Here is a 56223-nt window from a genome sequence, read left to right on the forward strand (position 1 = left end):
CTTCAGAACCCCGGCAGAGGCCTTCTCCTCTCAACTGTTGCACTTCGAGTGTGAATCCACCTCCCGGCCTTCGCCGGGACGACACCGAGTGTGTAGAGCCAGGCGAGCCCTAATACCCCCGCGCCCGGTCCACCACGTTCTCCAGCGCGCCGCCCGCCTCGAACCGTGCGATCTGCTCGGCGACATAGGCCGAGATCGCTTCCGCGTCGGTGTCCGCGGCGTTGTGCGGGGTCAGCAGCACCTTGGGATGGGTCCAGAAGCGGCTGTCGGCCGGCTGCGGCTCCTGCACGAAGACGTCGAGCGAGGCGGCGCCCAGCGTGCCGTCGTCGAGACAGGCCAGAATGTCGGCCTCGTTCTGCAAGCCGCCGCGGCCGGCATTGATCAGCACGGGTGCGCCGAGCGGGCTCTTGCGGTTGAGCTTTGTGAAGACGTCGCGGTTGAGGATGCCGTGCGTGTCCGGGGTCAGCGGCAACAGTGAGACCAGGATGTCGGTCGCGCGCAGGAACGCATCGATTCCGGCGGTGCCATGGAAGCATTCGACACCGTCGATGGTGCGCAGGCTGCGGCTCCAGCCGACGACACGGAAGCCGAGCCGCCGCAGCACGTCGGCCGCATCTGCTCCCAGCGTGCCCAGCCCCATCACGCCGACCGTCACCGCGCTCGCCGGCCACTGATATTTCGGCTCCCAGCGTTTCTCGCGCTGCGACTGCCGCAAGTACAGCTCCTGGCGGTGGTGCATCAGCACGTGCAGCACGACATATTCGGTCATGCGATTGGTCAGGTCGGGCACGGCGACGCGCACCAGCGGCACGTCCGGCAGGCTCTTGTCCGCCATCAGCGCATCGACACCGGCGCCGAGATTGAAGATCGCGCGCAGATTGGGGAACGAGCCGAGATCGCCCGGCACCGGCTTCCACACCGCGGCATAGTGCACCTCGGCCGGATCGAGCCCGGCATCGGGCAGCAGCACCACGCGGCGGCGGCCGCAGACCGAATCGAACCGGGCCTTCCAGCGCTCCGGCAGCCAGTTCTGCTGCGTGCTGTTGATCAGGACGGCCAGTGTGCCTTTGGTCATTCGAAGTGCCTCGTCGGGTTCCGCTTTTGAGGGCTCTCCTTGGCACGATCTGCCGGATTTTTCTTGCAATTTTTTTCCGCAGCCCTGTCGGGGCAGGGCATATTGGATCGTCTTCAAAACAAGAGGTCAGGGAAGGTACTGCCCATGCTTTATGCGATCCTTTGCTATCATGACGAGGACTTCGTCGGCTCCTGGAGCAAGGACCAGGACGAGGCGGTGATGAAGAAGCTCGCCGTGGTGCAGGAGAAGCTCACGAGCCAGGGCCGGCTCGGTCCGGTGGCGCGGCTGTTGCCGACCACTGCGGCGGCGACGCTGCGTAAGGAGGACCCGCCGCTGGTGCTCGACGGCCCCTATGCGGAGACCAAGGAGCAGTTGCTCGGCTTCTACATCGTCGACTGCAAGAACCTCGACGACGCGCTCGACGTCGCGCGCGACCTCGGCGCCGCCAATCCCGGCGGGGCCTATGAGGTGCGCCCCGTCGGCGTGTTCAGGCCGGGAGGAAACCTGACGTGAGCGAGACCGACACCGCCTGGATCGAGACCGCGCTGACGTCGGCGCGCCCCCAGGCGGTCGGCGCGCTGCTGCGCTATTTCCGCGATCTCGACACCGCCGAGGAAGCCTTCCAGAACGCCTGCCTGCGTGCGCTCAAGACCTGGCCGCAGAACGGGCCGCCGCGCGATCCCGCGGCCTGGCTGATCATGGTCGGCCGCAATGTCGCGATCGACGAGGTGCGGCGCGCCCGCAAGCAGCAGCCGCTGCCCGAGGACGATCAGGCGATCTCCGATCTCGACGATGCCGAGGGCGCGCTCGCCGAGAGGCTCGACGGCTCGCATTATCGCGACGACATTTTGCGCCTGATGTTCATCTGCTGCCATCCGCAATTGCCGGCGACGCAGCAGATCGCGCTCGCCCTGCGCATCGTCTCCGGTCTCACGGTGAAGCAGATCGCCCGTGCTTTTCTGGTCTCGGATACGGCGATGGAGCAGCGCATCACGCGCGCCAAGGCCAAGGTCGCGGAGGCCGGGACGCCTTTCGAAACGCCCGGTGCAGTCGAACGCTCCGAGCGGCTCGCCGGTGTTGCGGCAATGATCTACCTGATCTTCAACGAGGGTTATTCGGCGAGCGGCGACACCGCCGAGATCAGAAAGCCGCTCTGCGAGGAGGCGATCCGGCTGGCGAGGCTGCTCCTGCGGCTGTTCCAGAGCGAGCCGGAGATCATGGGGCTGGCGGCGTTGCTGCTGTTGCAACATGCGCGCAGCGCCGCGCGGTTTGCGGACGACGGTTCGCTGATCCTGCTGGAGGACCAGGATCGCTCCTTGTGGAACAGCACCATGATCGCGGAAGGGCTGGCGCTGATCGACAAGGCGATGCGCCATCGCCGCAGCGGGCCCTACCAGATCCAGGCCGCGATCGCCGCGCTGCATGCCCGTGCGTCGACGCCGGAGGAGACCGACTGGGCCCAGATCGACCTGCTCTATGGTGCGCTCGAACTGGTGCAACCCTCGCCGGTGGTGACGCTCAACCGCGCGGTCGCGGTGTCCAAGGTACGCGGGCCGCAAGCCGCGCTCGACCTGATCGAGCCGCTGGCGCCGAAGCTTGCCAACTATTTCCATTTCTACGGCGTGCGCGGCGCCTTCCTGATGCAGCTCGGTCGCAATGACGAAGCCCGCATCGCCTTCGACCGCGCCATCGCGCTCGCCAACACCTCGGCTGAAGCCGCCCACATCCGCATGCACGTCGATCGCCTGATCCGGGACAGCCAGCCGAAGAGCGGCAACGGGAGCGCCAGGCAGGGTGCGAAGGCGAAATAGGACGGGGTGTTTCCACATCGTCATGCCCGGGCTTGTCCTGGACATCCACGTTCTTTTCATCCGCGCCAAGAACGTGGATGGCCGGCACATAGGCGAGCGGAAGCGACGCCGTCCTTCGGACGGCTAGGCCCGGCCATGACGTGGCGTTGGCGGCGCGCCAAAAATTTCTGTTCCGTCTTGTCGGCCCCAGCCTCCTCCGTTCGTCCTTAGCCCATATCCAGGGAGCCATTCATGCTGAAAGCCATTGCCATCATCGCCGTCGTGCTCGCGGTCGGGATCGTGGCCGTCCTCGTCTTCGCCTTGACCAAGCCCGACTCCTTCCGTGTCGAACGCAGCCTCGCCCTGAAGGCGCCGGCCGATGCGATCTATCCGCTGGTTGCCGATTTCCATCGCTGGACCGCCTGGTCGCCCTACGAGGCCCGCGACCCCGCCATGAAGCGCAGCTTCGGCGGAACCGCGCCAGGAAAGGGCGCGACCTATGCCTGGGACGGCAACAACAATGTCGGCGCCGGCCACATGGAGATCCTCGAGGCGAATTCGCCGTCGAAGCTCCGTATCAAGCTCGATTTCGAGCGTCCCTTTGAGGGCCACAACACCGCCGAGTTCACCTTTGTGCCGCAAGGCGATGCCACACTGGTGACATGGGCGATGTACGGTCCGGCGCCCTTCATGTCGAAGGTGATGCAGGTCTTCATCAACATGGACAGCATGATCGGCAAGGATTTCGAGGCCGGTCTCGCCAGCCTGAAGAAGCTCACCGAGAAACAATGAGCCTCATTGCCCAAGGAAAGAAAAGGAGAGACACGATGCTCAATCCCTATCTGTTCTATCAGGACACCTGCGAAGCGGCGTTCAACTTCTACGCCAAGGTTCTCGGCGGCAAGATCGACGCGATGATGCGCGCCTCGGACGCGCCGCCGGACATGCCGGCCGCACCCGGCCGCGAGAAGACGATCATGCATGCGCGGCTGTCGCTGCCCGGCGGCAGCGTGCTGATGGCCTCCGACGCGCCGCCCGAGCATGTCCAGAAGCCGCAGGGCTTCTCGATCTCGCTGACGATCGCCGATGTCGCGGACGCCGAGCGCAAGTTCAACGCGCTCGCCGACGGCGGCACCGTCACCATGCCCTTCAGCAAGACGTTCTGGGCCAAGGGTTTTGGCATGTGCGTCGACAAGTTCGGCATTCCCTGGATGGTGAACTGCCCGGCGGAAGGCATGTGACAGGCGCGACCGCCTGATACGTGGCGCCTCTCGCTCGATTATTGCGGGTGAGGGGCGCGCCCAAGGCGGTCAGGTCATCGCCGGAGCGGCCGCTTGCTGTCTCAACGGACCGATCCGGTCACGTCCTCGCCGGGTGACAGCGACTGGACGCAGCGAGGGCAGATCACGAGCTTCGTGCCGAGCTGCCTGTCGTTCTCCGCCTCGATTTCGTCATGGACCGCCCACCACGCTTCGGAGTAGGGGCGCAAGGTGCCGAGCACTCTTTCCCGTTCCTGGTTGGGATTTTCCTGCGCAGGTGCGGGGGTCGCTGCGCGCCGCTTTGTGACGGGTGGCCGGTTCGGGTTCTGTCCGAGGCCGTCCCATGCGATCGGTCGGCGCTCCTGCGCCGGCGCCGCCGCGCAGCCCATGAGCGCTGCGCAAAAAGTGAGCAAGACGAAGCCGTGTCGCATCATGCCGAACCCTCAGTGCGGTACGCGACACGCAAAATCCGCGTGAGAGACTTTGCATCGCGTCGGTTAAATGGAACCTAAGGGAAAAGACGTGGCCGGCATGACCGAATATGGAGTCTCGATTCGCATGACTTTGCGAGAGCAGTGGGGCCGCTTCGTGAAATGATCGGGACCGCATCGCACAACAACTGGCGCAATATTAGGCTGTGAACAGCGCGTCAGAATCGCTAATGATTCCTTCATAAATTGTACAAACTGGGATGGGCGTGACTTGGAAGGGGAGCGACCGATGGCAGCGGCGCTACAGATCAACTTTGCACTTTGGGGTATGCTCATCTGCGCGAGCATGGAACTGGCGCAGATGATCCAGGGGTTCTTCTAGAACCCGACGTCGCGCGAGATCGGCGCAATTTCGCCGGCGCGCTTGCGTGCTAGCTCACGAGCGCCATTAGCTCACAAGCGCCATTAGCTCACAAGCAATGCGATGAGCGTGAAGCTGACGCTTGCGATCACGATCATCGAAACGACGTAGTTGCGCGGCCGCGCCATCCGCGAAGGCGGCGGTCTCCTCGGTCGCGACGGCGCGATGTCGTGCCAGGCGGGTTCCGTCGGCGCGAGCGCGGCTTCTGCGCCCGAGCCGACATACTTCACGTAGAGCTCGAGCAGCCGCAGCTCGGACGGCAGGTCCATCAGGCCCTCGCGGTCGCGCCGTGACAGCAGTTCGAATTCGACGGTTTCCTCGGAGCTCAGTTGGCCGAGGACGATCCGTCCCTGGTCCGACAGGCGGTAGCGAAAGTCGATGGGCTGCATGGCATGCGCCCCATTTGAAAATGAGTAATCTTGAAAAAGCGGGACCATTCTAGTCTGTGACCATTGCTGAGATTGTGACGCCGCCGCGGCCTCAGTCTGGCCGCAACCATCATAGACTGCAGGGAGAAGCTGCAAACCGCGTAAATTGTGCAGGCATTGCGAAGCGGTTGAGCGGATTCGGCGTCCGGAGAGCCGAAATTCCGCAAAATTGCTCAATCGTCGGACAGCGGCGGGCTCAACCTGGTCACACGGCCGGTGGCCGCCTGATCCTCACCGGCAGCGCGGATAGATCGCGGCGAGGTCGCGCCCCTTCAGCAACAGCAACCGTGAGGTGAGGCCGCCGCGGCGGCCGATCCAGTCGCGCACCGGCCCCGGATAGGCTTGGAGCACCGCGTCGGAGGCTTCCGGCTCGGCATAGAAGCGCCCGCGCCGGTCGACCGACCGCGCGGCATGGAAGCCGAGCACGGCGCGTTTGGTGACACAGATGCGCTCGCCCGGCACGATGCTCAGCACCAGCGTGCAGGCGGACAGGCAGGGGCCGTCGATCACCACGCGCTCGCCGCTCTCGCGCACCTTCTCGAACAGGTCGAGGAACGGTCCGACCTGTCCGCCCGGTGACTGGACGATGCGGATTTCGGCGGCAACGGGTGCGGAGGCGAGCAGGGCGGTCGCGAGCATCAGGGCTATGACCAAAGCGGCACGTTGCATGGTACTCTCCGCACATTCGACGTCGTCGGGTGGGCAAAGCCACCGGGTCGCGCGAATGCGCGCCCGATGACAGGCTCCGCGTGCCAACATTGGCACAACAAATCATTGGCACCACAAATCCGGAGAAGGTGGCGGGCACGGCGCGTCGCGCCTTTGCCCACCCTACAAATCCTGTGCCTACCCGTTGCGCCGTTGCCCGCGCAGCGTCGGCAGGCCGATGCCGGCCGCATCGAAGCCGCCATCGACGGCCAAAATTTGGCCGGTGATGTAGCTCGCGCGTCCCGAGCACAGGAAGAAGATCGCCTCCGCGAGTTCCTCCTCGAGACCGTAGCGGTTGAGCGGAATGGCGTCGTGATAGTCGGCGCGGATCTCCTTGGTGTGCACCTGCTTGGCCATCGCGGTGTCGACCGGCCCCGGCGCGACCGCGTTGACGCGGATGTTGAGCGAGGCGAGCTCGACCGCGAGCTGCTTGGTCAGGTGCGCGAGCCCCGCTTTGCTGGTGCCGTAGGCCGAGCGCAAGGTGGAGGCGCGCACCGCCGAAATCGAGGTGATGTTGACGATGGCGCCGCCGTCGCTGTCGCGCATCAAGGGCACCGCGGCCTTGGTGCAGAGGAACGGGCCGGTGAGGTTGACCTCGAGCACGCGGCGCCAGTCGGCATCCGACGTCTCCATCAGCGGCGCGAACACGGCGATCCCGGCATTGTTGACCAGCGCATCGAGCCGGCCGAACCGCCGCTCGATCGTCGCCATCGCAGCGCCGACCGCGGCCGCGTCGGAGACGTCGCAGGTCAGCGCGAGCGTCGCCTCGTCCTGGCCGATCTCGGCGACCGCGCGGCCGAGCAACTCCCCCTCAATGTCGAGCAGCGCCACGCGCCAGCCCTCGCCAAGGAACTTCTTCGCGGTCGCAAGCCCGATGCCGCGCGCGGCTCCGGTGACGAGGGCGACTTTTTGCGGGGCCTGCGGCATTTGCTGATCCGTCCTGTGTTCGAAAGGGGCGTGCGGCCCTTGGGTTTGGTCTTTTACTTCGCTTTGGTCCCGACGAGAACGGCCCTGACCATGCTCATCGATCTGGACGAGAACCACTCGACATATTGTTGCGTTCTGCCGGCGGAACGCCTCGCGCGATGTCGGCGCGGCCGCCGCTGTACCGTCTTCTACACGACCTCCACCAAGGAGACCGACCGATGCCTGACGACCACGCGCACCTGATCCGAGACCTCTTCGCCGCCTATCTCGCCAATGACCGGCAACGGGTGAGCGAGGCACTCGCCGACGATTTCCGCTTCACCAGCCCGTTCGACGACGACCTCGACAAGGCGACCTATTTCGAACGCTGCTGGCGGGACACCGGCTGGATCGCGCGCCACGATATCGAGCGCATCTTCGTCGTCGGCGACGAGGCCTTTGTCACCTATCGCTGCCTGGCGACAGGTGGCAGGAGCTTTCGCAACACCGAGTTCTTCACCTTCGCCGGCGGCAAGGTCCGCCGGATCGAGGTCTATTTCGGTGCTGCGTTCCAGGACGGCCGGTTCCTGCCGCAGCCGCGCTGACGCAGGAACCTCCGAAGCGTGACCTCCGAAATAATTTTCGCCACGGTGTCGGTTCTATAGCAAGGCATTCGTCTTACAGGGGAGCGCGGGCCGGTTCGGCACGCTCATCTCCCCCGTCATTCCGGGGCAGCCCGCAGGGCTGAGCCCGGAATCCATCGGGCCGCAGAGATTGTCGATGAATGGATTCCGGGCCTGCGCCGCGCCGCGCATCCCGGAATGAGAAGGTAAGCAAGGAACTGCCCATGCGATTCATGATGCTGATGATCCCGCTCGGCTACGAGACCGCACCGCCGGACGTGCAACTCGATCCCGAGCGCGTCGCCGCGATGATGCGCTATAACGAGGCGCTGAAGGATGCCGGCATCCTGATCACGCTCGACGGCCTGCATCCGCCCTCGATGGGCGCGCGCGTGTCGTTCGCGACCGGCGAGCCCGTTGTGACCGACGGCCCCTTCGCTGAAGCCAAGGAAGTGCTGGGCGGCTACTGGATGATCGAGGTCGCCTCGCGTGCGGAGGCGATCGCGTGGGCCAAGAGATGCCCGGCCTCGGCCAATGATGTGATCGAGATCCGGCAGGTGCAGGAGATAACCGACTTTCCGCCGGACGTGCAGGCCGCCGCCGCCGGCTTCGACGGTCTGAAGAAATAGCCAAAGCGGCCGCGATTGGAATTCGCGGCCGTCATCAACAAGGGAGAGAACCGATGAGCACCGACACCTATCTCGCCGTCTTCCTCGGCAGCAAGACCAGCCCGAAATGGGCTGCATGGAACGCGATGTCAGACGCCGAGCGCAAGGCGAAGGAGCAGGAGGGCATCGCGGCCTGGAAGGGTTGGGTCGAGAAGCATCAAGGCGCGATCCAGGCGATGGGCGGTCCGCTCGGCAAGACCAAGCGGGTCGATGAGAAGGGCACTGCCGACATCGCCAACGAGATGGGCGCCTTCACCGTGGTCCGCGCCGCGTCCCATGAAGCGGCCGCGAAGATGTTTGAGAACCACCCGCACTTCGCGATCTTCCCCGGCGAGCGCGTCGAGATCATGCCGGTGCTGCCGATCCCCGGCGGTTAGGGCAGGCAGCGTCATTCCGGGTTCGGTCCCTGCGGATCGCCCCGGAATGGCAGTGAAAATACGGGTTCACCAAACCCAGCTTGCGCTAGTGACTTCACGCGCGGCTCATGTAAAAGCTATTCACATGAGCTGGCGCAAGGAGACGCGCCGCGCCGAGCGCGGCTATCATCACGGCAACCTGAAGGAAGCCTTGTTGCAGGCTGCCCTCGGGCTGATTGCCGAGAAGGGCGCGGCCGGCTTCACCTTTGCCGATGCCGCGCGCATGGCCGGCGTCAGCGCGGCGGCGCCCTACCGGCACTTCCGCGACCGCGACGAGCTGTTGTCCTCGATCGCCCAGCGCGGCTTCGAGCAGTTCGAGGCGCGCTTGACCGCGGCCTGGGACGACGGCCGGCCCGATACGGTCACCGCGTTCGAGCGGGTCGGCAGGGCCTATCTCGCCTTCGCCCGCGAGGAGCCGGCGTTCTATAACGCGATGTTCGAGTCCGGCCTGCCGGTCGACGCCAATCCGGCACTCCAGGCCGCGAGCGAACGCGCTTTCAACATCATTCGCGCTGCGGCAGAGCGCCTCGCGGCACTCGCACCGCCCGGCACGCCGCGGCCGCCGGCGATGATGATGGCGCTGCACATCTGGTCGATGGCGCATGGCGTGGCCTCGCTGTTCTCCCGTGGCGATGCCGCGCGGCGAAAACTGCCGATGTCGCCGGACGAGCTGCTCGAAGCCGAGGTGCTGATCTATCTGCGCGGGCTCGGCTTCCCGACCGATCGCCGTCCGCCCGCGAAAACCGCCGAGCCGCCGCCGGTGCCACCGGAGGCGTCCTCCGGTTCTGGCGTGCCGCCCGGTGGCCCCTGGGGCAAGCCGAAATAAAATTGCGCAAATAATTCGCCCGGCCTGTCGGGCGGCCGGCTTGACAAAATCGCGGGATGGTCTAGCTATGTAAATGTTATTTACATTCACAACGGCGCAGATGCCGTCATGGAGATGGGAAATGGCCTACACCGCTGATGTCAATCGATGGCGCGGCCCCTCGGACCAACATTATGAGCGCCCCCATATGCTCGACTCGCCTTGGCATCCCGGCTGGATCGCCGTGACCATCCTCGGCTTCATCATCTGGTGGCCGATCGGACTTGCCCTTCTCTTTTTCACACTCGGGAGCAGAAAAATGGGTTGCTGGAGCCACCAGGATCGCTGGCAGAACAAGATGGAGCGGATGCAGTACAAGATGGACCGCATGCGCGGCCGCATGGAGCGCCGCGGTTTCGGCTTCGGCTTCGGCCCGCCCTCCAGCGGCAACCGCGCCTTTGACGAATACCGCACCGAGACGCTGCAGCGGCTCGAGGAGGAGCAGGTCGAGTTCAGGAACTTCCTCGACCGTCTGCGTCACGCCAAGGACAAGGAAGAGTTCGACCAGTTCATGGCGCAGCACAAGACGCGTCCGACTCCGCCGCCGAACGACCAGCCGCAGGGTTGATCTGGACACCTCTCAAAGCCTTCAGGCGCATGCCCCCAAAGTCCTGATGGCCCCGAGCCGCCCGCCTGCGTACCCCGCAGGCGGGCGGTTTGGTTTTGGGGAGAGCTCCGTTCCACGCAGATGAGAGGTCGTCATGCCCGGGCTTGTCCCGGGCATCCACGTTCTTCGTACCGCATGGCGAGGCGTGGATGGCCGGGCATAGGCGAGCGGAAGCGACGCCGTCCTTCGGACGGCTATGCCCGGCCATGAAGGCGCAGAGGGTGGCGACCAAGCCGCTTAGAACCCGCGCCCAGTTCGTCGACACCAAGACTTGCGCGCGCCGTCGCACCGGGCCGCGCTGCTCTTGTCTGGACGAGGCGCATCATGGACCTCCGGACCCGCCTGCTGCTTGGCGTGACCGCCTTCGCGGTGCTGGGCTATATCAGCGTCGTCTATGGCGGCTGCGCGTCCGATCCCGACTGCCATTTCCGCCTGTGTCCCGGCCGGCATTCGCTATGTGGCGTTGATCACGCACATGTGCAGGACCGGTAGAACCCGATTCGCGCCAGGCCCGACCAAGCCCTGCCAGCGCGCCGCCCGTGCGCGCCAACGGGTACGACCATGACCGCGGCCGAACGCAAAGAGATCAGCCAGCGCATCGCGCTCGTCGAGCGCGCCTCGGTTCTGTTCGACCGGTTCGGAACCCTTGTGCCGACGGCGATCGCATTCCTCAATCGATGGCCGACGGAGGTTCAGCTTTATCCGCAGTGGCAGGTCGGCGAGTCCTGGCGGTTCTTTCTCAGCCTCTATGTCTATTGGTTTGCTTCGTTCGCACTCCGCCGTGCGATCTCGTTTGCGCAGAAGAGTATCGAACCATGATCCTGCTCCGCGATTTCGCACTCTATGGTCTGCCCGCCCTGGTCGCGGCGGGTGGCTGGCTTTATGCCCTCAGCCTGCGCAAGCGGGCCCGGCCCGACCTTGCGGGCGAGAGCAAGCGCGTCCCGGCAGGGAGGCTGGCGCCTTGATGCGGACCGCCTATATTCGCCGCTACAAGCGCGGATGGACCGGAGGCGGCGATGGCGGAAGCTGCGATCATGGCGAGCGACAGCCTCTGGCAAAATGTCCGCGGCGAGGCGCAGCGCGCGGCGGACGCCGATCCGGTCTTCGGCAAGGCCCTTGCCGGCACCATTCTCGCTCATGATGATTTCGCCGCGGCCTTGTCCGATCTGATCGGACGTCGGCTCGGCGGCAGCGAAGCCGAACGCACGCGCTTCTCGGCCTTTTCCCTTGATGCCTTTCGCGGCTCGCTCGATCTGATCGAGGTGGCCAGCCGCGACTTGCAGGCCATCGCGATCCACGATCCCGCCATCGCCGACCTGTTGCCGCCACTGCTGCATTTCAAGGGCTATGTCGCGCTGCAAGCCTGGCGCGTCTCGAACTGGCTCTGGCAGCACGATCATCGCGATGCGGCGCTCCTGTTCCAGAACGAGGCCTCGAATGCCTTGCAGGTCAGCATCCATCCGGCCGCCAGCGTCGGATCGTCCGTCTATCTCGACCATGCCACGGGCATCGTGATCGGCGCCAACGTGGTCATCGGCGACGAGGTCACCATCCTCCAGAACGTCAGCATCGGCCGCGGCAGTGAACTGCCGACGCGCTCGCCGCGGATCGGCCGCGGCGTCTATATCGGCGGCGGTGCGACAATCCTCGGCGACATCAGCATCGGCGATTTCGCCAAGATCGGCGCCGACGCGCTCGTGACGTCAGACGTTCCCGCTGGCTGCACGGCCGTCGGCAATCCCGCGCGGCTGACCAACTGCCCCGAACCTGCCTCGGCGGCCTGATCCCATCATTGTACGGAGCGACCCCATGAAGACGGCAATCGTGATCGGTGTCGGCCCGGACCGCGGGCTCGGGGCACGGCTCTGCAAGCGCTTTGCGGCCGATGGGCTCAAGGTGATCGTCGCGGGCCGCACGCTGTCCGCGTTGCAGGCGGTTGCAGACGACATCATCAAGGCGGGCGGAGCGGCCGTGCCCATCGTCGTGGACGCGACCAGCGAGAGCGACGTTGTCGCTCTGTTTGATGCCGCCGGCGAAGACCTCGATCTCGCCATCTATAACGCCGGCAACAATACGCCCGGCAAGATCATCGAGATGGAAGCCGACTATTTCGAGAAGGCCTGGCGCGTCGTGTGCTTCGGCGGCTTCCTGTTCGGCCGCGAGGCGGTGCGTCGCATGGTGCCGAAGAAGTCAGGCACGCTGCTCTTCACCGGCGCCAGCGCCTCGCTGCGCGGACGCTCCGGCTATGGTGCTTTCAATTCGTCAAAAGCCGGCCTGCGCACGCTGGCGCAGGCCATGGCCAAGGAATATGCGAGCGACGGCATCCATGTCGGCCATGTCGTGGTCGACGGTGCGATCGCCGGCGACAAGATCTTTTCGCGCTTTCCCGATGCGGCGAGCCGCGAAGACAGCCTGATCGACATCGAAGGCATCGTCGACGCCTTCGCTTTCCTCTACCGCCAGCCCGAACGAGCCTGGTCGTTCGAGCTCGATGTGCGGACCTCGAAGGAGAAGTGGTGAGGGCAGGGCGCCGTAGCCCGGATGAGCGAAGCGATATCCGGGACCGCCCGAAAATCCCGCATGTCGCTCCGCTCATGCGGGCTACGAATCAATACCCGGCCGCCAATCCACTGTTGCGGCGTGGATCGTTGGCCCCGTAATAGCGGTTGTTGCCGACTTGCTTGCCGTTCAGCGAGGGCGCGCCGACGATGATGACCGCGAGGTGGTTGGCCGGTTGCGGCGGCCCGAATTTGTGGCCCATGCCCTCCAGGATCTTCTGCGTGTCCGGCGACAGCGCGTAGTTCTCGACATTGGTCATATCAGGCAGCCATTGCTGGTGGATGCGCGGCATGTCGACGGCCTCCTGCGCGTTCATGCCGTAATCGATCGCGTTGATCATGGTTTGCAAGACAGCCGTGATGATGCGGCTGCCGCCGGGCGTGCCCACGACCATGACGGTCTTGCCGTCCTTGGTGACGATGGTCGGGCTCATCGAGGACAACGGTCGCTTGCCCGGAGCGATGGCATTCGCCTCGCCCTGGACCAGGCCATAAAGGTTCGGCACCCCGACCTTGGCGGTGAAGTCGTCCATTTCGTCGTTCAGCAGTACGCCGGTCTTGGCCGCCGTCACCTTGGCGCCGAACCAATCGTTCAGCGTGTACGTCACCGATACCGCGTTGCCGTCCTTGTCCGCGATTGAATAATGCGTGGTGTTGCTGCCCTCGTGCGGCGCGACGCCAGGCTTGATGTCCTCGGAGATCGCGGCCTTGTTCGGATCGATCACGGCGCGGATCTTTGTCGCGTAATTCTTGTCGAGGAGGCGGTCGAGCGGATTCTTCACGAAATCCGGATCGCCGAGATAGCTGTTGCGGTCCACGTAAGCGTGCCGCATGGCCTCGATCTGCACGTGCACGGCCTGCGCGGAATGATAGCCCAGCTCCTTCAGCGGATAGCCCTCCAGGACGTTCAGGATTTCGCAGATGATGACGCCGCCCGAGCTCGGTGGCGGCGCGGAGATCACGTGGTAGCCGCGATAGTCGCATTCGACGGGTGCGAGCTCGCGCGTCTTGTAGCCGTCGAGGTCGTCCTGCGTGATCAGGCCTTTGCCAGCCTGGCTCGATGCCACGATGGCGCTGCCGACCCAGCCCTTGTAAAAGCCGTCGGTGCCTTTGCTGCTGATCTCGCGCAGTGTCTTGGCGAGTTCCGACTGCACGAGCTTCTCACCCACTTCGAACGGTTTGCCGTTGTTGAGGAAGATACTGGCGGACGCGGGGTCTTCCCCGAAATCCTTCGTCGCCGTGCGCAACAGGTCGACATCGCCCTGGTCGAGCACAAATCCCTGTTCGGCGAGCTGGATCGCGGGAGCGAGCAGGTCGGCTCGCTTCATGGTGCCGTACTTTTCGCGCGCATATTCCATCCCCGAGACGGATCCTGGCACGCCGACGGCAAGATGCCCCTTGGTGGAAAGGCCCTTGATGACGTTGCCGTCCTTGTCGAGATACATGTTCGCAGTCGCGCCCTTGGGAGCCGTCTCGCGGAAATCGAGGAAGGTCTTGCGGCCGTCGGCGAGCTGGATCGTCATGAAGCCGCCACCACCGAGATTGCCGGCGGCCGGATAGACGACGGCCAAGGCATAACCGACGGCCACAGCGGCATCTACGGCATTGCCGCCGCGCTTCAGCACATCGACACCCACCTGGGTCGCCAGACGCTGCGCGGACACCACCATGCCGTTTTGCGCGGCGACCGGCGCGACCGACGCCGCGCGCGCGGCGCCGAACGTGACGAGGCCGACCGATACGATCGCGGCGGCCATCCACCGCACATTGGTTTGTGGTTTTTGCAAGGGACGCTCCTCGGGCTGGCCGGTGATGCCGGCGCACTATTGTCCGCGAGCTCAGCCTATCAGCTCGTGCCCGCCGTGAGATGCGAGATGGAGCATGTGGACGTGGTGTAGCTGTGGCGCACACGACGCTCCCAGCGATTTCGGGCTGGGCGGGGGAGGAGGTTCCAGAAGGGGCGTCCGTTCGCAGTGTCGTAGCGCCACCAGTCCTGCTGCGTTCCCTTCCCCCAAGGGCAAGGGAGGGGTAGCCCGGGAAATGGTGTGTCCGTCGTGCGCGTCCGATTTCTTCGTCACGTGGGAGTCCCCGTGCGGCACCCCCTCCCTAGCCTTCCCCGCAAGGGTGGCGGGAACCGGCCTCGCCAGTGGGATCCGGCTCCGGTCTACCGGCCGCCATGCACCGCCTCGTCCTGCGGCAAAGCGGCCAACCGCCTGCGCCGCCTGGCTTTCCCGCAGCCAAATTCAGCTCCGGTAACCCCGCATTAACTATCGCCGGGCTCTGGTAAGGATGGACAATCGCGCCCATAGCCGTCGTCGAGGCCCATAGTTTTGACATCTTGGCAGGGAATGCAGGCGGCCGGCTTTGGACGAGCCCCCTTGCACCCCAGAAAGACAAGGCTTTGAGCGGGCTTGCCGGCCGCGCCGGTTCTAGCGCGGCAGTTGGGGGAACCGGCGGTCATTTGCTGCCGCGGAACATCGGGTAACGATCGCCTTGAGAGGATACTGCTTATGAATCCGGCCGACGTGGCTCAGTCAGCCCTTCCGGTTGCCGCTTCCGCGGACGTGTCGCTGATCGCGCTGTTCTGGCAGGCTCACTGGATCGTGAAAGCGGTGATGCTGGGACTTCTGTCCTGCTCGGTCTGGGTCTGGGCGATCGCCATCGACAAGATCTTCCTGTTTGCCCGCACCCGCCGCTCGATGGACCGTTTTGAGCAGGCCTTCTGGTCCGGCGAGTCGATCGAGGAGCTCTACCGCACCCTCTCGGCCAAGCCGACGCATTCCATGGCGGCCTGTTTCGTCGCGGCGATGCGCGAGTGGAAGCGCTCGTTCGAGAGCCACGCCCGCTCGGTCGCGGGCCTTCAGATGCGCATCGACAAGGTGATGAACGTCTCGATCGCGCGCGAGGTCGAGCGCCTCGAACGGCGCCTGCTGGTGCTCGCCACCGTCGGCTCCGCCGGTCCCTTTGTCGGCCTGTTCGGCACGGTCTGGGGCATCATGTCGAGCTTCCAGTCGATCGCGGCGTCGAAAAATACCTCCCTGGCGGTGGTCGCCCCCGGTATCGCCGAGGCGCTGTTTGCGACCGCCGTCGGCCTTATCGCCGCCATTCCTGCCACTATTTTCTACAATAAGTTCACCTCCGAGGTGAACCGGCAGGCCCAGCGGCTCGAAGGCTTCGCCGATGAATTTTCAGCCATTCTATCGCGTCAGATCGACGAGCGGGGCTGACGGACGGCATGTATAGTGTGAAGGGCAATTTGGGCACCAGACCATGGGCATGAACGTCGCGAGTTCGTCCGGAGGCGGCGGCCGCCGCAGCCGGCGCAAGCCGGTCATGGCCGAGATCAACGTCACGCCGATGGTCGACGTGATGCTGGTGCTGCTCATCATCTTCATGGTGTCGGCGCCGCTGCTCACGGTCGGCGTGCCGCTCGACCTGCCGCAGACTCAGGCCAAGAGCCTCGAGCAGAACGACCAGAAGCCGATCCAGATGTCAGTCGACATCAAGGGCAAGGTGTTCATCAACGACGCCGAGATCGCGATCAACGAGCTGGTGCCGAAGCTGAAGGCGATCACGGACGCGCGCGGCGGTCTCGAGGAACGGATCTATCTGCGCGCCGACAAGAAGGCGGATTACGGCACGGTGGCCAGGGTGATGGGCCTGTTGTCCGGCGCGGGGTTCAAGAAGCTGGCGCTCGTCACGGAAGCGGACCAGGGGTAAGCCGTGAAGGTGAACGTCGACAAGACACTCGTTGCGTCGATTGCCCTCCATGTCCTCGTGCTTGGATGGGGGCTGGTCACCTTTAGCAGCAGGGCCTACGTCGCGCCGGAAGAGTCGCTCCCGATCGACATCATCTCCTCCGATCAGCTCGCGAAGATGATGGCGGGGCAGAAGACCGGCGAGAAGGACAAGCCGAAGCCCAAGGTCGAGAAGATCGCCGAGCCCAAGCCCGAAGAGGACGCCGTCGGCAAGGTCACCGAGAAGAAAGAGCTGATCAAGACCAACTCGACGCCCGAGCCGCCGCCGAAGCCCGTCGAGAAACCGGTCGAGAAGAAGCCCGAGCCGCCCAAGCCGGTCGCCGAGGCGAAGCCGAAGGAAGAACCGAAGCCGCAGGAAAAGAAGCCTGATCCGGCCAAGGAAGATCCGATCGCCGAGCTCCAGAAGAAGCTGGACACCAAGAAGCCGCCGCCCAAGCCGCCGGAGCAAAAGGTCGCGGCGGTGCAGCCGCAGCAGCAGCCGAAGCCCAAGGAGCGCAGCTTCGATCCCGCGCAGATCCAGCGCGACCTCGACAAGCGCGCTGCGACCCGGCACGAGCTCACCGGCTCGGCGCTGAATGCGTCCGCCGCGCTGGGATCGGCGACCGGGACGGCCGCCAACAACGTTGCGACCTGGCGCGGTGCGTTCCAGGGCGCGGTCAAGCGCTGCTTCACGCCGACCTATAACGGGCAGGACGCCGACCAGTACGAAGCCGACATCGACATTCCCATGAAGATCGACGGATCGCTCGCGTCAGAGCCCGTCGTCGTCGCGGTGCGGGGGCCGTCGCGCTCGATCGCCCAGGCGGTGGCCGAGAGCGCCAAGCGCGCCATCGTGCAGTGCCAGGTCTATTCATTCATGCCGAAGCAGCAGTACGAGAGCTGGAAGCTCATTCCGATGACTTTCGGCCTGAAAGATATGTTGTGACATCCGAACAAAAGAACTTTGCAATGATTGACGTCCGCTCGATGAACCGCCGCCGCTTCATGACCCTGACAGGATCGACGCTTGCGATGCTCGGAGGCGGACAGGCCTTCGCTCAGCAGCCGCAGGGACGGCTTCGCATCGATCCCACGGAGTTTCGGCCGATTCCGATCGCGATCAGCAATTTCGTGCCGGGCTCGCCCGCCGACGGTGACGTCGGCAACGGCGTCACGCAGGTCATCACCAACAATCTGAAGCGCTCGGGCCTGTTTGCCCCGATCGACCAGGCCGCCTTCATCGAGCGCATCAGCAACATCGACGTCGCGCCGCAATTCGAGAACTGGAAGACCCTCAATGCGCAGGCCCTCGTCACCGGCCGCATGACGCGGCAGCCGGACGGAAGGCTCAAGGCCGAATTCCGCCTGTGGGACGTGGTCACCGGCCAGCAGCTCGCCGGCCAGCAATATTTCACCTCGCCGGAATACTGGCGCCGCATCGCCCACATCATCTCCGATCAGATCTATGAGAAGTTGACCGGCGAGAAGGGCTATTTCGACAGCCGCGTGGTGTTCGTCGACGAGTCCGGGCCGAAGGAGCGCCGCGTCAAGCGGCTCGCGATGATGGACCAGGACGGCGCCAATGTGCGCTATCTGACCCGCGGCTCCGACCTCGTGCTGACGCCGCGCTTCTCGCCGAACTCGCAAGAGATCACCTATATGGAGTTCGGGCAGGGCGATCCAAAGGTCTATCTCTTCAACATCGAGACCGGCCAGCGCGAGATCGTCGGCAACTTCCCCGGCATGACCTTTGCGCCGCGCTTCTCGCCCGACGGTCAGCGCGTCATCATGAGCCTGCAACAGGGCGGCAATTCCAACCTGTTCGTGATGGATCTGCGCTCGCGCTCGACCACGCGCCTCACCGACACGCCGGCGATCGACACCTCTCCGTCCTACTCACCGGACGGCACCCGCATCTGCTTCGAGTCCGATCGCGGCGGCAGGTCGCAGATCTACGTGATGGGTGCGGGCGGGGGAGCTGCGCAGCGCATCTCCTTCTCCAAGGACGACACCAATGCCAGCTATTCGACGCCGGTGTGGTCGCCGCGCGGCGACTACATCGCCTTCACCAGGCAAGGCGGCGGGCAGTTTTCGATCGGCGTCATGAAGCCGGACGGCTCCGGCGAGCGGCTCCTCACCTCCGGCTTCCACAACGAGGGCCCGACCTTCTCGCCGAACGGCCGCGTGCTGATGTTCTTCCGCGATCCCGGCGGCAATGGCGGGCCGTCGCTGTACTCCGTCGACATCTCCGGCCGCAACGAGTTGAAGGTGCCGACGCCGGGCTTCGCCTCCGACCCGGCATGGTCGCCGCTACTGTCTTCGACGGCGGGTCAATAGATCGCACGTTCGGAAGCGCGATCTTTTCGAAAAATCACGCCGATTTTTTCGGTTTCTGTGCGCGAAGTAGGCTTTCCTTCACCTTGCGCCCGGCAAGGCTTGCCTAGTTGCTTGATATTTCAGCGGAAATTGGTTCGCTATTGCCGAAAAACAACCCGACTTTAACGATGTTCCCTCAGGAAAGCTTCACCTGGGCTGAGTAAAAGTACGCTCCAAACAGGACGCGTAACAAGCCGATGCAGCTGGCCGACCAGAAGCAGAGCGATCGAGACGAGCTGGAGCCGATACTCTACGCCGCTCTCATCAACTCTATGGTGCAGAATTTCTGGGCGATTTTCCTGGGCTCGGCTTCCGCGGCCGTGGCCGCGGTGATGACTGCGCTGAAGACCGGCGATGTCTGGCTGTGGCCGCTCGCATTTCTGCTGATCGCCATCGGCACCGCGCGTGCGTTCCAGATGCGCGGATACGAAAACCGTACGCACCCATTGTCATTCGAAGAAGCCAAGTATCTGGAGCCGCGCTACTGGATCGGCGCGCTGAGCTATGCGGCGGTGCTCGGCGTCTGGGCCTTCGTCGTGATCTACAACAACGAGGATCCGGTGGCCGACATGCTCTGTGTCGCCATCGGCATCGGCTATACCGCCGGTGGCGCCGCCCGCAATTACGGCCAGCCCCGGGTGATCCAATGGCACGTCGCGCTCGCCTGCGGTCCGATGTCGCTCGCGCTGCTCCTGCACGGCGGCTTCTATCACATCGGTCTTGCCATTCTGCTCGTGTTCTTCTTCATCGGCCTGAAGAACATCAACCTCAGCCTGCATGCGATCTTCGTCAAGGCGCTGACCTCGAGCTTCCGCGAATCCGCGCTGGCGAGCCAGTTCGATACCGCGCTCAACAACATGCCGCACGGCCTGTGCATGTTTCGCGCCGACGGGCGCCTTGCGGTGATGAACCATCGTTTCGGCGAACTGATGAGCTTGCCCGAGGACCTGGTCAAGCGCGGCGCCACCGCAGCCGACATCGTGTCGGCCTGCGTCGCCGCAGGCTCCATCTCGGCCGAGAGCGGCAACCAGATCCTGGCCGAGATCGAGCACGCGCGGATCCGCGAGATCGTCACCGCCGATCCCAGTCCCGCGCGCGGCCGCTCCCTCTCCTGGACCTTCCAGCCGATGACCGGCGGCGGCACCGTGCTGCTGCTGGAAGACATCACCGAACGCACCAACGCGGAAGCCCGGATCAGCCATCTCGCCCGCTATGACGAGCTCACGGCGCTGCCCAACCGGGTCTCCTTCCGCGACGAGATCGAGCGGCTTCTGGCGATTTCGCACCATGCCGAACGGCTGTCCGCGCTGCTGTTCATCGACCTCGATCAGTTCAAGCAGGTCAACGACACGCTCGGTCATCCCTGCGGCGACCAGCTGCTCTGTGCGGTCGCCAACCGCCTGCGCGAGATGCTGCGGCCGGAGGATTTCGTCGCCCGCTTCGGCGGCGACGAGTTCGTCGTGTTCCAGCAGGACATCGGCGCGCCCGAGGATGCCGCGAGCCTTGCCCGCCGCATCGTCGAGCGGCTGAGCGAGCGCTACCGCATCGACAATCACCTGGTCGAGATCGGCGCCAGCGTCGGCATCGCGCTGACCTCGCCGGAGGGCATCAGCGCCGATACGCTGCTCAAGAACGCCGACATGGCGCTGTATCGCGCCAAGGCCGACGGCCGCGGCACCTTCTGCTTCTTCCGCGACGAGATGGCGGCGACCGTCGAGGCCCGCCGCATCCTCGAGCTCGACCTGCGCAAGGCGCTCGCCAACGAGGAGTTCGAGCTGTTCTACCAGCCGCTGGTCAATCTCAAGTCCGGCAAGATCACCACCTGCGAGGCGCTGCTGCGCTGGAATCATCCGGTGCGCGGCACGGTGTCGCCGGTCGACATCATCCCGGTCGCCGAGGACATGGGCCTGATCGTCGATCTCGGCCGCTGGATCCTGCGCCGTGCCTGCATGGAATGCATGAAGTGGCCGGAGGGCGTCAGCGTCGCCGTCAACTTCTCGCCGCAGCAATTCCACCAGCGCGACGTGCTGAGCGAGATCCGCTACGCGCTGGAGGTCTCGGGCCTGCCGGCGCATCGGCTGGAGATCGAGATCACCGAGTCCTCGCTGCTGCGCAACACCCAGCTCACTCACGACATCCTGTCGCAGCTGCATGCGCTCGGCGTGCGCATCTCGCTCGACGATTTCGGCACCGGCTATTCGAGCCTCAGCTACCTGCATAACTTCCCGATGCAGAAGGTGAAGATCGACCGCTCCTTCCTCGAAGGCATCGACACCGACCGGCCGCTGACGCTGCTGCGCGGCGTGGCGCGGCTGTCCGCCGATCTCGGCATGGCGGTCGTGGTCGAGGGCATCGAGACCAACGAGCAGCTCGAGCTGATCAGCGCCGACGGCACCGTCTCCGAGGCGCAGGGCTATCTGTTCAGCCGTCCGGTGCCCGCCGTGCGGATGCGCCAGCTCCTCAACGCCTCGCATGGACGGCGCGACGAAGGCCTGCTCCAGGTCGTCGGCTCGCGTTCCTTCGCCTAACTCCGCTTCCGAGAATTTCCTGTCGTTTCAGTCTGTTGCCGGGCACCGTAGTGCTACGGGGGATTAACCCTAACCCTTCGATTGCTTTGCTTCATTGTTAAGAAGCTGTTAATAAATCATCACGCGCGTGGAGGTTGTTCCGCGCGCGTGCGGTGAGTGGTGATGGGTAAGGAGTTGGAATGCAGTCCTCAGCCAGAGCGATCATTTCGGCTGTTGGACGGGGTGCAGAGCTCCTGACCGACGTCGATTATCATCTCGCCGACACGGCGGCCGAGAAGGAGAATATCTACAATCTCCGCTACCGCGCCTATTTGCGCGAAGGTGCCGTCAAGGAATCTGCGGACGCGCGCGTCACCGATCAGTATGACGAACTGCCGAACGCGTGGACCTTCGGCGTCTATCTCCACGGCGAGCTTTGCAGCTCCGTGCGCATCAGCGTGCTGACGTCGGAATGGCGGCAGTCGACCTCGGCCGATGTCTTTCCCGATATCCTGCTGCCGCGACTCGATCGCGGCGAGGTCATGATCGACCCCACGCGGTTTGTCGCCGATCCCGACCAGGTGAAGCGGGTGCCGGAATTGCCCTATCTGACGACCCGGCTCGCCTACATGGCCTGCGAGCATTTCAATGCTGATCTCGGCCTTGCGATCGTGCGTCCCGAGCATCAGGCCTTCTACCGGCGGGTGTTTTTGCACGAGACCATTGCCGAGCCGAGGCTGGTTCCCGGTCTCACCAAGCCGTTCGGACTGATGGCGGCGGATTTCCCGACCTTCCGCAAGAAGGTGTTCGAGCGTTATCCGATCATGCGGTCCACCGCCTTCGAGCGGCGGATGCTGTTCGGGCGCAGCGGGCAGCGCCAGCTGCCGCCGCAGCAGCCGCTGCTGGTGCCGGATGCCGCTCACGCCTGATTCCGGCGGGGCCGACTGATCGAAGGCGCTCCGGGATTTCCCGGACTCAGGCCCAAAATTCAAGCAAGTCCAGCCATTTTGCCGGTTAACGCGGCTTGCCTTCACCCTCGCGCCACATTTACAACCCATTAACCATGACGGGTGCTTTTCGCCGGGTGGGGGGCATTTGACCGGCTCTGGCAACATCCCATCAAGGTTGACGGAACGTTCGCTTAACCAACCCCCTGTAGACCGGACAGCAGTGGACTAACGTGAGCGTGGAGGCTCCGGAATGAAACATCCTATGCGTATCCTCCAGGGATTGAAGCTGGCCGCAGTGCTTGCTGTCGCGCTGTCGATGGGCGCCTGCGCCAACAAGAACTCTGCTACGGATGCGATGGCCAACGCGGCGACGCCGGGCAGCCAGCAGGACTTCGTCGTCAATGTGGGCGACCGCGTGTTCTTCGAAAGCGACCAGACCGATCTGACCCCGCAGGCGATCGTGACCCTGGAGAAGCAGGCGCAGTGGCTGCAGACCTATCCGCGCTACAGCTTCACCATCGAAGGTCATGCCGACGAGCGCGGCACTCGCGAATACAACATCGCCCTCGGCGCCCGCAGAGCCCAGTCGGTGCGTTCGTTCCTCGCCTCGCGCGGCATCGATCCGAACCGCATGCGCACGATCTCCTACGGCAAGGAGCGTCCGGTCGCCGTCTGTAACGATATCTCCTGCTGGTCGCAGAACCGTCGCGCTGTGACCGTGCTGAACGCGAGCTCCTGACGTTCAGTCAGGCGCCGTTCATCTTCAGGAATCGATCATGCCGGCGCCCTCACGGGCGCCGGTTTCGTTTCAGCGATCTGTGACAGAAACCCCTTTGTAGCAGTCACATTTTTGGCGTACTCCCCTTCAATGTGTGGCGCGTCGAATGTTCCGTCGCAGGCCATTTCGCTTTCGTCGTCAGGGCAAGATGTCATCCAGATTTAAGGTATTAACCGGCACCGTGGCGACCGCCGCGCTGCTCTCCTTGTGCTCGCCCGTCTTCGCGCAGTCGGACGATGATCCCGAGATGCGGATCGAGCGGCTGGAGAACCAGCTGCGCCAACTCACCGGCCAGAACGAAGAGCTGCAATACCGCAACCGCCAGCTCGAGGAGCGCCTGCGGGCGCTCGAAGGCGGTGCGCAGGCCGCGCCCGGACAGGCGCCGGTCCAGCCCAATGTCGCCGCCGTGCCGCCCGCCCAAATTTCGCCCTCTCAAGGCGCGCCGGCCTATCGCCAGCAGCAGCCCGCCCAGCCGAATTACGAGCAGCCGCAGATCGCTTCTCCCGCACCGATCGTTCAGGAGCAGCCTGCGCCCGGTGCCCCCGGCACGCGCCGCCGCGGCGATGCCTTTGACCCCAGCCAGAATCCGAGCGCGCCCGGCGCGCCGCGCGCGCTCGGCGGCGGCCAGCAGCCGATGTCGGCAGGAGCCCCCGGCGGGCGCAACGCCGGGGGGGGGGGGGGGGGCTCGATCTCGCCAATACCAGCCCGCGCTATCAGCCGCAGGCCGCGCCCCCGGCAGCCCAGCCCGGCTATCCGCCGGCCCAACAGGGTTATCCCGCGCCTGCCGCCGGCGGCGGGTTAGCGACCCTGCCGCCCTCGGCGACGTCGCGCGACGAGTTCGACCTCGGCATCGGCTACATGCAGCGCAAGGACTACGCGCTCGCCGAGCAGACCATGAAGAACTTTGCGCAGAAATATCCTGGAGACCCGCTCCTCGGGGACGCGCAATACTGGCTCGGCGAGAGCTACTTCCAGCGCCAGCAATATCGCGACTCGGCGGAAGCCTTCCTCGCCGTCACCACCAAATACGAGAAGTCGGCCAAGGCGCCGGACGCGCTGCTGCGGCTCGGCCAGTCGCTGGCCGCGCTGAAGGAGAAGGAGGCCGCCTGCGCCGCCTTCGGCGAGGTCGGCCGCAAATATCCGCGCGCCTCCGCCGGCGTCAAAGCCGCCGTCGACCGCGAGCAGAAGCGGGTGAAGTGCTAGGACATGATCCCGACCCGAAGGGCCGCGTCAGCGCAAAGCGTGCAGCGGTTTTCCGGAAAGATCATGCCCAAACAGTAAAATCGCGCTCGGTGCGCAGCGTTGATCGCTGACAATGCGGATGGTGCTGCGCTAAACAGTCGGTCCATCCGCTGGCGATTGCCGGGCAGCGTCATGTCAGACGACGACAATTCTCCGATCTCCGCGCGCGAAGCCAAGCAGCTCTTCGCCGGGCTCAGAAGCGCGCCCGCGCTGGTGCTCGCGGTCTCCGGCGGTCCCGACTCGATCGCGCTGATGTGGCTCGCCGCGCGCTGGCAGCGCAGCCTCCCGCACGGCCCGCAGCTCACCGTCGTCACCGTCGATCACGGCCTGCGGGCCGAGGCGGCACGCGAGGCGCGCGAGGTGAAGCGGCTCGCCACCGAGCTCGGCTTGCCGCACCGGACCCTGCGCTGGCGCGGCGCCAAGCCGAAGACGGGACTGCCCGCGGCCGCGCGCGAGGCCCGCTACCGCCTGCTCGTGCAGGCCGCGCGCAGCGCCGGTGCGAGCCATGTGCTGACCGCCCATACCCGCGACGACCAGGCCGAGACCCTGTTGATGCGCCTCGTCCGCGGCAGCGGACTTGCCGGGCTGTCGGCGATGGCGCGCCTCACGCTACGCGACGGCATCGTGCTGGCGCGCCCGCTGCTCGACGTCCCGAAGGCGCAACTGATCGCGACCCTGAAGCGCGCGAAGATCGGCTTTGCCGATGATCCCACCAACCGCGACACCGCCTTCACCCGGCCGCGGCTGCGTGCGCTGTTGCCGCAGCTTGCGGCCGAGGGCGGCGACGCCCGCAGTCTGGCGCGGCTCGCAGGCAGACTGGCGCGCGCCAATGCGGCGGTGGAGGTGCTGACGGATGGGGCCGAGCGCTTCCTTCGCTTGAGGGATCGCGACGATGCGCCGCATGGGCCGGGCATGCGAAGTTTCGAGGCTGGCGCCTTCGCCACCCTGCCGGAGGAGGTCCGGCTGCGGCTCCTGCTGCGGGCCATCAACGCGCTCGGGCACGAAGGGCCGGCGGAACTCGGCAAGGTCGAGACCCTGATGGCCGTGCTCGATCAAGCCATGGCCGCGAGCCCCCGCGCAGCCGCAAATGGGCGCCCGGTCCTGAAGCAGACCCTTGCGGGAGCCTTGATCAGCCTTGCCGGCGGGCGTATCCAGATCACACCGGCGCCGGCCCGGCGGCGCAGGGACAGATGAGGGCGGATCATGACACCGGCTGTTTCGAGGCAGCGCCGTCAGGTCACCTTAACCAGGCAGGAAAAACCCCGGGTAGGTCGCCATTATTTCAGCGGGAATCGCTCTAAGATGGGATAAATAGTCCCATCTCGTTCCCTTGGCAGCGACCGGGGCGGCACCTAAATTGTATGCGTCTAACCGAGAGGATTCCTTGGGGATTTCCTCGTACCGCCCAAGGATTCAGGCCGCGATCCGCGCGACCACGAAGGAAGATCGATGAACGCCAATCTGCGCAATTTCGCCCTCTGGGTCATCATTGTCTTGCTGCTGTTGGCGTTGTTCACGCTCTTCCAGAATCCGGGTCAGCGCGCCTCTTCGCAGGACATCGCCTTCTCCCAGCTGCTGAGCGAGGTTGACCGCGGCAATGTGCGCGACGTCGTGATCCAGGGGCCGGACATCCACGGCACCTTCACCAACGGTTCCAGCTTCCAGACCTATGCGCCGAACGACCCGACGCTGGTCAAGCGCCTCTATGACAGCAAGGTCCAGATCACCGCGAAGCCGCCGGGCGACAACGTGCCCTGGTTCGTTTCGCTGCTGGTCTCCTGGCTGCCCTTCATCGCGCTGATCGGCGTGTGGATCTTCCTGTCGCGGCAGATGCAGGGCGGCGCCGGCAAGGCGATGGGCTTCGGCAAGTCGCGTGCGAAGATGCTCACCGAGGCGCATGGCCGCGTCACCTTCGAGGACGTCGCCGGCGTCGACGAAGCCAAGCAGGACCTGCAGGAGATCGTCGAGTTCCTGCGCGATCCCGGCAAATTCCAGCGCCTCGGCGGCCGCATTCCGCGCGGCGTGCTGCTGGTCGGCCCTCCCGGCACCGGTAAGACCCTGATCGCGCGTGCGGTCGCGGGCGAAGCCAACGTGCCGTTCTTCACCATCTCCGGCTCCGACTTCGTCGAGATGTTCGTCGGCGTCGGCGCGAGCCGCGTCCGTGACATGTTCGAGCAGGCCAAGAAGAACGCGCCCTGCATCATCTTCATCGACGAAATCGACGCCGTCGGTCGTCACCGTGGCGCCGGTCTCGGCGGCGGCAATGACGAGCGCGAGCAGACGCTGAACCAGCTGCTGGTCGAGATGGACGGCTTCGAGGCGAACGAGGGCGTGATCCTGATCGCCGCCACCAACCGTCCCGACGTGCTCGATCCCGCGCTGCTGCGTCCCGGCCGCTTCGACCGTCAGGTCGTGGTGCCCAATCCTGACGTCGTCGGCCGCGAGCAGATCCTCAAGGTCCACGTCCGCAAGGTGCCGCTGGCCCCCGATATCAACCTCAAGACCATCGCGCGCGGCACCCCGGGCTTCTCCGGCGCCGACCTGATGAACCTCGTCAACGAAGCCGCGCTCACCGCCGCCCGCCGCAACAAGCGGATGGTGACGCAGGCCGAGTTCGAGGAGGCCAAGGACAAGGTGATGATGGGCGCCGAGCGCAAGTCGCTCGTCATGACCGAGGAAGAGAAGCTCTTGACGGCCTATCACGAGGGCGGCCACGCCATCGTCGGCCTCAACGTGCCCGCGACCGATCCGATCCACAAGGCGACGATCATCCCGCGCGGCCGCGCGCTGGGCATGGTCATGCAGCTGCCGGAGCGCGACAAGCTGTCGATGTCGCTGGAGCAGATGACCTCGCGCCTCGCCATCATGATGGGCGGCCGCGTCGCCGAAGAGCTGATCTTCGGCCGCGAGAAGGTGACCTCGGGTGCCGCCTCCGACATCGAGCAGGCGACGCGCCTTGCCCGCATGATGGTGACGCGCTGGGGCCTCTCGGAAGAGCTCGGCACCGTCTCCTACGGCGAGAACCAGGACGAGGTTTTCCTGGGCATGTCGGTGTCGCGCACGCAGAACGCCTCCGAAGCGACCGTCCAGAAGATCGACTCCGAAATTCGGCGCCTGGTCGAGGAAGGTTACAAGGAAGCGACCCGCATCCTCACCGAGAAGCATGCCGACCTCGAGGCGCTGGCCAAGGGCCTGCTCGAGTTCGAGACGCTGAGCGGCGACGAGATCGTCGATCTGCTCAAGGGCAAGAAGCCGAACCGCGAGTCCGTGCTCGAGCCGACCACGCCGCGCGCCTCCGCGGTGCCGCCGGCCGGCAAGTCGCGCCCGCGGCCCGATCCGGATCCGGGCCTGGAGCCGCAGCCGCAGGCGTAAAGCCTCTCGCGCCGTGGCCGGCTATTCCGGCAAACCGTTAGTGCAAAAGCTCGGCATCAAGCCGGGCTTTTGTATTTTTGTGGACGGCCTTTCGACGGCCTATCGCGACGTCGTCGGTGAATTGCCTGATGACGTGAAGATCGCAAGGACCGTCAAGGCCCCGCTCGACATGGTGCATGTCTTCGCGACCGAAGCGAAGGGCTTTGCGGTCAAGCTGCGCAGCTACCGCAAGGCGATCGCACCCGATGGGATGATCTGGGCGTCATGGCCGAAGAAGGCCTCAGGTGTCGTCACGGACGTGACGGAAACGCTGGTGCGCGAGACCGCACTCGCAAACGGTCTCGTCGACATCAAGGTCTGCGCCGTCGACGACGTCTGGTCCGGCCTGAAGCTCGTGATCCCCGTGAAGGATCGCCCGGCGAAGAAGTAGGGTGGGCAAGGGCGCGAAGCGCCGTGCCCACCGTCTCCTGCGCGTGCGGGACAGGAGAGAGCCGCAAACTCCGTCTTGCCGATGTCGATCCAGTTGCGCTCAAGCCTCAGATCTCGTGCCCCGGACGCAGCGCAGCGCGTCGCCCTTGCGACGTGGTGCGCTGCTGAGCCGGGGCCCATGCGGCAGCGGCTTGCGTGGCCTTCTGGGTCCCGGCTCTGCGCAGCAACGCCAAGAGCGTTGCAGCGCGTCCGGGACACGAGAGGGGGCCGCGTCGTCACGCACACCGGTTCCTACCATGCTCTCACTTCGCCGCCGCCCCCGACCTCTCCCCGCCGCGCGCAAGGAAATGCAGCACATCGTCGTTGAACTGCTCCGGATCCTGCAGGAACGAGAAGTGGCTGACCTCCGGCTGGATCAGCAGGCCGGCCCCCGGAATGTTCGCCGCCATGAACTCGGTGTTCTCACGCTTGATCGCCTCGTCGTGATCGCCATCCACGATCCAGGTCGGGACCTTGATCGTCGCGAGGTCCGACGCCGTCCATTTCGGCTGGCTCTCCCACATCTTGGTGATCTCGTCGACGAAGCTCTTGTACTCGGTCGGGGTCGGCGAGAGGCGCTTGTATTCGTCTCCCGCCCTGGCGATGTAGGCGTTGAAGACGTCGCTTGTCGCGATATCCGCAACGCCTGACGGGTCCGAGTTCGCGGCGAAGGCGAACAGCTTGCTCACCCGCTCCGGGTGCTTCATGGCGATGTCGAGGCCGATGATCGCGCCGTCGCTCCAGCCGACGATCGCCGCCTTCTTGATCTTGAGATGGTCGAGCAGCGCGACCACGTCCGATGCCATCAAATCGTAGCCATACGGCTCCTGGTTGCGGCTGCTGCGCCCATGCCCGCGGCTTTCCATGACGATGACCTGATAGCGCCGTTGCAGCGCGCGAACCTGGTGGCCCCAATAGTTGCCGTTGGCGAGGCCGCCATGCAGCAACAGGACCGGCTCACCCCGGCCGAACATTGCGTACCAGACCTTGATGCCGTTGACGGGCGCGAAGCCGCTCTGCGTTGCCCTGGGCAATGTTGGCGTCGGCGGCAGGTTCAGCCATCGTGGCGCCGCGTGCGCGGCGCTGAGCGAGACCGTGACGAGAAGCGCGATGACGAGACTGCGAAGCGGCATGACGTGCTCTCCTGTTCAACCATCGGCTATTACCGCACGGCAGACGGGTGCGTCACTTCCCAACGCGGTGAAGCACGTCCGGGGACAAGGGTCGGACGCGCCTCAGCCTCACCCTCCTTGCGTCGACGACGCGGGAATTGCCGGCCCGCCGGATCTCGCCGGGCTGCGCAACGCGTCGAAGACGAGGCCAATGAGCGCGATGGTGAGGAGCGGTGACAGCCGTCCCGCCGGGACATAGACGGCCGGGCTGAGCAATGGCACCATCCAGATGCCGAGCCCGATCAGCCAGTCGCGAAAGCGCGGAGCATCGATCGATGCGGCAAGCCACAGCGCGACGGCGACCACCAGCAGCGTCGCATCATAGGGGCCCGAATGCGGGGCCGCCAGCACGGTTGCCGCAAGCAATACGATCAGCTTGTTGTCGGTGCTGAGCGAGGAGCGAAACGCCACGAAGGTCGCCGCCGCGCTCGCGAGGATCGCGGCCAGTTGCAGCATCGAGGCCAGCCGTTCCGGCAGGCCCAGCAGTACCGCGCAGGCCCAGACGCTGTGCCCCCAGATGCGGCCATAGCCCAGCCATTTCGCATCGGGGCTGACCAGATTGTTGAACGCCTGCGGTATCCACCACAGCCACAATTCGACGCCAAAAATCATGGCACTCGCAACCGCCAATGCGAATGCCGAGCATGCAGCAGCGCACAGGCTGCGATATTGGCGCAAGCCCACCAGCGCGAGCGGGACGAGCAGGAAGAATTGCGGCTTGAAGCTCAGGAGCCCGAGGATTGCGCCGCCAAGCAGCGGCCGCGGTCCGAGCAGCCTGACGCCCGCGACCAGCAGCGCGGCAACGAGAAAGGCGCATTGTCCATCGGCCAGGTTGAGAGACGCGGCTGGAGAGACCAGAACCGCCGCGATGATGTAGGGCGTCAGTTGCGGCTGATCGGCCCGGTTGCGAAGCGCCCAGGCCAGGAAGCCTGCGGTCGCTGCCTGGAACGCAACATAGGAGCCGACAAAACCGAGCGGCGCGACTGGCAGCAGCAGAACGAGAAAGCTGGGCGGATAGAACCAGGGACGGAACTCTAGCGGCGCCGTCAGCCACGATGCGAACGACTGGTTGAGATAGGCGGTGAACGCGTCCCCATCGATGACCAGCGCAAGATTGCCGGCGAGCATCGACCTGACGGCACCGTAAAACACCATCCAGTCAGTGCCGAGGGCGATGTGGTTCAGCCCGATCCAGCCGGGATGGACGAGGGTGGAGATCAGGATACCCCAGCCGAACAGCGTTGCGATCGCCATCGCCGGCAGGAGCATGAGGGGAATCCCGCTCCAGCTGCGCGATGGACCGGACATCGGCCGCTGAACGGACACGCTCACTTGAAAGCTTCCCTCGATGTTTCCGCTTGCGACGCCCCATCGGCACGTGCGTCGGCGGTTCGCACATGGATCACCGCGATGTCGTCCGTATAGATCCGCTTCCAGCCCTTGAGCTGATCGAGGATCTGCGGGCCCGGCGCATCGGCGACCAGGAGCGTCGCGTCGATCTTGTACTCATCCAGCAGGCGCGGAAGCAGCTCGGGCTTCTTGCCCTCCGTCGCCTTGAAGAAGTCCATGACGAATGTCTCGCCATAGAGCTCGGCGCGGCCGTCGACATAGACAGGGATGTCGCGCGAGATCAGATAGCCGCCGAACTGGTAGGCGTTGAAGATGCGCTGGACCTTGCGTTGCTGGAGCAGGTCGACGGCGGCAACCGGCGTCTGCGTCATCGTGAAGGTGAAGCGGTGGTGCCCCATGTAGAGCGAGGTCGAGGTCCAGCCCGCGGCGACGATCATCAGTGCGCCAAGCGCGGTGACATAGCGGGCCGGCCAGCGGTCGGTGCCGGTGGCGTCCGGCTGCGGGCGCGGAACCATCTCGCCGAGCGGCTTCGCCAGCACCAGCGGCACCAGGAAGGCAAATGCCTCGATGCTCCTGACATGGGTCAATGCGCTCCAGGTCAGGAACAGGATCAAGAAGATCCTCGGCGCCGAGAGCACGAGGCCGCGATAATAGCCGAATGCGATCAGGCCGAGCAGCGCGCCTTCGAACGAGCTGAACGTGGCGAAGTTCGCCGGCATCCATTCGAAAATCAGCGACAGCAGCTCGCCGAGGCTGAGGATGTTGGTCGCGCCCAGCAGCGTCTTCCAGCCGTACGGCGTGCAGCAGCTCGCGATCAGTGCGCCGATGCCGAACAGCACCCAGCGCATGAACAGCTGAAGACGCCGCCCCTTTTCCGCGTGCTCGACGGCTTCGAGCGAGATCGGACCGATCAGCGCCAGGCCGAGCACGAAGCCGCCATGCAGGTTCGCCCAGAGCGCCATCAGCGGCAGCCAATACCAGGACGGCGCGCGCCTGCGGTCGGCAGCCGCCATCAGCAGGCCGACCCAAGCCACCATGACGGGCAGCGCCAGAATATGCGGACGCGCCAGGACGTGGTGCAGCGACAGCAGCAGCGCCAGCATCGCAAACAGCACCGCACGCGGTGCCTCGATCTGCGCGTCGAGCAGATAGACGAAGATGGCGGCCGTGAGCGCGACCGCCATCGCGGTGAGGATGACGGGACCTGCCCAGTCCCATTGCGCATAGGAGAAGGCGAACAGCACTTGCGACAGCCACGACGTCGAAATCCACGGCGCGCCCGTCCGCGTGAAGGAATAGAAATCCGTGGTGGGCACGGCGCCGTGATCGAGGATCCATTGCCCGATCTTGATCTGCCAGAACGAGTCGGAGTCCTGAAGCAGCGTGTCGCCGACATGGAGGAAGAAGAGATAGGCGCCGGCACCGACGCAGAGCGGCACCAGGGCTCGCGCGCGGCTCTGCATCGCGATGCTGTTGGCAAAGGAAAGGGACATTCCGCCTCGTCGTCCTGTTGTTCTTGTCGGTTGGCCGAGCGGCGGGCATTGGACCACGGCGGTCATAACTTCGGGTAAACCGGCGGCGGGGCCGTTTTCATATCCGGACAATTTAACGGATTGTTTTGGATTTCGGTTTACCATCGGCCAATACACGCAAACCGCTCTGTGTTTACGCAGTCGAATTAACTGCGGCGCAATTCTTTGCCACTACGTTCGGTTCCATGGTCGGGCGGCGCTGGGAAGCCGAAAAGACCAGATCAGTTGTAGCCTCGTGTACCATTTGGAGCACTCTATGAAGAACCTCGTTGCGCGCTTTGTGAAGGATGAATCCGGCGCCACCGCCATTGAATACGGCCTGATCGCTGCCGGCATCGCGCTGGCGATCATCACCGTGGTCAACAACCTCGGCACCACGCTGAACACCAAGTTCACCTCGATCTCGTCCAGCCTCAAGTAAGGTCGGACGACCTGAGAATTCTGAGAGCCCCGTCCTCGACGGGGCTCTTTTCTTTTGGCCGGCGATTTCAGTTCGTAGATGGGCAGAGCTCCGTCATGGCTCGAAGACCGAGGGCGGAGCCCACCATCGAGACTTTGGGATATTGAAGGTTGCTCGTGGGCACGGCGCTACGCGCCTTTGCCCGCCCTACGGCAACTTGTCTCTGACCGCGACGATCGCGCCGTCATTCTACGAGGCTGGTCTGCCAGACTGGCGATAGCTCGGGTGCGGCAGACACGGGCGCCGTGCGGCCGAGCCGTTGAACATAGAATGTCGTCACCCAGATCGATGCAACGGCGACCGCGATGCCGCCGGCGACGTCGATGAGGTAATGCGCACCGATCGCCGGCGTCGCCGCGATCATCAAGAGGTTGAGCGCGGCCGCGATGCCGCCGATGCCGCGCACCGGCCACAGCGCCCACATGTAGAGCACGGCGGATGCGGCGTGAAAGCTCGGAAACGAGACGATGCCGGAGAGGAAGAACAGCCGGAGTTCGTGCAGGCTGCCGTCGCGCAGTGCCAGGATGTCGCGCAACTGCCCAGCATAGACCGCGGTGTTGATCTCTGGAAAATGCGCGGCCGGCAGTTGCAGCCCGTAATAGGTGCCGATCGCCGGCACGACGGCGGAGATCGCGATGGTGACCGCGAGCGCTAGGCTCATCGCGAGCATGAACACTTGCAGCCGCACATGGCGCGCCGTCAGCGTCAGCACGACGGGGATGCCGAGCAGCGGCCATTTGATCAGTCCGTAGCCGCGAGCCAGGCAGTCGGCGAGCCAGGGATGGTCGTTGACGTAGCGCGCGATCGGTTCGGGATCGAGGCCGAGCGCGCGGTCGATCGCCAGCAGTGCGTCATCCTGGAGCGGCCAGTTCAGCTTGCCCGCGACATAGCTGAGTGGTCCGACGATGGCGCAGGTGAGAATGACCTGTCCGATCGTGCCCAGCGAGAACACCAGTTTCGGATCGGCGAACTCGCCCTTGGCGAGCCGGTAGCCATAGGCGACTGCAGCCAGGACGGCCGCGATCGCCACCGTGATGCCGTAGGCAACAGGCTCGAGGCTCAGACCGGTGAAGGGCAGGCCGAGTGCCAGCACGGCGCCCATGGCCGCGACAGGAAGCCAGTTCAGATTGAAGAGCTGCCAGGCGGTCCGGGCGTCCGGGTCGATCATGCTGCACCGAGGAGGGATCGCAGTACTGCGGTAAAGTCGCCGGGCTGCTTTAAGATCGCGGTAACAATTGTGGTTAGCCGTTTACCAACCGGCTCTGTGCATTTGAGCGAATCTGTCTCGCCGCTTTGGTATGACGCTTCGTGCAAATGCATCTTGTCATCCCCCCTGAATAGTTGTTCAGTCCTTGCGGGGCGATTTGCATCTATTGCAGTGACGAAGCGTTGGGCCGCAGGGCGTGCGGCAGGCGTGTGGGACAGGAAGCGCGCCATGGTTTATCGGCGGACGCATCAAGTGGTTAAGCGCCTTGCGGCCCGGCGCAGTGCGATATTGGCGGCGGCGCGGGAGGCTGCGGCGGAAGGCGGGATGGCGGCGGTGCAGATTGCGCCGGTCGCGGTCCGGGCCAATGTCGCTGCCGGCACGGTCTACCGCTACTTCCCCTCCAAGGCCGAGCTGATCTCCGAGTTGATCGCCGAGGTTTCCCGCGACGAGCTCGCGGCGATCCGCAGGGCGGCCGATGCCGCGCCGGGGCCGTCCTCGGCGCTGGCTGCCGCCGTCACCACGGTGGCGGTCCATACCCTGTCGCAGCGCAGGCTGGCCTGGGGCATCCTGGCCGAGCCGGTCGATGTCGATGTCAGCGCCTCGCGCCTGGCCAGCCGGCGCGAGATCGCAGGCGAGATCGCAGGCCGGATCGATGCGGCCGTGCGCGCCGGTCACCTGCCGGCGCAGGACACCGCGCTGGCCGCCACCGCGCTGCTCGGTGCGCTGCACGAGGCGCTGGTCGGGCCGCTCGCGCCTGACAATCTCGAAGATCCCGTCAAGATGCGCGATGCGGTGCAGACCGTGACGCTGCTCGCGCTGCGCGCCGTCGGCGTCATGGACGCCCGCGCCCGCGGCCTGGTGGTGCAGCAGACGCTGCTTCCGACGACGAAGGCGCTGGTTGGGGCTTAAATCGAGGGTGCGGCCGGGGCGGCGGCCTGATCGCGCTCAGGCCTTTGCCCGAGCGAGCCTTTTCGAAAAATCCGAGCAGGCTCGCCGGACCGGCCGGCTACTGTGCATGGGGTTGTTTTCGACTTTTTTGTTTGTCGCGCGCCCGCGGACCTAGATGTTCGCTTCGCCCTCGGGGCCGACCGAGGCGATGCGCACCATGTTGGTGGTGCCGGGGATGCCGAGCGGCACGCCGGCGACGATGATCACGCGCTGGCCGGCGCGGACGAAGCCGTCCCGGAACGCGATCTGGCCGGCGCGGCTCACCATGTCGTCCTGGTCGCGCGCGTCTTCCGCTACCACGCAATGCACGCCCCAGACCACGGCGAGCCGGCGGCCGGCGGTGATGTTCGGGGTGATCGCAACGATCGGCGGCTTCGGCCGCTCGCGCGCGACGCGCACCGCGGTCGAGCCCGAGCTGGTCCAGCAGATCAGGGCGGGCAGGTCCAGCGTCTCGGCGATCTGCCGTGCGGCGTCGGCGATGGCATCGCCGGCGGTGGATTCCGGCGCGGGGCGCTGCGCGGTGAGCACGGAACGATAAATCGGGTCGCGCTCGACCTCTTCGCCGATGCGGTTCATGGTCGAGACCGCCTCGACCGGGAATTTGCCGGCCGCCGATTCCGCCGACAGCATGATGGCGTCGGCGCCTTCATAGACGGCGGTGGCGACGTCCGAGACCTCGGCGCGGGTCGGCACCGGCGACTGGATCATCGATTCCAGCATCTGGGTTGCGATCACCACCGGCTTGCCGGCGCGGCGCGCCATGCGCGTCATCTGCTTCTGGAGGCTCGGCACGCGCTCCAGCGGCAGCTCGACGCCGAGGTCGCCGCGCGCCACCATCAGCGCGTCGGAGGCCTCGATGATGTCGGCGAGGCGGTCGATCGCCTGTGGCTTCTCGATCTTGGCCATGACGGCGGCGCGGCCGCGGATCATCTTCTTGGCCTCGATCACGTCGTCGGCGCGCTGCACGAAGGACAGCGCGATCCAGTCGACGCCGGTGACCAGCGCCGCCTCGAGGTCGGCGCGGTCCTTCGGCGTCATCGCCGAGACCGGCAGGTCGGTGTCGGGCAGGCTGACGCCCTTGCGGTCGGACATCTTGCCGCCGACCACGACGCGCGTCACCGCGTGCTCTTTCGAGGTCTCCTCCGCGATCAGCCGTACCTTGCCGTCATCCAGCAGCAGGGCATGGCCGGGCCGCAGCGCGGCCAGGATCTCCGGATGCGGGAGATGGACGCGCGTGGCATCGCCCGGCGTCTTGTCGGAATCGAGCGTGAAGGTCTGGCCGTTCTGGAGCTGGACCGCGCCTTCCGCGAAGGCGCCGAGCCTGAGCTTCGGTCCCTGAAGGTCGACCAGAATGCCGATCGGCCGGCCGTAGCTGCTCTCGACATTGCGGATCGTCGCCACCAGCTCCCGCATCTTGTCATGCGGGGTGTGGCTCATGTTGATGCGGAACAGGTCGGCGCCGGCCTCGAACAGGCGGCGGATCATCGCGAGGTCCGAAGAGGCAGGTCCCAGGGTCGCGAGAATCTTGATACGGCGAAGACGCCTCATGGCTTATTCCCAGGCGGGGGCGGAGCTGCGGCCGGTGGCAGGCCGGGCGAGCCCGGGGGCGTAGCACCGGGCGGGCCATTGGGCAAACCCGGAACGCCGCCACCGGGGCCAACCGGGCCGGGCATGCCAGGCAGGCGCGGCTGTGCCGGCTGCTCGTTGGCATCGGTGAGCTGCACCGTCCAGGCGCGCTGCTCGCCGGTATCGACCTCGAAATAGCCGGTCCGGTCATAGCCGCGCGCCAAGCAATCCTCGGTGCCGCGGATGGTGAATTCCTTGTCGCGCGAGCACATGAAGGCCTGCCCCGACCATTCGCCGCCGCGGTCATAGTCGATCGCGTAGATGTAATAGTAGCGGGCGACCAGCGTTCCCCGCAGCAGGGTCTCGCAGGAGCGTGAGGAGATGTTCCACCAGCCCTCGGTGGTCCAGCCCTCGGCGTCCTTGTAGCCGAGCGCAATGCCGACCCGGCTCGAGGTGTTGTTGCAGAGGCGGAAATCGGCGGAGGCCGGGCTGGTCCAGAGGCACAGCACGGCAATCACCAGCACCGGGACCAACCGGGCGAGCAGGCGAAGGGGAGCGCGGGGAGATTCGGCGATCATTGTCGCGGAAGCTATATCAGATCATTGACGATTTGGCGTAGAGGCGGGGAATTGCCCCAAGCCGGGCTTGGGCCCGTTTGCGCCGCGATGTGGCAAAATCTGTGACAGGACCCCACCTGATCGCATAAGGGTGACCGCCATCGGGGTCAGAGCCAGGGTCGGAGCTTAAGGAATTCAGCTATGGCAATCGACGACAAAACCAGAACGGAGCTCGAAGCGGCCGCCTTCCGGCGCCTGGTCGATCATTTGAAGACACGGACGGACGTCCAGAATATCGACCTGATGAATCTGGCGGGCTTCTGCCGCAACTGCCTGTCCAACTGGCTCAAGGACGCCGCCGACGCCCAAGGCGTCGCCCTGAGCAAGGACGAAAGCCGGGAGGCCGTCTACGGCATGCCCTACGAGACCTGGAAATCGAAATACCAGGGCACGGCCACGCCCGAGCAGCTCGAGGCCATGAAGAAGGTCCATCCTCACGGGCACTGAACGGCGCCGGCGCGTGTCGGCTGAGTCGCACCACACAACAGCTTTCTTCGAACAGCCGCAGGAAGGTGTGGGCGCGCTGTGGACGAGCGCGATGCTTGCTTGAACGCGGGGGGCACCAACCCTAAGGGTCTTCCGGCACGCGCGGTGAGGGATGCCGGCGTCACCTCGCTTTGCCAGTTCCATTGGGAGTACCAAGATGGCCACCTCCGCCGCCGTCCGCGACGACGAGCCCGCGACGAAATTTGCCAAGGACCAGCTCAAATCCATCATCGAGCGCATCGAGCGGCTGGAGGAAGAGAAGAAGGCGATCTCCGACGACATCCGCGACGTCTATGCCGAGAGCAAGGGCAATGGCTACGACGTCAAGGCGCTGCGCACCATCGTGCGCCTGCGCAAGCAGGACCCCAACGAGCGCGCCGAGGCCGAGACCATTCTCGAGACCTACATGCAGGCGCTGGGGATGATCTGAGGCGTCTCGCCTCAGACACCGCTGTCGTAGCCCGGATGGAGCGGAAGCGAAATCCGGGATCTCTCAGCGCGCGTTACGTTCCCGGATTGCGCTGCGCTCCATCCGGGCTACGAGACTGAGTTCGTGGAAATGGCGAGGGCTATCAGCCTCAGCGCAGCGCGGCGGTGCGTACGACGAAGGATGTCGTCTCGAGCTTCGCGGTGGCGCTGCCCGAGAAGCTGTCGCAGGACAGGCCCTGCATCGGATCGTCGGTGAAGCCCATCGCGATCACGGCCTGCGGCTTGACGAAATAGCGGCGCAGCGCGGCCATATCGAGCTCGCCCATCAGCGTTACCGACATCGCGCGGCTGGCGCTCGGCGACAGCATGACGATCTTGAGCCAGATGCTCTCGCTCTTGGCCGCGGAGAGCCGGGTCGCGGTTGCGACCATGCCGTCGACGCTCTTGCCGACCACCGTGTTGATCTCGGTTGCCTGAGCGACGCTGCGGGACGCGGCGGCGGGACGGGCGGAGCGCGGGATCGGCGCGGAGGCGGCGACGACGTTGGCGCGGTCGACCGGGGAGGCGGCGGCCGGCGCATAGGCCAGCGCCTGATAGGCTGCGTTGGAGACGCTGGCGGTCGGCTGCGGATCGGTCGTGGCGGCAAGCGCCTGGCGGGCCTTGAGCGCGGCGACCTGCGCCGGTGTCGCCTGCTGCGGCGTAGCCGGGGTGTCCCAGAAGCCGCGGGCATTGATGATGTCGGCCGGGGTTTCAGGCTTGCCGGCCGCTGGCTTGTCGGGCGCGGGCTTCGGCTTGGGTGGCGCAACGATCTGCGCATCGGCCGAGGCGAGCTGGAGCGTGGCGGCGATCTGCGGCTTGGCGCGCGGCGTCGGCACCGGATCGGCCGGCTTGGCCGCGGCGGCGACCACGGTGGGCGCCACGGGCTTGGCGGCCGGGGCAGGTGCGCCCTCGTCATCCTCGTCGCTGGTGGCGGCGGGCGCCGACTTGCTCTTGAACAGGGCAGCGAAGAAGTTCGGCTTGCTGCCGGAATCGTCACCGTTGCCGCGGCGCTCGATCTCGGCCTTGGCGAGCTCATAGCCCTTCAGCGGCGTGCCGTCGGTCGGCAGATGTACCGTTTTTCCGTCCGGGAACACGCGGGCGAGCTGGTCATGCGTCATGCGCGGCCAGTGCCGGATGCTGCCGGTGTCCAGATGCACGAAGGGCGAGCCGGAGGTCGGGTAGAAGCCGACGCCGCCGCGCTGGAGGCGCAGGCCGGCGAAGCGGATCTGCTCCAGCGGCACGCCCGGAATGTAGAAGTCCATCGCGTGTCCCAGCATGTGCTGGCTGAAGCGCGCCACGCCGGAGGAGCGGCGGCGGAGCATGGCGTTGGTGGCGGGGGAGCGGTAGGAGGAGATGATCTGGATCGGCTGCTTGGCGTCGACGTCGCGATAGACTTCCCAGAGGATGTCGAACAGGTGACGGTCCATGACCGTCTCGTCCTGGGTGCGCCAGTCGCGCAGGAAGTGGTTGAGCTGCTTCAGCGCCGCCTCGTCGTAGCGGCCGTCGCGCTTGAAGGTGACGGTGAGGTCTTCGCCGGAATGGGTGTGGTGGAAGGAGAGCGTCTTGGTCTCGTTCAGCGCGGCGGCATTATGGACTGAACCGGCGGCAGCAAGCAGCAACACGGCAGCGAGGCCGATCCGGGATCCGGCCTTCACTCCCGCATGGGACGACGACAGCACAGCGAATTGGCGTGCGAGACCAGTCAGCACGTTAGAGCCCACCCAGTCGACGAGCGTTCAAAATGGACTCTCCCGCCAACCCCGTTAGCACGCGAAAGAGGATGAACGCTTTCTTAAAGCGAGAAGGTTAATTTGAGGTTGACCTTCTCGCCCCCAAACCAAGTCAGAATACAAACCTAACCGGTTGAGTGTGGCAAAAAAACGCCCGCTGCCCGGGGGCCGGGTGGCGAATGGTTAACGTTAAGCGACCCCATCCAGGGGACGGGGTCACTGATTTTATTGCAGAATTTCAGGAAACAAGAGGCCGGGCCGGGCTCAGCGGGTAAATACCCGCTGCGGCCGGCGGCCGACCGGAGCCGGCGGTGGGGTCGGGGCGCCGAACAGCCGCTCGAAGAAGTTCGGACCGGACGAGCCGAAGCCGCCGCCATTGTTGGCCACCGCCACGCCGGAGGGCAGCGTCGTCGCCGGGCGCGAATAGCTCGGCTGGGAGTGCGCGACGATATTCTCGAGGTCTTTGCCGCGACTGTTCTTCAGGATGTTGATCATGGTCGCGTCGCGGCCATAGACGTCCTTGCGGAATTGCAGCTTGCCGCCATCGTCCACGAACGCGGTCTGATAGGTGATGTTGACCGGAATCGGGGTCGGGAATTTCAGGTCGATCTCGCTCTTGCCGTACATGCTGCGCACGCGCTCCGGCGTGTACTTCTCGTTCGGCATGGCGATGTTGAGCAGAACGGAGGCGTACTGATCCGGGTTCTGCACGCGCATGCAGCCATGGCTGAAGGCGCGGTCTTCCCTCGCAAACAGGTTCTTGTCCGGCGTGTCGTGCTGATAGACCAGGAACTTGTTCGGGAAGTTGAAGCGGATGCGGCCGAGCGCGTTGGCTTCACCCGGCGGCTGCGAGATGTGCACCGAGCCGTCGCGGTTCTGTTCGAGCTTGAGGCCCATGCGCTGAAGCACGGTCGGGTCCTGCTGAAGCGCCGGCAGGTACTCGTTGTAGACGATCGACGGCGGCACGTTCCAGGTCGGGTTGACCGTGATGTACTTCATCGTCTCGGTGAGCAGGGGCGTCGCGTGCTGGCCCGGCTTGCCGGTGACGACGCGGGTGGTCCAGACCTGCTGGCCGCGCTGCATCACCTTCAGCGTGTAGTCGGGAATGTTGAGGATGACATAGGCATCGCCCAGCGAGGGCGCGCCGAGGTCGCGCGGCAGCCAGCGCCAGCGCTCCATGTTCACCAGCACGACGTCGATCTGCTTGTCGCGCTTGGGGGTGTTGAGCGCCTTGACCGTCTTGTCGTCGAGGATGCCGGTCGCCTTGAGCTCGGCGCTGTTCTGGAATTTTCGTACGGCTTCGGCGACCGTGGCGTCATAGCGGGTGTCGCTCGCATTCTCGGTGATGCCGAGCTTGGTGCGGAGCTGCGGCACGCGCGGATCCTCAACGACGATTTCAGCCTGCTTCTTGCCGGCCGGGGTGTATTTCAGCGCCGGACCGTCAGCGATCTCGATCACCGGGCCGCTGCCCTGGCCGCGGAGCTCCGCGAGCTTCGCCTTCAGTTCCTTGTAGAGCTTCTGCGGCGGGTTGTAGCTGTCGAGCGCCGCGGAGGCGTCAGCCGCGGTCGTGACCTTGGCGAGCACCTCGCTCGGGTCGACCGGGTGCTCGGGATAGAGGATGTCGGCGCTGACCTGCGACCAGTGCATGCGGCCGCTCTGCGCCTGGCGTGCATAGTCGAACATGCTGGCGGTGAGCTTGAGCTCGGCGTCGGCGAGCGCATCGGGGGTCGTGGCGGCGGCGAAATCCGGCACCGGATAGTCGGCCGGATTGAGGCCGTCGGAGGCTGCATCCTTCAGCCGCGCGATCACGCCCTTGGCCGCGGCGGTCAGGCTGCCTGCTTGCGTCCACACCGGCGCGAAGTCGCGGGCGCCGTAGAACTTCTCGATCGCCGCGCGTTCGTTCTTGCGGTCGAAATGGCGCGAGGTCTTGGCGCCGATGATATCTTTCAGCTTGTCGGCGACGGGCTGGTCGGCGGCGGGCACGCTGCTCGCAGCCTTGACCGGCTCGGCGGCAGGAGCCGCTGCGGTGGCGGGAGCCGCAGGCGCAGCCGGCGTGGTCGTCGCAGTGTCGGCCTTGGCGGGCTCGGTCTTCGCGGGTTCCGTTTTAGCCGTCTCGCTCTTCGGCGCCTCAGTGGCGGGCGTCGTGGCGACGTCGGACGGCTTCGTCTCAACCTTGTCCGGCGCGGGAGCCGCTTCGGCCTTCACGGGTTCCTTGGCCGGCTCCTTCGCGGGGTCCTGGACCGTGGCGGTGGTGTCGAGCTTGATGTCGGACGCGGTCGGGGGCGGAACGTTGGCGGGCTCGGGACGCGGGATCGCGGCTTCGATCGCCAGCTCGGCGGCGCTGCTGCGCACCTGATCCTGCGCCAGGGCTGAGCTGGCCGACACCGTGAGGAAGGTTGCCGCGACCGTCATCAAGACACGGTCGAAGCCTGCACGGTGGTTCAAACAGTCACGCATTGTGTCGCACCCCTCGGGTGAACTGTCCCTCGTGGAACAGCTTCGTTATCGCCTAATTGAGTTTCGGCTAAACCGCGCCGGCCTCTCGAAAGTTGCACGCCTGCACGCAACGATTCATACGCAGACGATATACAGGCCCCGATTTTGCAGCCAGCGCTACCCGGGACAACTCACGACAAACTGACTTCAAGGGAGCCTCTTGGCAACGGATTGTGGGCCTTGGCCACACGCTTTTCCCTCTGTCTGTCACTTCCAAGTCACGGTTCAAATCGCAGTCGAATTCTGTCGTCATGCGAACGGCTTACAGCGTCACCGCGCCGTCGCGCGAACCTCCGTTCGCATGAGGCTCAGTGCGTCTCCTCACCGCTTTTCCCGCCATGTCCGGGAACCCCGGCCTCGTCGAGTTTTCGGTAGAGCGTGGACCGGCCGATTTTGAGGCGGCGGGCGACCTCGGACATCTGCCCGCGATAATGCGAGATCGCGAAGCGGATGATCTCGTTCTCCATGTCCTCCAGTGGGCGGACGTCGCCGGTCGCGGTCAGCATGGGAAGAGTTCCCGCCGAGGGGAGCGGCGCAATCGGTATTTCGCTACCCGACGACACGACCGAAGGCGCTGCGATCGGTTCGAGCATCAGCGGCGCGGTCGGAATCTCGGTCGCGGGATGCGGCTGCGAGGCCAGCAGGGGGAAGTCGCCAAGGCCAAGCTGGTCGCCCTCGCTCATCACCACGGCGCGGTACACCGCATTTTCGAGCTGGCGGATGTTGCCGGGCCAGTCGAGCTGGGCGAGATGCGCCACGGCCTCGCCGCTGATGCCGGTGATGGGGCGGTTCTCCTCGGCGGCAAAGCGCGCCAGGAAATGCCGGAGCAGATGCGGGATGTCCTCGCGCCGGGTCCGCAGCGAGGGGATCGTCAGCGGCAGCACGTGCAGGCGATAGAACAGGTCTTCGCGGAAGTGTCCCTGCTTCACCCGCTCCAGCAGCCTGCGGTTGGTTGCCGAGATGATGCGGACGTCGACCTTCACGGGCTTGCGCCCGCCGACGGCCTCGACCGCGCCTTCCTGGAGCGCGCGCAGCAGCTTGACCTGCGCAGCCAGCGGCAGCTCGCTGACCTCGTCCAGAAACAGCGTGCCGCCATGGGCCTCGACGAACTTGCCCGTATGCCGTTCGGTGGCGCCGGTGAAGGCGCCCTTCTCGTGGCCGAACAGGATGGACTCGACGAGGTTGTCGGGGATCGCGCCGCAATTGACCGCGACGAACGGCTTGGCCTTGCGCTCGCCGCTGCCATGGATGGCGCGCGCGAACATCTCCTTGCCGACGCCGGACTCGCCCTCGATCAGCACGGGGATCGAGGAGTTCGCCGCCTTCTGCGCGGTGCGCATCACGCCGGCCATCGCCTCGGCGCGGGTGATGATGTCGGAGAAGGTCAGCCGGCCCTCGCGGCTGTGACGGATGCGCTGCAATTCACCCTTGAGCGCGGACGCGTTGAGCGCGTTGCGAAGCGAGACCTGGAGCCGCTCCATGCCGACCGGCTTGACCACGAAATCGGCAGCACCTGCGCGCATCGCCGAGATCACGTTGTCGATGCCGCCATGGGCGGTCTGCACGATGACGGGCACGCTGAGGCCGGCTTCGCGGATCTTCGCCAGCACGCCCATGCCGTCGAGGCCGGGCATCACGAGATCGAGGATGACGCCGTCGATAGCAGGTGCATCGGGGGCGGTGAGGGCGGCGATCGCGGCGTCTCCGGACTCCACCACGATCGTTTCATAGCCGCATTTCTGCACCATGTTCTCGATCAGCCGGCGGGCTACAGCGTCGTCGTCGGCGATCAAAATACTGGCAGCCATGGTGTTCCCCGCACGCTACTACTATCTGTCTCGAATCGGGGCACTCTGGCCGAAGCCGATTAACACACTCTTAAACCTTGATGCCCCCGCCCGCCGTCGCGATTGTTGAACACAGGTTTCCCACAGAATGACTTCGCGCTCCAAATCTGCCTTGAAGAAGCCCGCTCCCAGCAAACCCGCTCTCCGCAAGCCGAGCACCAGGACATCCGCCGCCAAGAAATCCATCGTCAAGGCAAAGCCCTCCAAATCTTCACTTGCCAAGCCTGCGAGCAAGACCGGCAGGCTTCCTGAATGGAACCTCGCCGATCTCTATTCCGGGATCGACGCGCCGGAAGTGGCGCGCGATCTCGAAAGGATGGATGCCGATTGCGTCGCGTTCGAGACCGACTACAAGGGCAAGCTCGCGACAGGGACAGCAAACGAAGATGGCGGAAAATGGCTCGCCGAGGCCGTGCGACGCTATGAGGCGATCGACGATCTCGCCGGCCGTCTCGGCTCCTATGCCGGCCTCGTCCATGCCGGCGACAGCGTTGATCCCAAGATTTCAAAGTTTTACGGCGATGTCTCCGAGCGGCTGACGGCGGCGTCCACCCATCTTCTGTTCTTCGCGCTCGAGCTCAACCGTGTCGATGACGATTTGTTGACCCGCGCGATGCAGGCGCCGGAGCTGGCTTATTACCGTCCCTGGATCGAGGATCTGCGCAAGGAGAAGCCCTATCAGCTCGACGACAAGCTCGAGCAGCTCTTCCTGGAGAAGGCGCAGACCGGCTATTCCGCCTTCAATCGGCTGTTCGACCAGACCATCTCCGGCCTGCGCTTCAAGGTTGGAGCCAAGGAGCTGGCGATCGAGCCGACGCTCACTTTGTTGCAGGACCGCGACGGCGCCAAGCGCAAGAGCGCGGCAGAGGCGCTGGCGAAGACCTTCAAGGCCAATGAGCGCACCTTCGCGCTGATCACCAATACGCTGGCCAAGGACAAGGACATCTCCGACCGTTGGCGCGGCTTCAAGGACGTCGCGGATTCCCGCCACCTCAACAACCGCGTCGAGCGCGAGGTGGTGGATGCGCTGGTCGCCTCGGTGCGCGCGGCCTATCCAAGGCTGTCGCATCGCTATTACGCGCTGAAGGCGAAGTGGTTCGGCAAGAAGCGGCTGGCCTATTGGGACCGCAACGCGCCGCTGCCGTTTGCGGCGACCGACGTCATCGGCTGGCCTGACGCGCGCAACATGGTGCTGACGGCCTATCGTGGCTTCTCGCCTGAGATGGCCGACATCGCCGAGCGCTTCTTCACCGACCGCTGGATCGACGCGCCGGTGCGTCCGGGCAAGGCGCCGGGCGCGTTCTCGCATCCCACAACGCCGTCGGCGCACCCCTATGTGCTGATGAACTACCAGGGCAAGCCGCGCGACGTGATGACGCTCGCGCATGAGCTCGGCCATGGCGTGCATCAGGTGCTGGCGGCCAAGAACGGCGCGCTGATGGCGCCGACGCCGCTGACGCTGGCGGAGACCGCGAGCGTGTTCGGCGAGATGCTGACCTTCAGGCGGCTCTTGGCGCAGACCAAGAGCGCCAAGCAGCGCCAGGCGCTGCTCGCCGGCAAGGTGGAGGACATGATCAACACCGTCGTCCGGCAGATCGCCTTCTATTCCTTCGAGCGCGCGGTCCACACCGAGCGCAAGAACGGCGAGCTCACCGCGACGCGGCTCGGCGAGATCTGGCTGTCGGTGCAGGGTGAGAGCCTGGGGCCGGCGATCGAGATCAAGGCCGGCTACGAGAACTACTGGATGTACATCCCGCACTTCATCCATTCGCCGTTCTACGTCTATGCCTATGCCTTCGGCGATTGTCTCGTGAACTCGCTCTACGCGGTCTACGAGAACGCGGCCGAGGGCTTTGCCGAGCGTTATCTCGACATGCTCGCCGCCGGCGGCACCAAGCACTATTCCGAGCTGCTGCGGCCGTTCGGGCTCGATGCCAAGGACCCCAAATTCTGGGACGGCGGCCTCAGCGTCATTGCCGGCATGATCGACGAGCTGGAGGCGATGGGCTGAGCGGCGCGGACGCTTCGCGCTAGCTGGTCGGGTTGGCCCTGCGGCCGAGGCTATTCTGCCCGGCCGCAGGTTCGTTCACGTCGGCGAAGGCGAGCATCGCGCCAAACCGGTCGGTCGCCGGCTTGTCGAAGCCGACCGCGCCCTCGAAGCTCGCCGGATTGCGAAAGGTGCCGAGCAGCATGTCCCAGATCGGCAGGTCGCCATAGTTGAAGGCGTGCACGTCACGCTGGTGATGGATGCAATGCGCCTCCGGCCGCTGGATGATGAAGCCGAGCCATTGCGGCGTGCACATTCATGTGTTGGAAGTATCCGTAGAAGGCGGCGATGTAGCCGGTCGCGGCGGCTGCGACCGGATCGAGCCCGAGCACCAGCGTCGTGACCACGGATGCGATCGCAAAGAACGCGATCGTCTCCAGCGGATGGAAGAGCGCCGCGCCCGACATGTCCATGCGCTGCGGGCTGTGATGGATCTGGTGGAATAGACGCCACATCAGCGGGAAGGTGTGGGCGCTGCGGTGCCAGCCGTAATTGACGAGCGACAGCACGGCATAACCGAGCACCGCGCCGCCGGCGACGCCAAGGCCGGTGAGGTCTATCAGCCTGTGCCGCTCCAGCCAGGCTTCCGGGATCAGCAATGGGGTCAACGTGGCAAGCAGGCCCTGCACCGTCAGGAAGCAGAAGCCCCTGAGCCGCCAATAGGGAATATCCGGGAATTGCCGCGCCGGGATCAGACGCTCGATTCCGAGCATCACGAGATAGGTCACGGGCACCAGCAGGCTGAACAGGTCAATCGCAGACATCGCCTCAGCTCCAACCTTACAGTGTAAGCTTTGCTTCACAATACAGCCTTTCGGTGTAAGGTTGCAAGCGGGTTCGATTCGGATGTCATGATCAAGAAAGCCAGGGCGCGCCGGAAAGCTCCGCCTGCGCCGCGCAAGCGCCGCGCCGCGGGCCACGGGGGCCGAGGACTGTCGCGCGGGCGGATTGCGGCCGTCGCGATGGCGCTGGTCGATCGCGATGGGTTGGCCCAATTCTCGACGCGCAGGCTCGGTGAGGAGCTCGGCTGCGAGGCCATGAGCATCTATCATCACTTCCCGAGCAAGGCGCACCTGATGGATGCGCTTGTGGACCTGATGCTTGCGGAGGCGCAGGTTGCGATGGAGCCGCAATGGGACTGGCGCGAGCGCCTGCGCCGGGCCGCCCACGGCTTCCGCGCCATGGCGCTGAAGCACCCTGCGTTCTTCCCGTTCTTCGCGGTGCATCGGCTCAACACGCCTGCCGGCGTTGCCTATATCGATGGCATCATCGGCATCCTGCGCGACGCCGGCTTTTCCGACCGCGAGGCGGCCATCTATTTTCGGGAACTCGGCTATTACCTCACGGGCGCGGCACTTGATGAGACGGCGGGCTACGCCCGCGGTCCTTCCTCGGCGGAACCGGTCCCGGACGAAACGATCGCCACGAACTTCAAGCATCTTGCGGCCGCTGCGCCGTATTTTCAGCCTGCGCATTTTGACGCGACGTTCGAGACTGGCCTCGAGATCCTGCTCGCCGGCATTGAACGTTCGAACCAGAGGCAAGACTAATCCTGTAGATACTTGATTGACTTTTTCAACCGCTGATTGCCGATTGCTATTTATTGCTCGGGGGAGGCTCGTATGCCCGATCAGGGACAGGTCCCGCGACCTGGAGCAGCGCGGAACGCCGCAGCCTTCGAGGAGGAAACGCCCTGGTGCGAGAAGCATCAGCAGATCGTTCGCGACGAGATCGAGGCCATCAACACGCGCCGCGAGGAAGCCCGGCAACTCGACCCCGACGGCATCGTCGCCTGCCAGATGCTCGACGTCGTCGGGCTCGCCTTGTCCGGCGGCGGCATCCGCTCCTCGGCCATGTGTCTCGGCGTGCTCCAGGCGCTGAACCACCACGATTTGATCAGGCGGATCGATTATCTCTCTACGGTATCGGGCGGCGGCTACATCGGCACCTCGCTCAGCACGACCATGACGGTGACAGGGCGTTTCGTGTTCGGCGAGCGGCCGGCCGGCGAAACCGTGACCGCCAGCGAGATCAGCGATACGCCGTCGGTCGGGCACATCAGGAACTATTCCAACTACCTGGTCCCGGCCGGCTTCCGCGATCTCCTGACCGGGATTGCGATCGTGGCGCGCGGCCTGATCGCCAATATCGGGCTGACGCTGCCGGCCGTGCTGCTGCTCGCCGCCGTCACCATCTGGTCGACGCCGCTGCGGAGCTGCCTGACCGTCGCGAACTTCTTCGGTGTCGATCTTGCCGACGGCGCTTCGCCGCAATGTGAGCTGCACCATTTCGGCTGGATCGCCGACCGTTTCGGCTTCGCCGCCATCGGCGCGATCGTTGCGCTGGTGCTGCTTGCCTGCGGCGGAATTGCCTATCTGCGCTCACGCGCGGAGCGGGGCATCGGCCCGACCGTCTTCCTGACCTATGCCGCGGGCATTGCGTTCCTGCTCGGCATCGCGTGCGACTTCGCCCGCGTCCTTCAGATCAGGAATTTCGCGCTGACGCTGGCAACGGCGATCATCGGCACCGGCCTGTTCTTCGGCTGGGCGCTCAAGCAGTCAATGGCAAGTCCCGAGAACCGCCAGGAGTTTCGCTCGCATTGGCCGACGGCCGGCGCGACCTTCCTGGTGCTGCTTGCCGTGATCGCGTTCTTCGAGTTCCAGCCCTTCATGCTGTTGCAGATGTTCGATGTCGTCGACAGCAACACGATCGGCGGGCCGGTCGGCGGCGTCGCCGTCACCTGGATCAAATCGCTCGCCGCGATTGCCGCGCCAATCGGCATATTCGTCACTGCCTTCAGGCAGCAATTCGCCGAATTCCTGAAGGGCAACAGCGTATCTTCGCAATGGGGCTCGCTGGTGCTCGCGATCATCGCCAAGATCGCGCTGTGGATCGCGGGATTGGCGCTGCCGCTGATCATCTGGGTCGCCTATCTCTATCTGTCCTATTGGGGCATCGCCAACGATCCGATCGAAAAATGTCAGGCGCCCCTGACCGCAATTGCGCAGAAAGGCTGTCTCGCCGCCAACAAATCGACCGTGCCCGCGTCGGGAAACTTGTCGGGCAAGATCGAGTTCGACGCTGCCGCCGGCACCTTCACGGCCGAGATCACGCCAAAGGCCGCCGCAACGACGGCGACGACGGACTGGTTGACGCCGGTATCCCACGTTCCGGCCTGGCTCGGATTTGCCGCGGGCAATGTCGCAAGACAATTCGATTGGACGGATCGAGGCTCCGGCTACGCGCACACCCTGCCCGTGGTGATCCTGTACACGCTCGTCGGCATGCTGCTGTTTGCGATCTCCTGGTCCCTGACGCCGAATGCGAATTCACTGCATCGCCTGTACCGCGATCGGCTGAGCAAGGCTTTCCTGTTCGACCCCGGCCGCTCGGCAGACGGCAATATCGCACGCGCCGAGGCGAGCCTCGACCAGGGGCGCGATTTCAAGCCGCTCGATCGCATGAAGTTGAGCGAGCTCTTCGTAGCCGCGGACGACGGTGCCACGACGAACGATCGGCCGGCCGCGCCGAAGCTGCGGGCGCCCTATCATCTCATCAACACGGCGCTCAACATCCAGGGGTCGGACTTCGCCAACCGGCGCGGTCGCAATGCGGACTTCTTCGTCTTCTCGCCGCTCTATGTCGGCAGCGAAGCGACGCGCTACGCCAGGACCGCGGCGGTCGAGCGTCTGGAGCAAAGCCTCGACCTCGCCACCGCCATGGCGATCTCGGGGGCGGCGGCGTCGTCGAACATGGGTTCGAACTCGATCAAGGCGCTGACGCCGACGCTGGCGCTGTTGAACGTGCGGCTGGGCTACTGGCTGAGCAACCCGCGCTATGTCGGGGCCACCGCCCGGCCGCAGCGCCGCTCCACGCCGCTGTTCCTGTGGTCGGAAATCTCGGGCCGTCTCTACGAGAACAGTGACGGCGTCTATCTCACCGACGGCGGCCACATCGAAAATCTCGGCGTCTACGAACTGCTCCGCCGGCGCTGCAAGGTGATCGTCGCGGTCGACGCGGAAGCCGACGCGCCGATGAATTTCTCCTCGCTGATGAAGCTCCAGCGCTATGCCCGCATCGACCTCGGGGTCCGGATCGATCTGCCCTGGACGCCGATCCGCGACCGCACGCGCGCCATCATGGCGGAGAATGCCAGGAAGTCCGCACAAGCATCCCCTGATACATCGGACGATGCCGCGAAGGACCATGTTCACGTGGCGATCGGCGTCATCGACTATGGCGGCGATGACAAGGGCTATCTCGTCTATATCAAGTCCTCGCTCTCCCGCGACGAGAACGACTACATCCGCGACTATGCGCGGCGTAACGACACCTTCCCCCACGAGACCACCGGCGATCAGTTCTTCTCGGAGGAGCAGTTCGAGGTCTATCGTGCGCTGGGGTTCCACATGACCCATGGTTTCCTGGCCGGCGACCATTCCGTCGCGGTGGGTCCCGGCACGGATCCGCGCATGGCGCGATTTACCGAGGCGGGCGAGAAGGCGATCGACGCGGTCCGCGAGGCGCTCGGTCTTCCGGAACCCCGGCGACCGACCGCGAGCGCCGCCACTACGATGATCGACCAGGGCTGAGCTGCGCCAGAGCCGGATTCCCGGCAATCGGAATTCCAAATGACGTGATTTGCAGGAAAACCGCGCCTGCCTGCCGTTGCCCTGCCCGGCGGTTTGCGCTATTGCCAGCCGGGAATTCGACTTTCGACTGGGGACAATCCATGGCTGACCATAGCGAAGTGGCGTACACCACTGCCGACGGCAACGACTACGTTGCCCACGAGCAGACCTATGAGGGCTTCATCAAGCTGGTGAAATACGGCACGGCCTCGGTCGCGCTCATCGTGATCCTGATGGCGATCTTCCTCACCTGATCCATCGTCTGCCGCACCGCCAGCGTCGTCGGTGCCCATAAAATTTGCATTCAAGCCGGATTGAAAACCGGTATCCAACGTTGCGGGAGTAACGCTAAGTTCGCGTGCGCGCTTTTTCCCGCGTCGCCGGAGGGCCTATGAAGATCGCCGTTGCCAAGGAAATCGATCCGTCGGAGCCGCGCGTCGCCGCTTCGCCTGATACGGTGAAGAAGTTCAAAGCGCTCGGCGCCGAGATCGCCGTCGAGCCGGGCGCCGGCCTCAAATCGGGGCTGCCGGATTCCGAGTTCACCGCGGTCGGCGCCACCGTCAGCGCCGATGCGTTGAAGGACGCCGACATCATCATCAAGGTGAAGCGCCCCGAGGCGTCGGAGCTTGCGCAGTACAAGCGCGGGGCGCTCGTCATCGCCATCATGGATCCTTACGGTAACGACGCCGCGCTGAAGGCGATGGCCGATGCCGGCGTTTCCGCCTTCGCGATGGAATTGATGCCGCGCATCACGCGCGCGCAGGCGATGGACGTGCTGTCCTCGCAGGCCAATCTCGCCGGCTACCGTGCCGTGATCGAGGGCGCCGAAGCCTTCGGCCGCGCCTTCCCGATGATGATGACCGCGGCCGGCACCGTGCCCGCTGCCAAGGTGTTCGTGATGGGCGTCGGCGTCGCCGGTCTCCAGGCGATCGCGACCGCGCGCCGTCTCGGCGCCGTCGTCACCGCGACCGACGTGCGGCCCGCGACGAAGGAGCAGGTCGAATCGCTCGGCGCAAAATTCCTCGCCGTCGAGGACGAGGAGTTCAAGAACGCGCAGACCGCCGGCGGCTACGCCAAGGAAATGTCCAAGGAATACCAGGCCAAGCAGGCCGCGCTCACCGCCGAGCACATCAAGAAGCAGGACATCGTGATCACCACGGCGCTGATTCCGGGCCGGCCGGCGCCGAAGCTCGTCTCGGGCGAGATGGTCAAGTCGATGAAGCCCGGCTCGGTGCTGGTCGATCTCGCCGTCGAGCGCGGCGGCAATGTCGAAGGGGCCAAGGCCGGCGAGGTCGTCGACCTCGATGGCATCAAGATCGTCGGCTACACCAATGTCGCAGGCCGCGTCGCGGCCTCGGCCTCCAGCCTTTACGCGCGCAATCTGTTCTCCTTCATCGAGACCATGGTCGACAAGAAGGAGAAGAAGCTCGCCGTGAACTGGGACGACGAACTCGTCAAGGCCACCGCGCTGACCAAGGACGGTGCCGTCATCCACCCGAACTTCCAGCCCAAGTCATCTTAATCGGGCTTAAGGAGAGCCGCCATGGAGCATGTTGCACAGGTCGTCGACCCCTTCGTCTTCCGGCTGTCGATTTTCGTTCTCGCCGTCTTCGTCGGCTATTTCGTGGTGTGGTCGGTGACACCGGCATTGCATACGCCGCTGATGAGCGTGACCAACGCGATCTCCTCGGTGATCGTGGTCGGCGCGCTGCTCGCCGTCGGCGTCGGCATGATCTCGAGCGGTTCGGGATGGGCACGTGGCTTCGGCTTCATCGCGCTGATCTTCGCCTGCGTGAACATCTTCGGCGGCTTCCTTGTCACCCAGCGCATGCTGGCGATGTACAAGAAGAAGGTAAAGTAAGCGGCGTGCACCTCGGGGTGACGAAGACAAAGGGGACCTGAGATGAACGCCAATCTGGCAGCAGTTCTTTACCTTGTGGCGGGTGTGTTGTTCATCCTGTCGCTGCGCGGGTTGTCCAGCCCGGCGACGTCACGCCAGGGTAATTTCTTCGGCATGATCGGCATGGCGATCGCGGTCGCCACCACGCTGGCAAGCCATCCGCCGGCCGACGGCGTGGCCTGGATCCTCGTGATCCTCGGTATCGCCATCGGCGGCTCGGTCGGCGCCGTCATCGCCCGCCGCGTGCCGATGACCTCGATGCCGGAACTGGTTGCCGCCTTCCACTCGCTGGTCGGCATGGCCGCGGTGCTGGTCGCCGCCGGCGCGTTCTACGCGCCCGAGGCCTTCGACATCGGCACGCCCGGCAACATCCATGCGCAGAGCCTGGTCGAGATGTCGCTCGGCGTCGCCATCGGCGCGCTGACCTTCACCGGTTCGGTGATCGCGTTCCTCAAGCTGTCCGCGCGAATGAGCGGCGCACCGATCATCCTGCCGTTCCGCCACATCATCAACATCGCGCTCGCCGTGGCGCTGGTGTTCTTCATCGTCGGTCTCGTCCTGACCGGCAGCGCATTCGACTTCTGGATGATCACCATCCTGGCGCTGGCGCTCGGCGTGCTCATGATCATCCCGATCGGCGGTGCCGACATGCCGGTCGTGATCTCGATGCTGAACTCCTATTCCGGCTGGGCCGCGGCCGGCATCGGCTTCACCCTCGGCAACTCCGCGCTGATCATCACCGGCGCGCTGGTCGGCTCCTCGGGCGCGATCCTGTCCTACATCATGTGCCACGCGATGAACCGGTCCTTCATATCGGTCATCCTCGGCGGCTTCGGTGGCGAGACCGCCGCGGCCGGCGGGGCGACAGGCGAGCAGAAGCCCGCCAAGCTCGGCTCGGCGGACGATGCCGCCTTCATCATGAAGAACGCCTCCAAGGTCATCATCGTGCCGGGCTACGGCATGGCGGTGGCGCAGGCCCAGCACGCGCTGCGCGAAATGGCCGACGTGCTGAAGAAGGAAGGCGTCGAGGTGAAATACGCCATTCACCCCGTGGCCGGCCGCATGCCCGGCCACATGAACGTGCTGCTGGCCGAAGCCAACGTGCCCTATGACGAGGTGTTCGAGCTCGAGGACATCAACTCCGAGTTCGCGCAGGCCGACATCGCCTTCGTGATCGGCGCCAACGACGTCACCAACCCGGCCGCGGAAGAGGACAAGACCTCGCCGATCTACGGCATGCCGGTGCTCCAGGTTTGGAAGGCCGGCACCGTGATGTTCATCAAGCGATCGCTCGCCTCGGGCTATGCCGGCATCGACAATCCGCTGTTCTATCGCGACAACACCATGATGCTGCTCGGCGACGCCAAGAAGGTCACCGAGAACATCGTCAAGGCGATGTAGCGCGCGAGCAGCGCGTCAGATGGCACGCCGTGCATGCGGCGGCGTGCGGGGTTGCCGCGAGCATCCGGCTCGACGTCATGAAATTGCTGCGGAGCCGGCGCAAGCCCTGAGCCGGAGACCGGCCGCATCATCATGACCATCGTCAAATGGATCGCCATCCTGCTCGCGGCCGTCTATTGCGCCGGTCTCGTCGTGCTGTATGTCCGGCAGCGCGAGATGCTGTTTCCGATCCCGCCCGTCAGCCGCACCGCGCCGGATGCCGCAGGCCTGCCCGAGGCTGAAGAGCATGTCCTGACCACGTCCGATGGCGAGAAGGTCATCGTCTGGCACGTGCCGGCCAGGCCCGGCCGCCCCGTGATCCTGTATTTCCCTGGCAATGGTGATTCTCTCGTCGGCTGTGTCAGCCGCTTCAAGGCGATGACGGCAGACGGCACCGGCCTCGTCGCGCTGTCCTATCGCGGCTATGCCGGCTCCTCCGGCGCGCCGAGCGAAGAGGGCCTGCTGCGCGATGCCGCGGCCGCCTACGCCTTCATGACGGCGCGCTACGCGGCGGAACGAATCGTCGCCTGGGGCTTTTCGCTCGGCACGGGCGTCGCGGTCGCCATCGCCTCCGAACATCCGGTCCGCAAACTGATCCTGGAGGCGCCGTACACGTCGGCGGTCGATGTCGCCGCCTCGCTGTACCGCTTCGTTCCCGTTCGCCTTCTGATGCGCGATCAGTTTCGCTCCGACGAGCGGATTGCGCGCGTCACGGTGCCGCTATTGGTGATGCATGGCACCAACGACCTTGCCATTTCGATCGTGTTCGGAGAGCGTCTGTTCGCGCTCGCGCATGAACCGAAGCAGTTCGTTCGCTTTGCGGGCGGTGGACACGACGATCTTGATTCCTTCGGTGCGATCGAAACAGCGAGGCGCTTCATTGCTTCCTAGACGGCTGGTGATGCTGCGCGGCGGCGTGCCCATCGCCGCGATCCTGGCGCTGCTGCCGCAGCCCGCATGGGCGGCGGCCGGGCTCGACGGCGCGGCGATGCGCTGGCCCTATGCGCTGCCCTTTGCCGGCCTTCTGCTGTCGATCGCGCTCGGGCCGCTGCTGTTTGCAAAATTCTGGCACCACCATTACGGCAAGATCGCCGCGGCCTGGTCGCTGCTGGCACTCGGCTCGCTGGTCTGGCTCGCAGGAGGCATGGCGACGCTGGCCGCACTCGTCCATGCCATGCTCGCCGAATATCTCGGCTTCATCGTGCTGCTGTTCTCGCTCTATGTCGTGGCGGGTGGCATTCTCATCACGGGCGACATCAAGCCTACGCCGTCGGCCAATACCGGCATCCTCGCGCTCGGCACGCTCATGGCGAGCATCGTCGGCACCACGGGTGCCGCCATGATCCTGATCCGTCCGCTGATCCGCGCCAACCGGCCGCGGCGCCACAACGCCCATGTCGTGGTCTTCTTCATCATCCTGGTGGCCAACGTCGGCGGCGCGTTGAGCCCGCTCGGCGATCCCCCGCTGTTCGTCGGCTTCCTGCATGGCGTCGACTTCTTCTGGACCACCCGGACCATCTGGCTGCAGACGACGATCGTTGCCGGAATGTTGCTCGCGATCTTCGTCGTCATCGACGTCTGGCGCTTCCGCAGCGAGCCGGTGCAGGGAGACGCTGGCCCCGCGAAGCCGCTGCGGATTCGCGGCCTCATCAACCTCGTGCTGATCGCAGCCATCGTCGCGAGCCTGCTGGCCTCCGCGATGTGGAAGCCCGGCATAGCCTTCGACATTCTCGGAACGAAGCTGGAGCTGGAAGACATCGCCCGCAACGTGGCGCTGCTCGCCATTGCCGCCCTGTCGGTGTGGCTGACGCCGGACGAGCACAGGCTGGCCAACGGCTTCACCTGGGAGCCGATCCGCGAAGTCGCAAAGCTGTTCGCGGGCATCTTTGTCGCCATCATCCCGGTCATTGCCATGCTCGATGCGGGGCATCACGGCGCCTTCGCCTGGCTTTTGTCCGCCGTCACGGCACCGGACGGAACGCCGCGCGAGGTCGCCTATTTCTGGTTCACGGGCATGATGTCGGCGTTCCTCGACAATGCGCCGACCTACCTGCTGTTCTTCGAGCTCGCCGGCGGCGACCCCCAGGTGCTGATGCATGCACTCTCGGGCACGCTCGCGTCCATCTCGATGGGCGCGGTCT

At 65.2% G+C, this 56223-nt stretch carries 54 protein-coding genes and 1 pseudogene (1 of these 55 only partly in view); 38 read left to right on the forward strand and 17 right to left on the reverse strand.

The genetic code is table 11. From position 1 onward, the window contains the following. Positions 1-109: 109 nt before the first annotated feature. Positions 110-1075: a 2-hydroxyacid dehydrogenase gene (locus XI09_RS27735; protein ID WP_271569669.1), complete on the reverse strand. Its 966-nt coding sequence runs from the start codon at positions 1073-1075 to the stop codon at positions 110-112. A 144-nt stretch (positions 1076-1219) separates the two neighbouring features. Between XI09_RS27735 and XI09_RS27740 the strand changes: the two genes are divergently transcribed. The 4 genes from XI09_RS27740 (at position 1220) to XI09_RS27755 (ending at position 4106) form a co-directional block, all read left to right on the forward strand. Then, positions 1220-1588, forward strand: a complete 369-nt coding sequence (locus XI09_RS27740) for a YciI family protein (protein ID WP_011089906.1) — start codon at positions 1220-1222, stop codon at positions 1586-1588. Then, on the forward strand, positions 1585-2886 hold the full coding sequence (locus XI09_RS27745) for an RNA polymerase sigma factor (RefSeq protein ID WP_271569670.1): 1302 nt from the start codon (positions 1585-1587) through the stop codon (positions 2884-2886). Before XI09_RS27740 ends, XI09_RS27745 begins: the two co-directional genes overlap by 4 nt. Positions 2887-3117: 231 nt before the next feature. Further along, complete coding sequence (locus tag XI09_RS27750) at positions 3118-3657, forward strand: SRPBCC family protein (protein WP_271569671.1); 540 nt, start codon at positions 3118-3120, stop codon at positions 3655-3657. Positions 3658-3692: 35 nt separating this feature from the next. Beyond that, positions 3693-4106 (forward strand): VOC family protein, encoded by a 414-nt coding sequence (locus XI09_RS27755; RefSeq protein WP_271569672.1) that lies wholly within the window; start codon positions 3693-3695, stop codon positions 4104-4106. A gap of 101 nt (positions 4107-4207) precedes the next feature. Here XI09_RS27755 and XI09_RS27760 read toward each other — a convergent pair whose 3' ends face one another. The 4 genes from XI09_RS27760 to XI09_RS27775 all read right to left on the reverse strand — a co-directional run bounded on the left by XI09_RS27760 (position 4208) and on the right by XI09_RS27775 (position 7039). Further along, on the reverse strand, positions 4208-4558 hold the full coding sequence (locus XI09_RS27760) for a hypothetical protein (RefSeq protein ID WP_271569673.1): 351 nt from the start codon (positions 4556-4558) through the stop codon (positions 4208-4210). Between the two features lie 462 nt (positions 4559-5020). Then, on the reverse strand, positions 5021-5365 hold the full coding sequence (locus XI09_RS27765) for a hypothetical protein (RefSeq protein ID WP_271569674.1): 345 nt from the start codon (positions 5363-5365) through the stop codon (positions 5021-5023). A 270-nt stretch (positions 5366-5635) separates the two neighbouring features. Beyond that, a complete protein-coding gene (locus XI09_RS27770; protein WP_271569675.1) occupies positions 5636-6073 on the reverse strand; it encodes a hypothetical protein in 438 nt (145 codons plus the stop codon). 177 nt (positions 6074-6250) lie between these two features. Then, the gene (locus XI09_RS27775) at positions 6251-7039 is read right to left on the reverse strand and encodes an SDR family NAD(P)-dependent oxidoreductase (protein ID WP_271569676.1); all 789 of its coding nucleotides are present in this window, start codon (positions 7037-7039) and stop codon (positions 6251-6253) included. A 218-nt stretch (positions 7040-7257) separates the two neighbouring features. Between XI09_RS27775 and XI09_RS27780 the strand changes: the two genes are divergently transcribed. From XI09_RS27780 to XI09_RS27825, 10 genes are all read left to right on the forward strand, one after another. Next, positions 7258-7623 carry a nuclear transport factor 2 family protein gene (locus tag XI09_RS27780; RefSeq protein WP_271569677.1) on the forward strand — a complete coding sequence of 122 codons (366 nt, stop codon included), beginning with the start codon at positions 7258-7260 and terminating at the stop codon, positions 7621-7623. A 242-nt stretch (positions 7624-7865) separates the two neighbouring features. Next, entirely contained in the window at positions 7866-8270 is a 405-nt protein-coding gene (locus XI09_RS27785) for a YciI family protein (protein WP_271569678.1), read from the forward strand. 53 nt (positions 8271-8323) lie between these two features. Then, on the forward strand, positions 8324-8686 hold the full coding sequence (locus XI09_RS27790) for a hypothetical protein (RefSeq protein ID WP_271569679.1): 363 nt from the start codon (positions 8324-8326) through the stop codon (positions 8684-8686). 124 nt (positions 8687-8810) lie between these two features. Continuing rightward, positions 8811-9551, forward strand: coding sequence for a TetR/AcrR family transcriptional regulator (locus XI09_RS27795; protein WP_271569680.1), 741 nt, complete (start codon positions 8811-8813; stop codon positions 9549-9551). 121 nt (positions 9552-9672) lie between these two features. Next, on the forward strand, positions 9673-10158 hold the full coding sequence (locus tag XI09_RS27800) for a DUF2852 domain-containing protein (protein ID WP_271569681.1): 486 nt from the start codon (positions 9673-9675) through the stop codon (positions 10156-10158). 363 nt (positions 10159-10521) lie between these two features. After that, positions 10522-10689 carry a hypothetical protein gene (locus XI09_RS27805; protein ID WP_271569682.1) on the forward strand — a complete coding sequence of 56 codons (168 nt, stop codon included), beginning with the start codon at positions 10522-10524 and terminating at the stop codon, positions 10687-10689. 69 nt (positions 10690-10758) lie between these two features. Beyond that, entirely contained in the window at positions 10759-11016 is a 258-nt protein-coding gene (locus XI09_RS27810) for a hypothetical protein (protein ID WP_271569683.1), read from the forward strand. Next, positions 11013-11162 carry a hypothetical protein gene (locus tag XI09_RS27815; RefSeq protein ID WP_271569684.1) on the forward strand — a complete coding sequence of 50 codons (150 nt, stop codon included), beginning with the start codon at positions 11013-11015 and terminating at the stop codon, positions 11160-11162. Before XI09_RS27810 ends, XI09_RS27815 begins: the two co-directional genes overlap by 4 nt. Positions 11163-11213: 51 nt before the next feature. Further along, positions 11214-11981, forward strand: a complete 768-nt coding sequence (locus XI09_RS27820; RefSeq protein WP_271569685.1) for a serine O-acetyltransferase — start codon at positions 11214-11216, stop codon at positions 11979-11981. Between the two features lie 25 nt (positions 11982-12006). Then, entirely contained in the window at positions 12007-12717 is a 711-nt protein-coding gene (locus XI09_RS27825; RefSeq protein ID WP_271569686.1) for an SDR family NAD(P)-dependent oxidoreductase, read from the forward strand. 88 nt (positions 12718-12805) lie between these two features. Here XI09_RS27825 and ggt read toward each other — a convergent pair whose 3' ends face one another. After that, a complete protein-coding gene (ggt, locus tag XI09_RS27830) occupies positions 12806-14512 on the reverse strand; it encodes a gamma-glutamyltransferase (protein ID WP_271569752.1) in 1707 nt (568 codons plus the stop codon). 753 nt (positions 14513-15265) lie between these two features. Between ggt and tolQ the strand changes: the two genes are divergently transcribed. The 11 genes and pseudogenes from tolQ (at position 15266) to XI09_RS27885 (ending at position 28147) form a co-directional block, all read left to right on the forward strand. Further along, positions 15266-15982, forward strand: coding sequence for a protein TolQ (gene tolQ / locus XI09_RS27835; protein WP_018641591.1), 717 nt, complete (start codon positions 15266-15268; stop codon positions 15980-15982). Positions 15983-16025: 43 nt separating this feature from the next. Further along, complete coding sequence (tolR, locus tag XI09_RS27840; protein ID WP_028173005.1) at positions 16026-16475, forward strand: protein TolR; 450 nt, start codon at positions 16026-16028, stop codon at positions 16473-16475. Positions 16476-16478: 3 nt separating this feature from the next. Further along, positions 16479-17438 (forward strand): protein TolA, encoded by a 960-nt coding sequence (locus XI09_RS27845; RefSeq protein WP_271569687.1) that lies wholly within the window; start codon positions 16479-16481, stop codon positions 17436-17438. A 41-nt stretch (positions 17439-17479) separates the two neighbouring features. Further along, positions 17480-18829: a Tol-Pal system beta propeller repeat protein TolB gene (gene tolB, locus XI09_RS27850; protein WP_027545579.1), complete on the forward strand. Its 1350-nt coding sequence runs from the start codon at positions 17480-17482 to the stop codon at positions 18827-18829. A gap of 236 nt (positions 18830-19065) precedes the next feature. After that, the gene (locus XI09_RS27855; protein ID WP_271569688.1) at positions 19066-21396 is read left to right on the forward strand and encodes a putative bifunctional diguanylate cyclase/phosphodiesterase; all 2331 of its coding nucleotides are present in this window, start codon (positions 19066-19068) and stop codon (positions 21394-21396) included. A gap of 179 nt (positions 21397-21575) precedes the next feature. After that, entirely contained in the window at positions 21576-22304 is a 729-nt protein-coding gene (locus XI09_RS27860) for an N-acyl amino acid synthase FeeM domain-containing protein (RefSeq protein ID WP_271569689.1), read from the forward strand. A 271-nt stretch (positions 22305-22575) separates the two neighbouring features. Then, positions 22576-23064: a peptidoglycan-associated lipoprotein Pal gene (gene pal / locus XI09_RS27865; protein WP_092186837.1), complete on the forward strand. Its 489-nt coding sequence runs from the start codon at positions 22576-22578 to the stop codon at positions 23062-23064. 187 nt (positions 23065-23251) lie between these two features. After that, positions 23252-24306 (forward strand): annotated as a pseudogene (ybgF, locus tag XI09_RS27870) (tol-pal system protein YbgF). Positions 24307-24477: 171 nt separating this feature from the next. Then, positions 24478-25539: a tRNA lysidine(34) synthetase TilS gene (tilS, locus tag XI09_RS27875; protein WP_271569690.1), complete on the forward strand. Its 1062-nt coding sequence runs from the start codon at positions 24478-24480 to the stop codon at positions 25537-25539. 255 nt (positions 25540-25794) lie between these two features. Next, positions 25795-27717: an ATP-dependent zinc metalloprotease FtsH gene (gene ftsH, locus XI09_RS27880; RefSeq protein WP_018641582.1), complete on the forward strand. Its 1923-nt coding sequence runs from the start codon at positions 25795-25797 to the stop codon at positions 27715-27717. A gap of 40 nt (positions 27718-27757) precedes the next feature. Then, positions 27758-28147, forward strand: a complete 390-nt coding sequence (locus XI09_RS27885; protein WP_271569691.1) for a DUF3052 domain-containing protein — start codon at positions 27758-27760, stop codon at positions 28145-28147. A gap of 301 nt (positions 28148-28448) precedes the next feature. Here the strand turns inward: XI09_RS27885 and XI09_RS27890 are convergent, their stop codons facing one another. The 3 genes from XI09_RS27890 to XI09_RS27900 all read right to left on the reverse strand — a co-directional run bounded on the left by XI09_RS27890 (position 28449) and on the right by XI09_RS27900 (position 32200). After that, positions 28449-29318, reverse strand: coding sequence for an alpha/beta fold hydrolase (locus XI09_RS27890; protein ID WP_271569692.1), 870 nt, complete (start codon positions 29316-29318; stop codon positions 28449-28451). A gap of 108 nt (positions 29319-29426) precedes the next feature. Beyond that, the gene (locus XI09_RS27895; protein ID WP_271569693.1) at positions 29427-30689 is read right to left on the reverse strand and encodes a glycosyltransferase family 87 protein; all 1263 of its coding nucleotides are present in this window, start codon (positions 30687-30689) and stop codon (positions 29427-29429) included. Beyond that, positions 30686-32200 carry a hypothetical protein gene (locus tag XI09_RS27900; protein WP_271569694.1) on the reverse strand — a complete coding sequence of 505 codons (1515 nt, stop codon included), beginning with the start codon at positions 32198-32200 and terminating at the stop codon, positions 30686-30688. Before XI09_RS27900 ends, XI09_RS27895 begins: the two co-directional genes overlap by 4 nt. A 295-nt stretch (positions 32201-32495) precedes the next feature. On the opposite strand from XI09_RS27900, the gene XI09_RS27905 reads away from it, so the two are divergent. Then, positions 32496-32660, forward strand: coding sequence for a Flp family type IVb pilin (locus XI09_RS27905; protein ID WP_097659833.1), 165 nt, complete (start codon positions 32496-32498; stop codon positions 32658-32660). 223 nt (positions 32661-32883) lie between these two features. Here XI09_RS27905 and XI09_RS27910 read toward each other — a convergent pair whose 3' ends face one another. Then, positions 32884-33867: a phosphatase PAP2 family protein gene (locus XI09_RS27910; RefSeq protein WP_271569695.1), complete on the reverse strand. Its 984-nt coding sequence runs from the start codon at positions 33865-33867 to the stop codon at positions 32884-32886. A gap of 267 nt (positions 33868-34134) precedes the next feature. Here XI09_RS27910 and XI09_RS27915 point away from each other — a divergent pair, with 267 nt between their 5' ends. Then, positions 34135-34815: a TetR/AcrR family transcriptional regulator gene (locus tag XI09_RS27915; protein ID WP_008136878.1), complete on the forward strand. Its 681-nt coding sequence runs from the start codon at positions 34135-34137 to the stop codon at positions 34813-34815. A 150-nt stretch (positions 34816-34965) separates the two neighbouring features. Here XI09_RS27915 and pyk read toward each other — a convergent pair whose 3' ends face one another. After that, positions 34966-36402, reverse strand: a complete 1437-nt coding sequence (gene pyk, locus XI09_RS27920; RefSeq protein WP_271569696.1) for a pyruvate kinase — start codon at positions 36400-36402, stop codon at positions 34966-34968. After that, entirely contained in the window at positions 36399-36998 is a 600-nt protein-coding gene (locus tag XI09_RS27925; protein WP_271569697.1) for a DUF1036 domain-containing protein, read from the reverse strand. The genes pyk and XI09_RS27925 overlap by 4 nt, the downstream gene beginning before the upstream one ends. Before the next feature lie 180 nt (positions 36999-37178). Between XI09_RS27925 and XI09_RS27930 the strand changes: the two genes are divergently transcribed. After that, positions 37179-37484, forward strand: a complete 306-nt coding sequence (locus tag XI09_RS27930) for a DUF1244 domain-containing protein (protein WP_271569698.1) — start codon at positions 37179-37181, stop codon at positions 37482-37484. 196 nt (positions 37485-37680) lie between these two features. Then, positions 37681-37953, forward strand: coding sequence for a DUF2312 domain-containing protein (locus XI09_RS27935; protein ID WP_008546273.1), 273 nt, complete (start codon positions 37681-37683; stop codon positions 37951-37953). Between the two features lie 148 nt (positions 37954-38101). Here the strand turns inward: XI09_RS27935 and XI09_RS27940 are convergent, their stop codons facing one another. The 3 genes from XI09_RS27940 to XI09_RS27950 form a co-directional block, all read right to left on the reverse strand. Beyond that, complete coding sequence (locus XI09_RS27940; protein ID WP_271569699.1) at positions 38102-39700, reverse strand: DUF882 domain-containing protein; 1599 nt, start codon at positions 39698-39700, stop codon at positions 38102-38104. A gap of 285 nt (positions 39701-39985) precedes the next feature. Then, positions 39986-42178, reverse strand: coding sequence for a L,D-transpeptidase family protein (locus XI09_RS27945; protein WP_271569700.1), 2193 nt, complete (start codon positions 42176-42178; stop codon positions 39986-39988). 347 nt (positions 42179-42525) lie between these two features. Beyond that, positions 42526-44025, reverse strand: a complete 1500-nt coding sequence (locus tag XI09_RS27950; RefSeq protein WP_271569701.1) for a sigma-54-dependent transcriptional regulator — start codon at positions 44023-44025, stop codon at positions 42526-42528. A 127-nt stretch (positions 44026-44152) separates the two neighbouring features. Between XI09_RS27950 and XI09_RS27955 the strand changes: the two genes are divergently transcribed. Next, positions 44153-46075: a M3 family oligoendopeptidase gene (locus XI09_RS27955; RefSeq protein WP_271569702.1), complete on the forward strand. Its 1923-nt coding sequence runs from the start codon at positions 44153-44155 to the stop codon at positions 46073-46075. A 19-nt stretch (positions 46076-46094) separates the two neighbouring features. Here XI09_RS27955 and XI09_RS27960 read toward each other — a convergent pair whose 3' ends face one another. Continuing rightward, complete coding sequence (locus XI09_RS27960) at positions 46095-46367, reverse strand: sterol desaturase family protein (RefSeq protein WP_271569754.1); 273 nt, start codon at positions 46365-46367, stop codon at positions 46095-46097. Then, positions 46297-46875 carry a sterol desaturase family protein gene (locus tag XI09_RS27965; protein WP_271569703.1) on the reverse strand — a complete coding sequence of 193 codons (579 nt, stop codon included), beginning with the start codon at positions 46873-46875 and terminating at the stop codon, positions 46297-46299. The genes XI09_RS27960 and XI09_RS27965 overlap by 71 nt, the downstream gene beginning before the upstream one ends. Before the next feature lie 87 nt (positions 46876-46962). Here XI09_RS27965 and XI09_RS27970 point away from each other — a divergent pair, with 87 nt between their 5' ends. From XI09_RS27970 to XI09_RS28005, 8 genes are all read left to right on the forward strand, one after another. Beyond that, on the forward strand, positions 46963-47661 hold the full coding sequence (locus XI09_RS27970) for a TetR/AcrR family transcriptional regulator (RefSeq protein ID WP_271569704.1): 699 nt from the start codon (positions 46963-46965) through the stop codon (positions 47659-47661). 72 nt (positions 47662-47733) lie between these two features. Continuing rightward, the gene (locus XI09_RS27975) at positions 47734-50703 is read left to right on the forward strand and encodes a patatin-like phospholipase family protein (protein WP_271569705.1); all 2970 of its coding nucleotides are present in this window, start codon (positions 47734-47736) and stop codon (positions 50701-50703) included. 140 nt (positions 50704-50843) lie between these two features. Beyond that, on the forward strand, positions 50844-50996 hold the full coding sequence (locus tag XI09_RS27980) for an aa3-type cytochrome c oxidase subunit IV (RefSeq protein ID WP_008136857.1): 153 nt from the start codon (positions 50844-50846) through the stop codon (positions 50994-50996). 137 nt (positions 50997-51133) lie between these two features. Next, positions 51134-52264, forward strand: coding sequence for a Re/Si-specific NAD(P)(+) transhydrogenase subunit alpha (locus XI09_RS27985; protein WP_271569706.1), 1131 nt, complete (start codon positions 51134-51136; stop codon positions 52262-52264). A gap of 21 nt (positions 52265-52285) precedes the next feature. Then, positions 52286-52603 (forward strand): proton-translocating transhydrogenase family protein, encoded by a 318-nt coding sequence (locus XI09_RS27990; protein WP_018453812.1) that lies wholly within the window; start codon positions 52286-52288, stop codon positions 52601-52603. A gap of 42 nt (positions 52604-52645) precedes the next feature. Continuing rightward, entirely contained in the window at positions 52646-54043 is a 1398-nt protein-coding gene (locus XI09_RS27995; RefSeq protein ID WP_271569707.1) for an NAD(P)(+) transhydrogenase (Re/Si-specific) subunit beta, read from the forward strand. Between the two features lie 132 nt (positions 54044-54175). After that, a complete protein-coding gene (locus XI09_RS28000; protein WP_271569708.1) occupies positions 54176-54973 on the forward strand; it encodes an alpha/beta hydrolase in 798 nt (265 codons plus the stop codon). Further along, on the forward strand, positions 54963-56223 hold the 5' portion of the coding sequence (locus tag XI09_RS28005) for a sodium:proton antiporter (protein ID WP_271569709.1). Its footprint extends 182 nt past the window's final position; only the first 1261 of its 1443 coding nucleotides appear in the window; its start codon is at positions 54963-54965; the stop codon falls past the right edge of the window. Before XI09_RS28000 ends, XI09_RS28005 begins: the two co-directional genes overlap by 11 nt.

Source organism: Bradyrhizobium sp. CCBAU 11386 (assembly GCF_028128955.1).
In the GTDB taxonomy this organism is placed as follows: domain Bacteria; phylum Pseudomonadota; class Alphaproteobacteria; order Rhizobiales; family Xanthobacteraceae; genus Bradyrhizobium.

Excerpts from the sequence above, each read along its gene's own strand:
- XI09_RS27735 (WP_271569669.1), bottom strand. The coding sequence starts at position 1,075 with ATGACCAAAGGCACACTGGCCGTCCTGATCAACAGCACGCAGCAGAAC.
- XI09_RS27740 (WP_011089906.1), top strand. The coding sequence starts at position 1,220 with ATGCTTTATGCGATCCTTTGCTATCATGACGAGGACTTCGTCGGCTCC.
- XI09_RS27750 (WP_271569671.1), top strand. The coding sequence starts at position 3,118 with ATGCTGAAAGCCATTGCCATCATCGCCGTCGTGCTCGCGGTCGGGATC.
- XI09_RS27755 (WP_271569672.1), top strand. The coding sequence starts at position 3,693 with ATGCTCAATCCCTATCTGTTCTATCAGGACACCTGCGAAGCGGCGTTC.
- XI09_RS27760 (WP_271569673.1), bottom strand. The coding sequence starts at position 4,558 with ATGATGCGACACGGCTTCGTCTTGCTCACTTTTTGCGCAGCGCTCATG.
- XI09_RS27765 (WP_271569674.1), bottom strand. The coding sequence starts at position 5,365 with ATGCAGCCCATCGACTTTCGCTACCGCCTGTCGGACCAGGGACGGATC.
- XI09_RS27770 (WP_271569675.1), bottom strand. The coding sequence starts at position 6,073 with ATGCAACGTGCCGCTTTGGTCATAGCCCTGATGCTCGCGACCGCCCTG.
- XI09_RS27775 (WP_271569676.1), bottom strand. The coding sequence starts at position 7,039 with ATGCCGCAGGCCCCGCAAAAAGTCGCCCTCGTCACCGGAGCCGCGCGC.
- XI09_RS27780 (WP_271569677.1), top strand. The coding sequence starts at position 7,258 with ATGCCTGACGACCACGCGCACCTGATCCGAGACCTCTTCGCCGCCTAT.
- XI09_RS27785 (WP_271569678.1), top strand. The coding sequence starts at position 7,866 with ATGCGATTCATGATGCTGATGATCCCGCTCGGCTACGAGACCGCACCG.
- XI09_RS27790 (WP_271569679.1), top strand. The coding sequence starts at position 8,324 with ATGAGCACCGACACCTATCTCGCCGTCTTCCTCGGCAGCAAGACCAGC.
- XI09_RS27795 (WP_271569680.1), top strand. The coding sequence starts at position 8,811 with ATGAGCTGGCGCAAGGAGACGCGCCGCGCCGAGCGCGGCTATCATCAC.
- XI09_RS27800 (WP_271569681.1), top strand. The coding sequence starts at position 9,673 with ATGGCCTACACCGCTGATGTCAATCGATGGCGCGGCCCCTCGGACCAA.
- XI09_RS27805 (WP_271569682.1), top strand. The coding sequence starts at position 10,522 with ATGGACCTCCGGACCCGCCTGCTGCTTGGCGTGACCGCCTTCGCGGTG.
- XI09_RS27810 (WP_271569683.1), top strand. The coding sequence starts at position 10,759 with ATGACCGCGGCCGAACGCAAAGAGATCAGCCAGCGCATCGCGCTCGTC.
- XI09_RS27815 (WP_271569684.1), top strand. The coding sequence starts at position 11,013 with ATGATCCTGCTCCGCGATTTCGCACTCTATGGTCTGCCCGCCCTGGTC.
- XI09_RS27820 (WP_271569685.1), top strand. The coding sequence starts at position 11,214 with ATGGCGGAAGCTGCGATCATGGCGAGCGACAGCCTCTGGCAAAATGTC.
- XI09_RS27825 (WP_271569686.1), top strand. The coding sequence starts at position 12,007 with ATGAAGACGGCAATCGTGATCGGTGTCGGCCCGGACCGCGGGCTCGGG.
- ggt (WP_271569752.1), bottom strand. The coding sequence starts at position 14,512 with ATGGCCGCCGCGATCGTATCGGTCGGCCTCGTCACGTTCGGCGCCGCG.
- tolQ (WP_018641591.1), top strand. The coding sequence starts at position 15,266 with ATGAATCCGGCCGACGTGGCTCAGTCAGCCCTTCCGGTTGCCGCTTCC.
- tolR (WP_028173005.1), top strand. The coding sequence starts at position 16,026 with ATGGGCATGAACGTCGCGAGTTCGTCCGGAGGCGGCGGCCGCCGCAGC.
- tolB (WP_027545579.1), top strand. The coding sequence starts at position 17,480 with ATGAACCGCCGCCGCTTCATGACCCTGACAGGATCGACGCTTGCGATG.
- XI09_RS27855 (WP_271569688.1), top strand. The coding sequence starts at position 19,066 with ATGCAGCTGGCCGACCAGAAGCAGAGCGATCGAGACGAGCTGGAGCCG.
- XI09_RS27860 (WP_271569689.1), top strand. The coding sequence starts at position 21,576 with ATGCAGTCCTCAGCCAGAGCGATCATTTCGGCTGTTGGACGGGGTGCA.
- pal (WP_092186837.1), top strand. The coding sequence starts at position 22,576 with ATGAAACATCCTATGCGTATCCTCCAGGGATTGAAGCTGGCCGCAGTG.
- tilS (WP_271569690.1), top strand. The coding sequence starts at position 24,478 with ATGTCAGACGACGACAATTCTCCGATCTCCGCGCGCGAAGCCAAGCAG.
- ftsH (WP_018641582.1), top strand. The coding sequence starts at position 25,795 with ATGAACGCCAATCTGCGCAATTTCGCCCTCTGGGTCATCATTGTCTTG.
- XI09_RS27890 (WP_271569692.1), bottom strand. The coding sequence starts at position 29,318 with ATGCCGCTTCGCAGTCTCGTCATCGCGCTTCTCGTCACGGTCTCGCTC.
- XI09_RS27900 (WP_271569694.1), bottom strand. The coding sequence starts at position 32,200 with ATGTCCCTTTCCTTTGCCAACAGCATCGCGATGCAGAGCCGCGCGCGA.
- XI09_RS27905 (WP_097659833.1), top strand. The coding sequence starts at position 32,496 with ATGAAGAACCTCGTTGCGCGCTTTGTGAAGGATGAATCCGGCGCCACC.
- XI09_RS27910 (WP_271569695.1), bottom strand. The coding sequence starts at position 33,867 with ATGATCGACCCGGACGCCCGGACCGCCTGGCAGCTCTTCAATCTGAAC.
- XI09_RS27915 (WP_008136878.1), top strand. The coding sequence starts at position 34,135 with ATGGTTTATCGGCGGACGCATCAAGTGGTTAAGCGCCTTGCGGCCCGG.
- pyk (WP_271569696.1), bottom strand. The coding sequence starts at position 36,402 with ATGAGGCGTCTTCGCCGTATCAAGATTCTCGCGACCCTGGGACCTGCC.
- XI09_RS27925 (WP_271569697.1), bottom strand. The coding sequence starts at position 36,998 with ATGATCGCCGAATCTCCCCGCGCTCCCCTTCGCCTGCTCGCCCGGTTG.
- XI09_RS27930 (WP_271569698.1), top strand. The coding sequence starts at position 37,179 with ATGGCAATCGACGACAAAACCAGAACGGAGCTCGAAGCGGCCGCCTTC.
- XI09_RS27935 (WP_008546273.1), top strand. The coding sequence starts at position 37,681 with ATGGCCACCTCCGCCGCCGTCCGCGACGACGAGCCCGCGACGAAATTT.
- XI09_RS27945 (WP_271569700.1), bottom strand. The coding sequence starts at position 42,178 with ATGCGTGACTGTTTGAACCACCGTGCAGGCTTCGACCGTGTCTTGATG.
- XI09_RS27950 (WP_271569701.1), bottom strand. The coding sequence starts at position 44,025 with ATGGCTGCCAGTATTTTGATCGCCGACGACGACGCTGTAGCCCGCCGG.
- XI09_RS27955 (WP_271569702.1), top strand. The coding sequence starts at position 44,153 with ATGACTTCGCGCTCCAAATCTGCCTTGAAGAAGCCCGCTCCCAGCAAA.
- XI09_RS27960 (WP_271569754.1), bottom strand. The coding sequence starts at position 46,367 with ATGTGCACGCCGCAATGGCTCGGCTTCATCATCCAGCGGCCGGAGGCG.
- XI09_RS27965 (WP_271569703.1), bottom strand. The coding sequence starts at position 46,875 with ATGTCTGCGATTGACCTGTTCAGCCTGCTGGTGCCCGTGACCTATCTC.
- XI09_RS27970 (WP_271569704.1), top strand. The coding sequence starts at position 46,963 with ATGATCAAGAAAGCCAGGGCGCGCCGGAAAGCTCCGCCTGCGCCGCGC.
- XI09_RS27975 (WP_271569705.1), top strand. The coding sequence starts at position 47,734 with ATGCCCGATCAGGGACAGGTCCCGCGACCTGGAGCAGCGCGGAACGCC.
- XI09_RS27980 (WP_008136857.1), top strand. The coding sequence starts at position 50,844 with ATGGCTGACCATAGCGAAGTGGCGTACACCACTGCCGACGGCAACGAC.
- XI09_RS27985 (WP_271569706.1), top strand. The coding sequence starts at position 51,134 with ATGAAGATCGCCGTTGCCAAGGAAATCGATCCGTCGGAGCCGCGCGTC.
- XI09_RS27990 (WP_018453812.1), top strand. The coding sequence starts at position 52,286 with ATGGAGCATGTTGCACAGGTCGTCGACCCCTTCGTCTTCCGGCTGTCG.
- XI09_RS27995 (WP_271569707.1), top strand. The coding sequence starts at position 52,646 with ATGAACGCCAATCTGGCAGCAGTTCTTTACCTTGTGGCGGGTGTGTTG.
- XI09_RS28000 (WP_271569708.1), top strand. The coding sequence starts at position 54,176 with ATGACCATCGTCAAATGGATCGCCATCCTGCTCGCGGCCGTCTATTGC.